Annotated in this window: 55 protein-coding genes (2 of these 55 only partly in view); 17 read left to right on the top strand and 38 right to left on the bottom strand. The window is 73.4% G+C overall.

Annotated features, from left to right (window positions below; translation table 11 throughout):
• On the bottom strand, nucleotides 1-1201 hold the 5' portion of the coding sequence (locus Aeryth_RS07430; RefSeq protein WP_067856636.1) for a condensation domain-containing protein. 221 nt of this gene lie to the left of the window's left edge; only the first 1201 of its 1422 coding nucleotides appear in the window; its start codon is at nucleotides 1199-1201; its stop codon lies beyond the left edge, outside the window.
• 205 nt (nucleotides 1202-1406) lie between these two features.
• Between Aeryth_RS07430 and Aeryth_RS07425 the strand changes: the two genes are divergently transcribed.
• Genes Aeryth_RS07425 through Aeryth_RS07405 form a run of 5 tightly spaced genes read left to right on the top strand, consistent with a single transcriptional unit; the run spans nucleotide 1407 to nucleotide 5955 of the window.
• The gene (locus Aeryth_RS07425) at nucleotides 1407-2159 is read left to right on the top strand and encodes a hypothetical protein (protein WP_144433716.1); all 753 of its coding nucleotides are present in this window, start codon (nucleotides 1407-1409) and stop codon (nucleotides 2157-2159) included.
• The gene (locus Aeryth_RS07420) at nucleotides 2102-2749 is read left to right on the top strand and encodes a hypothetical protein (protein ID WP_158509195.1); all 648 of its coding nucleotides are present in this window, start codon (nucleotides 2102-2104) and stop codon (nucleotides 2747-2749) included. The genes Aeryth_RS07425 and Aeryth_RS07420 overlap by 58 nt, the downstream gene beginning before the upstream one ends.
• Nucleotides 2750-2792: 43 nt before the next feature.
• Entirely contained in the window at nucleotides 2793-3755 is a 963-nt protein-coding gene (locus tag Aeryth_RS07415; RefSeq protein ID WP_067856628.1) for an ATP-binding cassette domain-containing protein, read from the top strand.
• Nucleotides 3752-4561: an ABC transporter permease gene (locus tag Aeryth_RS07410; protein ID WP_067856625.1), complete on the top strand. Its 810-nt coding sequence runs from the start codon at nucleotides 3752-3754 to the stop codon at nucleotides 4559-4561. The genes Aeryth_RS07415 and Aeryth_RS07410 overlap by 4 nt, the downstream gene beginning before the upstream one ends.
• A 20-nt stretch (nucleotides 4562-4581) precedes the next feature.
• Complete coding sequence (locus tag Aeryth_RS07405; protein ID WP_067856622.1) at nucleotides 4582-5955, top strand: hypothetical protein; 1374 nt, start codon at nucleotides 4582-4584, stop codon at nucleotides 5953-5955.
• 22 nt (nucleotides 5956-5977) lie between these two features.
• Here the strand turns inward: Aeryth_RS07405 and Aeryth_RS07400 are convergent, their stop codons facing one another.
• The 15 genes from Aeryth_RS07400 to Aeryth_RS07330 form a co-directional block, all read right to left on the bottom strand.
• Entirely contained in the window at nucleotides 5978-6889 is a 912-nt protein-coding gene (locus Aeryth_RS07400; protein WP_067856619.1) for a tyrosine recombinase, read from the bottom strand.
• 17 nt (nucleotides 6890-6906) lie between these two features.
• Nucleotides 6907-8097, bottom strand: coding sequence for a DNA-processing protein DprA (locus tag Aeryth_RS07395; protein ID WP_158509194.1), 1191 nt, complete (start codon nucleotides 8095-8097; stop codon nucleotides 6907-6909).
• Entirely contained in the window at nucleotides 8094-9668 is a 1575-nt protein-coding gene (locus tag Aeryth_RS07390; protein ID WP_067856616.1) for a YifB family Mg chelatase-like AAA ATPase, read from the bottom strand. The genes Aeryth_RS07395 and Aeryth_RS07390 overlap by 4 nt, the downstream gene beginning before the upstream one ends.
• Nucleotides 9668-10030 carry a YraN family protein gene (locus tag Aeryth_RS07385; RefSeq protein ID WP_067856613.1) on the bottom strand — a complete coding sequence of 121 codons (363 nt, stop codon included), beginning with the start codon at nucleotides 10028-10030 and terminating at the stop codon, nucleotides 9668-9670. The genes Aeryth_RS07390 and Aeryth_RS07385 overlap by 1 nt, the downstream gene beginning before the upstream one ends.
• A gap of 95 nt (nucleotides 10031-10125) precedes the next feature.
• Nucleotides 10126-10494 carry a hypothetical protein gene (locus Aeryth_RS07380; RefSeq protein WP_067856610.1) on the bottom strand — a complete coding sequence of 123 codons (369 nt, stop codon included), beginning with the start codon at nucleotides 10492-10494 and terminating at the stop codon, nucleotides 10126-10128.
• 8 nt (nucleotides 10495-10502) lie between these two features.
• The gene (locus tag Aeryth_RS07375) at nucleotides 10503-10811 is read right to left on the bottom strand and encodes a DUF2469 domain-containing protein (protein ID WP_067856607.1); all 309 of its coding nucleotides are present in this window, start codon (nucleotides 10809-10811) and stop codon (nucleotides 10503-10505) included.
• Nucleotides 10808-11542 carry a ribonuclease HII gene (locus Aeryth_RS07370; protein WP_083516330.1) on the bottom strand — a complete coding sequence of 245 codons (735 nt, stop codon included), beginning with the start codon at nucleotides 11540-11542 and terminating at the stop codon, nucleotides 10808-10810. Before Aeryth_RS07370 ends, Aeryth_RS07375 begins: the two co-directional genes overlap by 4 nt.
• A 10-nt stretch (nucleotides 11543-11552) precedes the next feature.
• Nucleotides 11553-12239, bottom strand: a complete 687-nt coding sequence (gene lepB / locus Aeryth_RS07365) for a signal peptidase I (RefSeq protein ID WP_236749845.1) — start codon at nucleotides 12237-12239, stop codon at nucleotides 11553-11555.
• Between the two features lie 54 nt (nucleotides 12240-12293).
• A complete protein-coding gene (gene rplS, locus Aeryth_RS07360; protein ID WP_067856601.1) occupies nucleotides 12294-12644 on the bottom strand; it encodes a 50S ribosomal protein L19 in 351 nt (116 codons plus the stop codon).
• Nucleotides 12645-12915: 271 nt separating this feature from the next.
• Nucleotides 12916-14184: an ammonium transporter gene (locus tag Aeryth_RS07355; protein ID WP_067856598.1), complete on the bottom strand. Its 1269-nt coding sequence runs from the start codon at nucleotides 14182-14184 to the stop codon at nucleotides 12916-12918.
• A 158-nt stretch (nucleotides 14185-14342) separates the two neighbouring features.
• Nucleotides 14343-15044: a tRNA (guanosine(37)-N1)-methyltransferase TrmD gene (gene trmD / locus Aeryth_RS07350; protein ID WP_067861462.1), complete on the bottom strand. Its 702-nt coding sequence runs from the start codon at nucleotides 15042-15044 to the stop codon at nucleotides 14343-14345.
• 20 nt (nucleotides 15045-15064) lie between these two features.
• Nucleotides 15065-15619: a ribosome maturation factor RimM gene (rimM, locus tag Aeryth_RS07345; protein WP_067856596.1), complete on the bottom strand. Its 555-nt coding sequence runs from the start codon at nucleotides 15617-15619 to the stop codon at nucleotides 15065-15067.
• Between the two features lie 9 nt (nucleotides 15620-15628).
• Complete coding sequence (locus Aeryth_RS07340; protein WP_067856593.1) at nucleotides 15629-15880, bottom strand: RNA-binding protein; 252 nt, start codon at nucleotides 15878-15880, stop codon at nucleotides 15629-15631.
• A gap of 2 nt (nucleotides 15881-15882) precedes the next feature.
• Entirely contained in the window at nucleotides 15883-16335 is a 453-nt protein-coding gene (rpsP, locus tag Aeryth_RS07335) for a 30S ribosomal protein S16 (protein WP_067856590.1), read from the bottom strand.
• A 181-nt stretch (nucleotides 16336-16516) separates the two neighbouring features.
• Nucleotides 16517-17305: a crotonase/enoyl-CoA hydratase family protein gene (locus tag Aeryth_RS07330; RefSeq protein ID WP_067861460.1), complete on the bottom strand. Its 789-nt coding sequence runs from the start codon at nucleotides 17303-17305 to the stop codon at nucleotides 16517-16519.
• A gap of 43 nt (nucleotides 17306-17348) precedes the next feature.
• Here Aeryth_RS07330 and Aeryth_RS07325 point away from each other — a divergent pair, with 43 nt between their 5' ends.
• The gene (locus Aeryth_RS07325; protein ID WP_067856587.1) at nucleotides 17349-17723 is read left to right on the top strand and encodes an arsenate reductase family protein; all 375 of its coding nucleotides are present in this window, start codon (nucleotides 17349-17351) and stop codon (nucleotides 17721-17723) included.
• An 18-nt stretch (nucleotides 17724-17741) separates the two neighbouring features.
• On the opposite strand, the gene Aeryth_RS07320 is transcribed toward Aeryth_RS07325, so the two are convergent.
• The 11 genes from Aeryth_RS07320 to Aeryth_RS07270 all read right to left on the bottom strand — a co-directional run bounded on the left by Aeryth_RS07320 (nucleotide 17742) and on the right by Aeryth_RS07270 (nucleotide 34180).
• Nucleotides 17742-19676: an ABC transporter ATP-binding protein gene (locus tag Aeryth_RS07320; protein WP_236749844.1), complete on the bottom strand. Its 1935-nt coding sequence runs from the start codon at nucleotides 19674-19676 to the stop codon at nucleotides 17742-17744.
• Nucleotides 19673-21406: an ABC transporter ATP-binding protein gene (locus Aeryth_RS07315; RefSeq protein WP_067856584.1), complete on the bottom strand. Its 1734-nt coding sequence runs from the start codon at nucleotides 21404-21406 to the stop codon at nucleotides 19673-19675. Before Aeryth_RS07315 ends, Aeryth_RS07320 begins: the two co-directional genes overlap by 4 nt.
• A 47-nt stretch (nucleotides 21407-21453) precedes the next feature.
• On the bottom strand, nucleotides 21454-23031 hold the full coding sequence (gene ffh, locus Aeryth_RS07310) for a signal recognition particle protein (RefSeq protein WP_067856581.1): 1578 nt from the start codon (nucleotides 23029-23031) through the stop codon (nucleotides 21454-21456).
• Nucleotides 23032-23103: 72 nt separating this feature from the next.
• On the bottom strand, nucleotides 23104-25383 hold the full coding sequence (locus Aeryth_RS07305; RefSeq protein WP_158509193.1) for a [protein-PII] uridylyltransferase: 2280 nt from the start codon (nucleotides 25381-25383) through the stop codon (nucleotides 23104-23106).
• 88 nt (nucleotides 25384-25471) lie between these two features.
• On the bottom strand, nucleotides 25472-25810 hold the full coding sequence (locus Aeryth_RS07300) for a P-II family nitrogen regulator (protein WP_067856575.1): 339 nt from the start codon (nucleotides 25808-25810) through the stop codon (nucleotides 25472-25474).
• 2 nt (nucleotides 25811-25812) lie between these two features.
• Entirely contained in the window at nucleotides 25813-27093 is a 1281-nt protein-coding gene (locus Aeryth_RS07295) for an ammonium transporter (RefSeq protein WP_067856574.1), read from the bottom strand.
• A gap of 143 nt (nucleotides 27094-27236) precedes the next feature.
• Entirely contained in the window at nucleotides 27237-28418 is a 1182-nt protein-coding gene (gene ftsY / locus Aeryth_RS07290) for a signal recognition particle-docking protein FtsY (protein WP_067856573.1), read from the bottom strand.
• Nucleotides 28415-30037: a thiol reductant ABC exporter subunit CydC gene (gene cydC, locus Aeryth_RS07285; RefSeq protein WP_067856572.1), complete on the bottom strand. Its 1623-nt coding sequence runs from the start codon at nucleotides 30035-30037 to the stop codon at nucleotides 28415-28417. The genes ftsY and cydC overlap by 4 nt, the downstream gene beginning before the upstream one ends.
• Nucleotides 30034-31695 (bottom strand): thiol reductant ABC exporter subunit CydD, encoded by a 1662-nt coding sequence (cydD, locus tag Aeryth_RS07280; RefSeq protein ID WP_067856571.1) that lies wholly within the window; start codon nucleotides 31693-31695, stop codon nucleotides 30034-30036. Before cydD ends, cydC begins: the two co-directional genes overlap by 4 nt.
• A 9-nt stretch (nucleotides 31696-31704) precedes the next feature.
• On the bottom strand, nucleotides 31705-32721 hold the full coding sequence (cydB, locus tag Aeryth_RS07275) for a cytochrome d ubiquinol oxidase subunit II (RefSeq protein ID WP_067856570.1): 1017 nt from the start codon (nucleotides 32719-32721) through the stop codon (nucleotides 31705-31707).
• 31 nt (nucleotides 32722-32752) lie between these two features.
• Nucleotides 32753-34180: a cytochrome ubiquinol oxidase subunit I gene (locus Aeryth_RS07270; RefSeq protein ID WP_067856569.1), complete on the bottom strand. Its 1428-nt coding sequence runs from the start codon at nucleotides 34178-34180 to the stop codon at nucleotides 32753-32755.
• 114 nt (nucleotides 34181-34294) lie between these two features.
• On the opposite strand from Aeryth_RS07270, the gene Aeryth_RS07265 reads away from it, so the two are divergent.
• Both Aeryth_RS07265 and Aeryth_RS07260 read left to right on the top strand, forming a co-directional pair.
• Nucleotides 34295-34681, top strand: coding sequence for a BlaI/MecI/CopY family transcriptional regulator (locus tag Aeryth_RS07265; RefSeq protein WP_067856566.1), 387 nt, complete (start codon nucleotides 34295-34297; stop codon nucleotides 34679-34681).
• Complete coding sequence (locus Aeryth_RS07260; RefSeq protein ID WP_067856563.1) at nucleotides 34678-35574, top strand: M56 family metallopeptidase; 897 nt, start codon at nucleotides 34678-34680, stop codon at nucleotides 35572-35574. Before Aeryth_RS07265 ends, Aeryth_RS07260 begins: the two co-directional genes overlap by 4 nt.
• A gap of 7 nt (nucleotides 35575-35581) precedes the next feature.
• Here the strand turns inward: Aeryth_RS07260 and Aeryth_RS07255 are convergent, their stop codons facing one another.
• The 4 genes from Aeryth_RS07255 to Aeryth_RS07240 form a co-directional block, all read right to left on the bottom strand.
• Complete coding sequence (locus tag Aeryth_RS07255) at nucleotides 35582-36277, bottom strand: DUF4241 domain-containing protein (RefSeq protein WP_067856560.1); 696 nt, start codon at nucleotides 36275-36277, stop codon at nucleotides 35582-35584.
• A 40-nt stretch (nucleotides 36278-36317) separates the two neighbouring features.
• Entirely contained in the window at nucleotides 36318-36767 is a 450-nt protein-coding gene (locus tag Aeryth_RS07250; protein ID WP_067856557.1) for an acyl-CoA thioesterase, read from the bottom strand.
• Nucleotides 36764-40348, bottom strand: a complete 3585-nt coding sequence (smc, locus tag Aeryth_RS07245) for a chromosome segregation protein SMC (RefSeq protein WP_067856554.1) — start codon at nucleotides 40346-40348, stop codon at nucleotides 36764-36766. The genes Aeryth_RS07250 and smc overlap by 4 nt, the downstream gene beginning before the upstream one ends.
• Before the next feature lie 65 nt (nucleotides 40349-40413).
• Nucleotides 40414-40614: a hypothetical protein gene (locus tag Aeryth_RS07240; RefSeq protein WP_067856552.1), complete on the bottom strand. Its 201-nt coding sequence runs from the start codon at nucleotides 40612-40614 to the stop codon at nucleotides 40414-40416.
• Between the two features lie 147 nt (nucleotides 40615-40761).
• Between Aeryth_RS07240 and Aeryth_RS07235 the strand changes: the two genes are divergently transcribed.
• Together Aeryth_RS07235 and Aeryth_RS07230 are read left to right on the top strand one after the other, a co-directional pair.
• Entirely contained in the window at nucleotides 40762-41274 is a 513-nt protein-coding gene (locus tag Aeryth_RS07235; RefSeq protein ID WP_083516327.1) for a PH domain-containing protein, read from the top strand.
• On the top strand, nucleotides 41261-42676 hold the full coding sequence (locus Aeryth_RS07230; protein WP_067856549.1) for a PH domain-containing protein: 1416 nt from the start codon (nucleotides 41261-41263) through the stop codon (nucleotides 42674-42676). Before Aeryth_RS07235 ends, Aeryth_RS07230 begins: the two co-directional genes overlap by 14 nt.
• Here Aeryth_RS07230 and dusB read toward each other — a convergent pair.
• From dusB to Aeryth_RS07215, 3 genes are all read right to left on the bottom strand, one after another.
• On the bottom strand, nucleotides 42617-43822 hold the full coding sequence (dusB, locus tag Aeryth_RS07225) for a tRNA dihydrouridine synthase DusB (protein WP_083516326.1): 1206 nt from the start codon (nucleotides 43820-43822) through the stop codon (nucleotides 42617-42619). The two genes, Aeryth_RS07230 and dusB, sit on opposite strands and share 60 nt — an antisense overlap.
• Nucleotides 43823-44134: 312 nt before the next feature.
• On the bottom strand, nucleotides 44135-44767 hold the full coding sequence (locus Aeryth_RS07220; RefSeq protein WP_144433712.1) for a hypothetical protein: 633 nt from the start codon (nucleotides 44765-44767) through the stop codon (nucleotides 44135-44137).
• Between the two features lie 25 nt (nucleotides 44768-44792).
• Nucleotides 44793-46172, bottom strand: a complete 1380-nt coding sequence (locus tag Aeryth_RS07215; RefSeq protein ID WP_067856543.1) for a glycine--tRNA ligase — start codon at nucleotides 46170-46172, stop codon at nucleotides 44793-44795.
• Nucleotides 46173-46381: 209 nt separating this feature from the next.
• Between Aeryth_RS07215 and Aeryth_RS07210 the strand changes: the two genes are divergently transcribed.
• Genes Aeryth_RS07210 through Aeryth_RS07185 form a run of 6 tightly spaced genes read left to right on the top strand, consistent with a single transcriptional unit; the run spans nucleotide 46382 to nucleotide 50773 of the window.
• Nucleotides 46382-47401 (top strand): metal ABC transporter substrate-binding protein, encoded by a 1020-nt coding sequence (locus Aeryth_RS07210; protein WP_067856540.1) that lies wholly within the window; start codon nucleotides 46382-46384, stop codon nucleotides 47399-47401.
• Nucleotides 47398-48171, top strand: coding sequence for a metal ABC transporter ATP-binding protein (locus tag Aeryth_RS07205; RefSeq protein ID WP_067856537.1), 774 nt, complete (start codon nucleotides 47398-47400; stop codon nucleotides 48169-48171). The genes Aeryth_RS07210 and Aeryth_RS07205 overlap by 4 nt, the downstream gene beginning before the upstream one ends.
• Nucleotides 48168-49007 (top strand): metal ABC transporter permease, encoded by an 840-nt coding sequence (locus tag Aeryth_RS07200; protein ID WP_236749843.1) that lies wholly within the window; start codon nucleotides 48168-48170, stop codon nucleotides 49005-49007. Before Aeryth_RS07205 ends, Aeryth_RS07200 begins: the two co-directional genes overlap by 4 nt.
• Nucleotides 49008-49015: 8 nt before the next feature.
• Nucleotides 49016-49405, top strand: a complete 390-nt coding sequence (locus Aeryth_RS07195) for a Fur family transcriptional regulator (protein WP_067856534.1) — start codon at nucleotides 49016-49018, stop codon at nucleotides 49403-49405.
• Complete coding sequence (locus Aeryth_RS07190) at nucleotides 49402-50319, top strand: hypothetical protein (RefSeq protein WP_067856531.1); 918 nt, start codon at nucleotides 49402-49404, stop codon at nucleotides 50317-50319. The genes Aeryth_RS07195 and Aeryth_RS07190 overlap by 4 nt, the downstream gene beginning before the upstream one ends.
• A gap of 10 nt (nucleotides 50320-50329) precedes the next feature.
• Nucleotides 50330-50773 (top strand): GNAT family N-acetyltransferase, encoded by a 444-nt coding sequence (locus tag Aeryth_RS07185; RefSeq protein ID WP_202967717.1) that lies wholly within the window; start codon nucleotides 50330-50332, stop codon nucleotides 50771-50773.
• Nucleotides 50774-50812: 39 nt separating this feature from the next.
• Here the strand turns inward: Aeryth_RS07185 and Aeryth_RS07180 are convergent, their stop codons facing one another.
• The gene (locus tag Aeryth_RS07180; RefSeq protein WP_067856525.1) at nucleotides 50813-51574 is read right to left on the bottom strand and encodes a hypothetical protein; all 762 of its coding nucleotides are present in this window, start codon (nucleotides 51572-51574) and stop codon (nucleotides 50813-50815) included.
• Nucleotides 51571-53148, bottom strand: coding sequence for a citramalate synthase (gene cimA / locus Aeryth_RS07175; RefSeq protein ID WP_144433711.1), 1578 nt, complete (start codon nucleotides 53146-53148; stop codon nucleotides 51571-51573). The genes Aeryth_RS07180 and cimA overlap by 4 nt, the downstream gene beginning before the upstream one ends.
• 41 nt (nucleotides 53149-53189) lie before the next feature.
• Between cimA and Aeryth_RS07170 the strand changes: the two genes are divergently transcribed.
• A complete protein-coding gene (locus tag Aeryth_RS07170; protein WP_067856522.1) occupies nucleotides 53190-53888 on the top strand; it encodes a hypothetical protein in 699 nt (232 codons plus the stop codon).
• On the opposite strand, the gene Aeryth_RS07165 is transcribed toward Aeryth_RS07170, so the two are convergent.
• Nucleotides 53819-55342, bottom strand: a complete 1524-nt coding sequence (locus Aeryth_RS07165) for an aspartate ammonia-lyase (protein ID WP_083516324.1) — start codon at nucleotides 55340-55342, stop codon at nucleotides 53819-53821. The two genes, Aeryth_RS07170 and Aeryth_RS07165, sit on opposite strands and share 70 nt — an antisense overlap.
• A gap of 135 nt (nucleotides 55343-55477) precedes the next feature.
• On the bottom strand, nucleotides 55478-56409 hold the 3' portion of the coding sequence (locus tag Aeryth_RS07160; protein WP_067856520.1) for an MFS transporter. The gene runs 289 nt beyond the window's last position; 932 of the gene's 1221 nt are visible here — the last part of the coding sequence; the start codon falls outside the window, past its right edge; it ends in the stop codon at nucleotides 55478-55480.

Genomic DNA, 56409 nt, shown 5'->3' with positions numbered 1-56409 from the left:
CCGGCCAGCGCTCGGCACCCGGCACGTGCCGGACGTCGACGTAGGACACGACGAAGTGCGGCGTGTCGCCGACGCCCAACAGCTCAGCGACCCGCGGGAACGGGTGCCTCGCGAGGTCCTTGACCTCGCGCGTCGCGACGTCGGCCCGGGCGACCGCCTCGCCGAACGTGTGCGTCCCCGACAGGTCGAGGTCGACGGGGCACAGGCCCACGTACCACCCGACCGACTCGCGGTGACGCGGGTCGTGGCGGGTGTGCATCGGCATCACGAACCGCAGCCGCTCGACGCCGGAGCGTCGCCGTGACGCGATCCCCAGGGCCGCGAGGCCGGCCGCCTGCAGCCCGACGCCCTGCTCGCGCAGCCGTCGGCCGAGCTCGTCGGTCTCCGGCCCGCCCAGCACCCACGTCGAGAGGCTGCGCTGGCGTCGGGGACGGTCGTCGACGCCGGCCGCGGCGACGTCGGGGTGGTGCGGGAACGCCGGCACGTCGCGCGGTGCGCCGTTCTCGTCGAGCGACGTGAACGCGCGCCAGCGCAGCACGGCGGGGTGGTCCGCCGACAGCTCCTCCCCCGCCCGGCGGTCGACGGCCGAGAAGTCGACGTGGCTGCCCACGTCGAGCACGGCGAGCGCGTCGTCGTCGACCCCGGCGAGGGCCTGGCGGTACAGGTCCTCCATCTCGGCGAACCAGAGCACCTGCGAGTAGGCGTCCATCACGCTGTGGTCGGCGGCGAAGACCAGGACGAAGCCCTCGGCGTGCGTGCCACGGACGGTCGCGAACACGCAGTGCGGCCAGGTGACGGGCGACAGCCTCGCCAGGAACTGCGCCACCTCGACCCGCGCCGCGTCGCTGGAGCGGTGCCCGAGCACCTCCGGTCGCACGTCGACCCGTGAGTGGTGGACCGTCTGCCGCTGCCACGCGCAGGTCGACGCGGAGTCGGCGGTCCTCCGGACGGTCGTGCGCAGCACCTCGTGGCGCGCGATCCAGGCCCGCAGTGCACGGCGCAGGGCGTCGGCGTCGAACGGCAGCGGCACCCGCATGGCCGAGCCGATCCACGAGCCGTCGGGATCTCGTTCCAGGTGGGCGGCATGGTCGTAGGACAGTCCGCGCGGGTCGTCCTCCCACGCGTCGGACGCCGTCGTCGGCGTCCAGGTCGTCACGATCCCCGCTGGGATCGGGTAGTCGTCGAGCTCGGTGTACTCCATGGCAGTGCTCCCCCCGTCCGGTGCGCCACCGGTCTCTTCGGTGACGCGATCCATCCGCCACGGCCGCGCACTCCTCGCGGTCGTTGCTCGCCAGTCTGCGCGCCTCCGCGGAGTGCGCGCGACGTGATGATGCTCACGCGCCTTTCCCTCTGGACACGGTCGGCGACGGGCCGCTTGACTCGGCAGAACCTGGGGGGGGGTGTTCATGATGGCGATCGACCACGCGACGGTTCGTCTGACGTTCGGGGACGACCTGTTCCTGCGACGGCACCGCGGCGTGGGGACGCCGATCGTCAACCAGTTCGTCTGGCGTCTCGACCACGTCGTGCCGACCGCGGCGCTGGTCCGGCTGCGCGACGAGCTGGCCCGCGGGGCGCTCTCGCGTCGCGCGGACCGTCCCCGCGTGCCCGGCGCACGTGGTCGCTGGTCGCGGGCGCCCCATGCCCCGGCGCTCGACGTCGAGCCGACCGTGCTCCAGGAGTGCGACGTCGTCGACTGGCTCCGGTCCAACCACACCGCTCCGCTGCACCCTGGCCGCGGCGACTCCTGGCGGCTGGCGAGCGCGCGGCTGTCCGACGGCGGCTCGCTGCTGTCGCTGATCGTCGACCACGCCGTCGCCGACGGTGGCGCGATGGTCGACGCCGTCGAGCGGGCGGCCTCCGGGCGGGCGCCGTTGACCCTGCCCGACCGCGACGGCACGTGGGGGACGCTGCGGGCCGACCTGCAGGACGCGGCGCGCCAGGTCCGGGCCGTCGTGCGCTGGGGCGCCACGAGCGCGCTGCGACAGCGTGGCGGCGCGACCTCCCCCGCGGGGGCGACGCCGGCGCCGCCCCCGACGGGCCGACCGCGCCCCAGGGCTGGGTGGTCCCCACCGTCGTGGCGGAGTGCCGCACGGCCGACGTGGAGGCTGCAGCGGCGCGGCACGGCGGGACCCTCAACACCTGGTTCGTCGCGCTGAGCGCGTCCCTGGTCGGGTCGGCCGGGATCACGGACGAGGACGAGCCCGTGCTGGTGGCACTGCCCGTCACCGCGCGAGGCGCCGACGACCCTCGCGCCAACGCCACGCGGATCGCCCGCGTCGCCGTCGACCCGACCGACCTGCGACGTCACGACCTCGCACCGCTGCGGGCGGGCTGCCGCCAGGCCTACGCCCAGCTCGGCACGCGCGACACGTCGGCCAAGGACGCCGACACCGGCTCGCTCCTCACGCTCGTGCAGATGCTGCCCGACGCGGTCGTGCGCCGGCTGCCGGTGCCGACCGGCCCCCGCGTGCTGGCGTCGAACCTCGGGACGATGTCCCCGGCGTTCAGCGCCCCGACCGGCACGCCGGCCCGCAGCATCGCCGCGCTGGCCGGGCACCGGGTGGTCGACGACGCCGAGATCCGTGTCCTCGGCGGCGGGCTGACGGCGTGGGCGTGCACCTCCGGCGAGCGCACCACCGTGACGGTCGCCGCGCTCGACCCGGCGCGGGTGCCCGACGACGAGACCTTGCGTGACCTGGTGCGCTCGGGCCTGGCGGCGTGGCACGTCGAGGCACGGCTGTGGTGAGCGTCGGGCGCTGCGCGCCGCGACCTGACGGAGGGGGACGACGATGACCGAGTGGGCCATCCGGGCCGAGGGGCTGGTCAAGACGTACGGGGAGCAGCGGGCGCTCGACGGCCTCGACCTGTCCGTCCGCGCCGGCACGGTGCATGCCGTGCTCGGCCCGAACGGTGCCGGGAAGACGACGGCCGTGCGCGCCCTCGCGACGCTGGTCCGCCTCGACGGCGGGCGCGCGGAGGTCTTCGGGCAGGACGTGACGCGCTCCCCCACGCAGGTGCGCTCCCTCGTCGGCCTCACCGGCCAGTACGCCGCGCTCGACGAGCTGCTGACGGCGCACGAGAACCTCTACCTCTTCGCCCGTCTGGTCGGCTGGCGACGAGCGGAGGCCCGCTCCCGCGCGGCCGACCTGCTCGAGCGGTTCGGTCTGACGCACGTGGCTCACCGCGCCGTCTCGACCTTCTCCGGGGGCATGCGGCGACGTCTCGACATCGCCGCCAGCCTCCTCGGCGACCCGCCGCTGCTCTTCCTCGACGAGCCCACGACCGGGCTCGACCCACGCACGCGCGCCGACATGTGGGCGACGGTGCGCGAGCTCGTCGCGCAGGGCACGACGGTGCTGCTCACGACCCAGTACCTGGAGGAGGCGGACCAGCTCGCCGACCGGATCGCGGTGATCGACCGCGGACGCGTCGTCGCGGACGGCACGCCCGCCGAGCTCAAGGAGTCCGTCGGCGGCCTGACGCTCCACCTCGTCGTGGCCGACCCGGCGCGCCGTGTCGAAGCGGCCCGTGTCCTGCACGAGGTGACCGGTCAGGTCCCCCAGGACGACGGCGTGCTGCTGGCCGCGCCGATCCGGTCGGGCGCCGTGACGTCCGACGTCGTGCTGGCGCTCGCCGCACGCGGTATCGAGATCGGCGAGCTCAGCGCGGCCCGCCCGAGCCTCGACGAGGTCTTCTTCGCGCTCACGGGAGCGCTCGACGCGCCCGGCCCCCAGCGTCAGGACGCGGCATGAGCGCCGCGATCGGCGCTCAGGTCCGACCGGCGCCGCGCGGTGGGGTCGGCCCGCTGTCGGCGCTCGCCCAGGTGCTCACGTTCGGCCACCGGGGACTCCTGCGGGTCCGCCACGACCCGCAGCGCCTCTTCGACGTCATCGTGCTGCCGGTCGTCGGCACCATCCTGTTCGCGAACGTCTTCGGAGGTGCCGTCGCGGGCGGCGTCGACGCCTACCTTCCCCAGCTCGTGCCCGGTGTGCTCGTGCAGATCGCCGTCACGGCGTCGGTCGTCACGGGGGTGCAGCTGCGCGACGACATCGACCGCGGCGTGTTCGACCGCTTCCGGTCGCTCCCCGTGGCCCGCACGGCACCGCTCGCAGGTGCCCTGCTGGCTGACGTGGTCCGCTACGTCGTGGCGGTGACCATGACGGTGGTCGTCGGCGTGACGATGGGCTACCGGCCGGAGTCGTGGGCCGGGCTCGTCGCCGGCTGCGCTCTGGTCGTGCTGAGCGGCTTCACCATGAGCTGGGTCTTCGCCTTCATGGGCGTCATGATGCGCAGCGCCGCCGCCGTCCAGGGCGTCTCGATGCTCGTCCTGACGCCGCTGTCGTTCATGTCGAACGCGCTGGTGCCCACCGAGACGATGCCGGCGTGGATGCGTGCCATCGCGGAGGTCAACCCGGTCACGCACCTGGTCTCCGCGGTGCGCGACCTCGCCGGGGGCGACCCCGCCGCCGGGTCGGTGCTCACCGCGCTGCTCGGCTCCCTCGCCGTGCTCGCGATCTTCGCACCGCTCACGGTGCGGGCCTACGTCCGACGCGACTGAGCACGAGGACTGGAGGAGACGTGGACCTGCAGAGCACCCAGGTCGCGAGGGCGACCGCCACCGACGGCAACCGGTTGACCCTGGACGACGACCTCTTCGTCCGGGCGCACCGCGTCCTCGGGATCCCCGTGGTCAACCAGACGGTGTGGCGCTTCGACCGCCCCCTCCACCCGGCCGAGGTGGGACGGCTCGACCTCGGGCTCCGCGACGGACCTCTCGCCCGCTCGATCAGGCGGTCGCGGGTCCCCGGCGCGCGCGACACCTGGGTCGCGTCGTCGGCGGGTGGCCCGGTCCACGTCGCGACGTCGCCGCTGCGGCCGGGCGACGTCCTCGCGTGGGCCGAGGAGCGGGCGGCCGAGCCGCTCGACCCGTGGTCGGGCCCCACCTGGAGCCTCGCCACCGCCAGCACGACCGACGGTGGCTCGGTGCTCTCGTACCTGACGCCGCACGTCGTCTGCGACGGTGGCGCGCACGTCGCGGCTCTCGTCGCGGCGGTCGAGGGCGGCGGTCCGGGACGGTTGCCGGCGGAGGGGCCGACGCCCACGGTCCGCGACGACCTGCGCGACGCGGTGCGACAGGTGGGGCTCGCGCTGCGCGGAGGTGCCACCGCCGTGCGCGACGCGCTCAGGTCGTCGCGACCGCCGCGGACCGACGTGCAGACGTCGCGCGACGGACTCCTCGGCCCCGACCAGGCGGGCGACGACCTGCCGCGCGCGCCGGCCACCGTCGTCGTCGACCTCGACGCCCGGGCCTGGGACGAGGCGGCCGCTCGGCACGGAGGGACGTCGAACAGCCTGCTGGTCGCGGTGGCCGTGGAGGTGCTGCTGGCCTCGGGCCGGGTCGAGGCCGGACGCCCCGTGCGGGTGTCGCTGCCCGTGAGCCTGCGCGGCACGGACGACCTGCGCTCGAACGCGACATCGGGCGTCTCGATCGACGTCGTCACCGAGGTCGCGGACGGTGTCGGCCGCGTCGTCGACCTCGGGGCCGTCCGGGCGCAGGCCCGCAGCGCCTACGCGACGTTGTCGGGCGGCCGGCACGACCCGCTCGGGCCGTTGACGCAGCTGCTGCCGGACCCGGTGGTCGCGGTCCTGGCCCGAGGCGTCGCGGCACCGCTGTGCCTGTGCTCCAACCTGGGGCAGCTGCCGGCCACGTTCGCCGCGCCGCTGGGCCACCCGGCGACGTCGGTGCTGATGCGGTCGGTGACGCAGGGCGTCACGCCCTCGATGCTGCGTCGGACGCGTGGTGGCCTCACGGTCTGGTGGACCCGGCACGGCGACACCGCGACGCTGGCCGTGCTGGGGGTGGACCCGGACCACCTCGGGGACCGCGAGGCCCTGGCCCGTCTCGTCGTGGGGACGACGTCCCGCTGGGGCGTGCCGAGCACCCCGTGGTGAGCACGCGCCCGCCTCGGGGTCGCTAGGCGCGGGGGTGCGCGAGGCGGTAGGCGGCGCGCAGACGTTCGTTGCTGACGTGCGTGTAGATCTGCGTGGTGCCGAGCGACGCGTGGCCCAGCACCTCCTGCACGCTGCGCAGGTCGGCGCCCCCCTCCAGCAGGTGGGTCGCGGCGGTGTGGCGCAGCCCGTGCGGGCCGAGGTCGGGCGCACCGTCGACCGCGGCGAGCCGGTCGTGCACGACCTTGCGGGCCGTGCGCGGGTCGAGCCGGCCCCCACGGAGGCCGAGCAGCAGAGCGGGGCCGCTGTCGGACGTCGCCAGCGCCGGTCGGCCGGTGGTGAGCCAGGCGTCCAGCGCATGCGCCGCCGGCACGCCGTACGGGACGGACCGTTCCTTCCGGCCCTTGCCGAGCACGCGCACGAGTCGTCGGCCGGGGTCGACGTCGTCCACGTCGAGCCCGCACAGCTCCCCGACGCGGACGCCGGTGGCGTACAGCAGCTCGAGGACCAGCAGGTCGCGCAGGCCGACGGGCCCGTCGTCGGCGACCGACTCGGCCGTCGTGTCGAGCAGGGCCCGCACCTCGCTCTCGCTGAGGACGGCGGGCAGCTCGCGTCGTGCCTTCGGGCTGGCCAGCAGCGCGCCGGGGTCCGACGACGCCCGTCCGGTGCGGACGCACCACGCCGTGAACGTGCGCGCCGACGTGGCCCGTCGGGCGATGGTCGCGCGGGCGCGACCCAGCGTCTGCTGGTTGGCGAGCCAGCTGCGCAGCGCGCGGGTCGTGAGGTCGGCGGGCCCCTCGACGCCCAGCGCCTGTGCGTGCTCGGCGAGCTGGGAGAGATCGGTGCGGTAGCCGCGGACCGAGTGCTCGGAGAGGTTCCGCTCGTGGCGCAGGTGCTCGGCGAACGCCTCGACCGCGTCGTCCCAGGCTGCACCCATGACCCCAGGGTGACGGCTCAGCGCCGGGCCGTCGAGGCACCACGCGGGAGCACGAGCCAGCGGTCGCCCACGTGGACGCAGAGCCCCTGGCGCTCGAGGGCCGTGAGCAGCTCGGCGACCTCGGCACGACTCCCCCGTGCGGCCGCGGCGACGTCGGCAGCCGTGCGGGCCTGCTCGAAGGACAACGCGTCGAGCACACGACGCGCCAGGCGACCCAGCCTGTCGCGCTCGGTGTCGTCGATGCGTGCGGGCTCGGCGACGTCGGCGGTGACCCCGGCGACGGCGTCGAGCACCTCGCGACCGGTCGTGACCAGCACGGCTCGCCCGTCGCGGACCGCCTGGTGCACGCCGGCGGACTGCTGCGACGTGACCGGACCGGGGACGCCCATCGTCACGCGGCCGAGGGCGTCGGCCCAGTACAGCGTGTTGAGCGAGCCGCTGCGGCGGGCCGCCTCGACGACGACCGTCCCGACCGCGAGCGCCGCGATGATCCGGTTGCGCGACAGGAAGCGTGAGCGCATCGGCACCTGGCCGGGGGCCTGCTCGGAGACGACGAGTCCGTCCTGGCCGATCCGGCGCAGGAGCGACGCGTGGGTGCGCGGGTACTCGACGTCGGCCCCGCAGGCGAGCACCGCCACGGTCGGCCGGTGCTGCACGAGGGCGCCCCGGTGCGCGGCGGCGTCGATGCCGAACGCCGCGCCACTGACGACGGTGCCGCCCTGGTCGGCCACGTCGGCGGCGATCTCGGCCGCGCAGTCGCTCCCGTACGCGGTGCACGAGCGGGCGCCGACGACGGCCACCGCCTGCTCCGCGAGCCCGGCGAGGTCGGCAGGACCGCGGACCCAGAGCCCCAGCGGTGCGCCGGTGGTGCCTCCGTGCGGCTCCACGTGGTCGAGGTCGTCGAGGCCGGCCGGCCACTCCCGGTCGCCCGGCACCACCCAGCGCAGACCCTGCTCGTCGGCCCTGGCTCGGGCCGCGGCGACGTCGCGCTCGAGGCGCGGCGCGGCGTCGCGCCAGGCGTCCGGCAGCTGCGACGCGAGCGTGCCGCCACCCTGGCGGATCGCCGACACCACGGCGCCGGCACCGTGCTCAGCGAGCAACGGGACCAGCCGGGGGTCGCCCGGTTCGACGACGAGGCTCAGCGCGAGCCGTGCCTCGGCGTCGCGCAGCGCGTCGCCTCGACGGAACTGGTCGGTCCGTTCGCTCACGACGTCACCAGGTCGCGCAGCAGCGGACCGAGCGGCGTGCCGCGCCGCAGCGCGAGGGCGAGCTCGACGTCGTCGACGTCGGGCTGCCCGCCGTCCCGGAGGTCGCACACGGTCCAGGCCACCCTCAGGACCCGGTCGGCCGAGCGCGCCGAGAGTCGCTGCCCGCGCAGGTGGGAGTCGACGAGGCGTCGGGCGGCGTCGGTGGCCGGCCAGTGCTTGCGCAGGTCGACGCCCGGCACGTCGGCGTTGGCCTGCCAGGGCGTCCCGGCGAAGCGGACGGCCTGTCGCTCCCGGGCCCGACGCACGGCCGGTGCGAGCTGCGCGGTGGAGCGGGCACCCGCCGTCTCGTGGACCAGCTCGGGTCGGCTGGGCGGCACCAGCGTGCGGTGGATGTCGATGCGGTCGCGCACGGGCCCGGAGATCCGGTCGCGGTAGCGGCGCTGCATGAGCGGCGTGCACTCGCAGGGGTCGCTCACCGACCCGCCCTGCCCGCACGGGCAGGGGTTCGCGGCGAGCACGAGCTGGAACCGGGCGGGGAACGTCGCGGTCTGCGCCGCGCGCGAGACGACGACGTGCCCGGACTCCAAAGGCTGGCGCAGCGCGTCGAGCACGTTCGACGCGAACTCCGGTGCCTCGTCGAGGAAGAGGACGCCGCGGTGGGCCAGGCTGAGCGCGCCGGGACGGATCCCCCGCTGGCCTCCCCCGACGATCGCCACGGCGCTGGCAGTGTGGTGCGGGTCGACGAACGGCGGACGCTCCACGAGCGGCACGTCCGCCGGCAGCACGCCCGCCAGGGAGTGCACGGCACTGACCTCCAGGGCCTGCTCCCGCGTCAGGTCGGGCAGCAGGCCGGGAAGCCGCTGGGCCAGCATCGTCTTGCCGATGCCCGGCGGGCCGGTCATCAGCACGTGATGACCGCCGGCAGCTGCCACGACGACCGCGGTCCGGGTGTCCTCCTGCCCGGCGACGTCGGCGAGGTCGAGCCCGGCCACGCGGTCGACGTAGGCGTGCCCGAGCCCGACGCCCTCCTCCAGCGGCGGCACGGGCGGGTCGTCCGGCTCGTCCTCTCCCGTGAGCAGCGCGACCACCTGGCGCAGGGACCGCACGCCGACGACCTGCACGCCGCTCACGAGCTCGGCCTCCCCCACGTTCGACTCCGGCACGAAGACCCGCCCGAAACCGGCCTCGACGGCGGCGATCGTCGCCGGCAGCACTCCGCGCACCGCCCGCAGCCGACCGTCGAGGGCGAGCTCGCCGATGAAGACGGTGCCCGCCGTGGCCTCGACCGGCACCAGCGTCTTCTCGACGAACATCGCCACCCCGATCGCGAGGTCGTAGTGCGACCCGGTCTTCGGCAGCGTCGACGGGGCGAGGTTGATGGTCACGCGCTGGTCGGGCCAGGTCGTGCCGGAGTTGACGACCGCGGCACGCACCCGGTCGCGTGCCTCGTTGACGATCGTGTCGGCCAGACCGACCACGATCGTCTTGGGCAGACCCGAGGCGATGTCGACCTCCACCTCGATCGCCCGACCGGTCAGCCCGTCGAGGGTCACCGAGTGCGTCGCCGCCATCAGGCCACCCCGCCCATCCGCTCGACCACCGGACCGCCGCGCCGCGGGATCCGCACCGACACCACGTCGATCCGCACCGCCGCGGGCTCCGCCTCCTGCGCCTGCAGCCACGCCGACGCCGCCCGCCGCAGCCGAGCCGCCTTGCGCGCCGACACCGACTCGAAGCCCGTCCCGTGCCGCGAGCTCGTCCGCGTCTTGACCTCGCAGAACACGATCGTGTCGCCGTCCCTGGCCACCAGGTCGAGCTCACCCCACCGGCACGTCCACCGCCGCTCCAGGATCGTCATCCCCAGCGACTCCAGGTGCCGCGCCGCCACCTGCTCCCCGTACCGCCCCAGCGCGTCGTTGCGTGCCTGACTCATGCCCCCAGCCTCGCCACACCACGACGCCCACGACAGACCCCTCGCACGGGCTGTGGACGACCAGGACCAGCCCGACGAAGGGCCTGTGGACGTGGTCAGGAGCGGGTCGGCGCGGCCTGCTCGACGTACTCGACGACGTTGCCGTCGCCGTGGCGGGCGACGAGCCTGCGGCCGTTCGGCCCAGGCATCGGACCGTCGAGGAGGTCTCCCCCACCGCCCTGCACGGCGTCGACGACGACGTCGAGGTGGCGGACGATGATCGTCGCGGCGCGGGAGCGGGTGGCCTCGTCGGCGCCCTCGAGCAGGAGGAAGGGTCCGACCCACGCCAGCCGCACCGGTCCGAACGTGAAGGCGCGCACGTCGGTGGTGCCCGACAGGCGCTCGTACAGCGGTAGCGCCGCGTCGATGCTCTCCACCGGGATGCGCGCCAGGACGGCCACGACGTTCGACGGCGTCTCGTCCACGAGGTGCCTCAGGCGGACGGGATCTTCACGTCGGAGTCGGCGAGCTCCTCGACGTTGACGTCCTTGAAGGTGAGCACCTTGACGTTCTTGGCGAACCGGGCCGGACGGTAGATGTCCCACACCCAGGCGTCGTTCATCGACACCTCGAAGTAGGCGTCGCCGGTCTCGGAGCGGACCTTCACGTCGACCGCGTTGCACAGGTAGAAGCGACGGTCGGTCTCCACGACGTACTTGAAGATCTTCACGACGTCGCGGTACTCGCGGTAGAGCGCGAGCTCGGCCTCGGTCTCGTACTTCTCGAGGTCCTCTGCGCTCATCTGCCCTCCACGGCCTGCTCGATCGTGCTCGTCGTGTCGCTCCCCGGAACACTACCGGCCGGGACCGCGCAGCCGGGCAGGCTCCACGAACGTCGGTGGTGGTCGCTCGGGCCGTGCCGACGCAGCGCCTCGACGTGGGCGGGCGACGCGTAGCCCTTGTTCTCGTGCCAGCCGTACTGCGGGTGCTCCTGCGCGAGCTCGACCATGAGCGCGTCACGCGACGTCTTCGCCAGGATGCTCGCGGCGGCGACGGCTGCGCAGCGCAGGTCGGCCTTCACCGCGGTGACGACGGGTGGGAAGCTCGGCCCGGGTGCGTCGAGGAGCGACGGCTGCGCGGGCGCGCTCAGGTAGTCGTGGTTGCCGTCGAGCAGCACGAGGTCGGGCGTGGGGTCGAGGTCGACGAGCGCCCGGTGCGCGGCGAGCCGCATCGCGGCCATGATGCCGACCGCGTCGATCTCGGCGGGCGACGCGTGACCGACGCCGTAGCCCGCGCCGTGGGTGGTGGCCCACCGGCGGATGCGTGGCGCGAGCCGCGCGCGGGCGTCGGGCGAGAGCAGCTTGCTGTCGCGCACGCCCTGCGGTGCCGTGCGGGTCTGCTCGGTGACGGCGACGACGCCGACGCTCACCGGACCGCTGAGCGCACCGCGGCCGACCTCGTCGGCGCAGGCGAGCACGGTGCAGCGCTCGCGCAGGAGGCTGCGCTCGAACCGGAGGCTCGGACGTCCTGTCACTGCTGCTGCGTCACTCGCGCTTCGCGGGCGGGTCGTCGGGCACCTCGGCGAACGCGTCGGTGCCGCGGATGAAGCCCATGCGCTTCCACGGCCACACCCGCACCCACGCCTTGCCGACGACGGCGTCGACGGGGATGAAGCCGCCGCCCGGGTCGCCCTGGTGGACGCGCGAGTCGGCGGAGTTGCCGCGGTTGTCGCCCTCGACCCACAGGTGGTCCTTCGGGACGATCACGTCGAAGCGGGTCTCGCTGTTGGCGGCGGGGTCGCGCAGGTACGGCTCGTCGATGGACGTGCCGTTGACCGTGAGCCTGCCCTGCTCGTCGCAGCAGGCGACGCGGTCGCCGCCGACGCCGACGACGCGCTTGATGAGGTGGCCGCCGGTCGGGAAGAGACCGACGACCTCCAGCGCCTTCTGGACCGGGTTGCTGGCCTTGGCGTCCTCGCTGGCGTCGAGCCATCCCCCCGGGTCGTCGAACACGACGATGTCGCCACGCTGGGGATCGCCGGTCCAGTAGGAGACCTTCTGGACGAGGATCTTGTCGTTGACGAGCATCGTCGGTTCCATCGACTCCGACGGGATGTAGAACGCCTGCAGGAAGAAGGCCTTGACCACCACGGCCATCACCATGGCGATGACGACGAGGAGGATCGACTCCTGCCAGACGGGTAGCTGGCGCTTCTTCACGGTCTCACTCACGACGTGAGCCTAGACGCAGGAGCCACAGCGAGCAGGTGGGCACGCGGGAGGACCTCAGTCCTCGCGCTTCTCCTTGATCTTCGCGGCCTTGCCGCGCAGCGAGCGGAGGTAGTAGAGCTTCGCGCGACGCACGTCGCCGCGGGTCGCGACCTCGATCTTCTCGATGACGGGCGTGTGCAGCGGGAAGGTGCGCTCGACGCCGACGCCGAAGCTGACCTTGCGCACCGTGAAGGTGCGGCCGATGCCCGAGCCCTGCAGCTTGATGCAGACGCCCTGGAACACCTGGACGCGAGAGCGGTTGCCCTCGACGACCTTGACGTGGACCTTGAGGGTGTCGCCGGCGCGGAACGCGGGGACGTCGTCGCGACGGGACTCGGCTGCGACCTGGTCGACCAGGTTGGTCATGATCTACTCCTCGCCGGTGCCACAGGTCACCCACGGAAAACGATGGTGAAAAGAAAAGGGTCGTGCGGCGTCGGTCAGCGGATCCCCTGTGGCAGAACCGCGATGCGCCAGCAGCCAAGTATTCCACACGGGTCGAGGGTTCCTGACACCGGCATCGTCCCCGGCGCAGCGCCCGGCGGGGTGCCGGGCCGTGGGCGGCAGAAGATCCAGAACGCCACGAGGGCACCTGCCCGAGCAGGTGCCCTCGTGGGGTCTTGGGGTGGGCGACGGCTCAGTCGAGCGCGTAGCCCTCGCCACCGTGGAGGACGCTGTCGATGCCGGCGACCTCCTCCTCCTCGGTGACACGGAAGCCGACCGTCACGTCGATCACCTTCGCGATGATGAAGGCCATCACGAAGCTGTAGGTCGCGATGGCGACAGCCGGGATGAACTGGACGATCAGCTGGTCGATGTTGCCGCCCGTGAAGAGGCCGGTGTCGATCGCGAAGAAGCCGAGGTACAGCGTGCCGATGACGCCCGCGACCAGGTGCAGGCCGACCACGTCGAGCGAGTCGTCGAAGCCGAGCTTGTACTTGAGCTCGATGGCGACCGCACAGACGGCACCGGCGACGAGGCCGAGCACGATGGACCAGAACGGCGTCAGGTTGGCGCAGGCCGGCGTGATCGCGACCAGACCGGCCACGACACCGGAGGCGGCGCCGACGGCGGTGGCCTTCCCGTGACGGAAGTGCTCGACCACGATGAAGCCGATGGCCGCTGCGGCCGGGCAGACGATCGTGTTGACGAAGATCAGCGCAGCCTGGCCGTCCGCGGTGGCGGCACCGCCGTTGAAGCCGAACCAGCCGAACCACAGCACCGCGGCACCGATGAGGACGAGCGGCACGTTGTGCGGGACGGCGGTCTCCTTGCTGAAGACCTTGCGCTTGCCCAGGACGAGCGCGAGGGCCAGGGCGGCCGCGCCGGCGTTGATGTGCACCGCGGTGCCGCCGGCGAAGTCGATCGTCTCGGTGCTCAGGCCCAGGTGGGTGCCGAGCTGGCCGACCCAGCCGGTGAAGGTCGTCGTGTCACCGTCCACGACGAACGAGAACACCCACGAGGCGACCGGGAAGTAGACCAGCACGGAGAAGAACCCGGCGAACAGCAGCCAGGGGAAGAACCGCGCACGGTCGGCGATGGCGCCCGAGATGAGGGCGACGGTGATGATCGCGAAGGTCGACCCGAAGGCCGCCGCCGCGAGGACAGCACCGGCGCTGGCGTCACCGCCGAACGCGGCCTTGGCCGCGTCGTTCAGCGCGAAGTCGGAGAACGGGTTGCCGAGCACCTCGGGGATCCAGTCGTTGCTGGTTCCGTCCACGAAGGCCATGTTGGCACCGAAGAGCATCCAGAGGACGCCCACGAGGCCCATCGTGCCGAAGCTGAGCATCATCATGGACACGACGCTCTTGGCCTTGACCAGACCGCCGTAGAAGAAGGCGAGGCCTGGCGTCATGAAGAGCACCAGCGCTGCCGTGATGAGCAGCCAGTAGGTCGGGAAATTCATCGAGTGTCTCTCTCGTCGTCAGGGGGCGAGCAGGGAGGACCCCGCGAGGGGGCGACACGCGGCGACGCTGCTGCGTGGTTCCTGCGTCATGCTGGCGACAGGAGGTTGTGCGGGGCTTGCCTCCGGGTCACAGGAGCGTTACGACGACGAGCCTCGGGTTAACTCGATGTTTCGGACGCGTCACCGAGCAGGTCCGGGCGCCGCTCGCGGGTGCGCTGCAGCGCCTGCTCGTGCCGCCAGGCGGCGATCGCGCCGTGGTGGCCGGACAGCAGGACGTCGGGCACCGTGTGGCCGCGCCACGTGGCCGGCTTGGTGTACACGGGGTACTCCAGGAGGCCGTCCTCGCCGTGCGACTCCTCGGCGAGCGAGGCGGGGTTGCCCATGAAGCCGGGGACGAGGCGCACGACGGCCTCGATCACCGCGAGCGCGGCGACCTCTCCCCCGTTGAGGACGAAGTCGCCGAGGGAGACCTCCTCGACGCGCCAGCGCTCGCGGGCGTGGTCGATGACGCGCTGGTCGATCCCCTCGTAGCGACCGCACGCGAACACGAGGTGCCGCTCGCGGCTGAGGTCGTGCGCGAGGGACTGGCGGAACGGGGTGCCCGACGGCGTGGGCACCACGACGACGCTGTCGTCGGTGGCGACCGTGTCGAGGGCCTCGCCCCACGGCTCGGGCTTCATGACCATGCCGGCGCCGCCGCCGTAGGGCGTGTCGTCGACGGTGCGATGCCGGTCGTGGGTGAAGTCGCGCAGGTCGTGCGTCGCGATCTGCAGCAGACCCTTCTCGCGGGCCCGGCCGGCGAGCGACAGGTCGAGCGCGTCGAGGTACGCCGGGAAGATGGAGACGACGTCGATGCGCAGGGTCGGGGCGTCGGGCTCGCTCATGCGTCGGCACCGCCGGCGGCCCGCTCGGGCTCGGCGACGGCCTGGGCGTCGGGGTCGAGCAGACCGGGCACGTCGGCGAGCGTCACGTGGCCCGCACCCAGGTCGACGTCGGGGACGAGCGCGACCACGAACGGCACGAGCACGCCGCGCGCGCCCGCGTCGAGGTCGAGCGACAGCAGGTCCTGCTCGGGCAGGTGGAGCACGTCGGCGACGACCCCGACGTCGGTGCCGGCGTGGTCGTGCACGCGCAGGCCGACGAGCTGGTGGTCGTAGTAGGCGTCGTCGTCCTCGGGCACGTCGTCGGGGTCGACGTCGACCTCGAGGACGCGTCCGTGCAGGGCCTCGGCCGCGGTGCGGTCGCCGACGCCCTCCAGACGCAGCAGGAGCCGCCCGGAGTGGTTCCGGGCGGCTGCCACGACGACGGTGCGGTCGCCGGCGACGAGGGCGGTGCCAGGTGCGAAGCGACGCTCCGGCTCGTCGGTGCGGACCTGGACGGCGAGCTCGCCCTTGATGCCGTGGGCCCGGCCGATGCGGCCGACGACGACGCGCACGTCAGGTCCTCAGCGCTGGCGGTCGACGTCCACGAAGTCGATGCGGGCACCCTTGGTGCCGGCGATCGCTCCGGTGACGGTGCGGATCGCCGACGCGGTACGACCGGAGCGGCCGATCACCTTGCCGAGGTCGGCAGGGTTGACCCGCACCTCGAAGAGGTCGCCCCGGCGGGTCGACGCGGCGCGCACGTCGACCTCGTCGGGGTGGTCGACGATGGCCGACACGAGGTGCTCGATGACCTCCTGCGTGCGACCAGCCACGATCAGGACTCGGTGCTCTCGGCCTCGGCGGGCGCCTCGGCAGCGGTGTCCTCGGCCTTGGCCTCCTCGGCGGGTGCCTCGTCAGCCTTCTTCGCGGCCTTCTTCTTGGTGGTCGCGTCGGTCTTGGGCTCCGAGTGCAGCTCCTTCAGGGCGGCGTCGAACAGCGCGGCCTTGTCGGCCTTCGGCTCGGGCTGCTTGAGGGTGCTGGTGCCACCGATGTCGCCGGTGATCTTGAGCAGCGCGGCGACGGCCTCGGTGGGCTGGGCGCCGACGCCAAGCCAGTACTGGGCGCGCTCGGAGACGACGTGGATCGTCGACGGCTCGGTCTTCGGGTTGTACGTGCCGATCTCCTCGATCACACGACCGTCGCGCTTGGTGCGCGAGTCGGCGACGACGATGCGGTAGTACGGGGTGCGGATCTTGCCCATCCGCTTCAGGCGAATCTTGACGGCCACGGGTGTGGTGTCTCCTCAGGTCTCTGTGGTGGGGTGACGTGGCGAGCCGGGTGGGGTCACGACTCGGTCACGAAGCTGGTGGGCCCAGCGGTCGGGGTGAGAGGGTCCCGGCCGCAGCGGACACAAGGCGACATTCTGCCAGACGACGTCCGCCAGGACCACATCGCCTCGCGTGTCCCGGTCACCGGTCCGGGGCACCGTCGTCGAAGCGACCGTGCCGGCCCGCGCCGGCCACGAAGCGCGCCGCGCCCTCGACGGCCTCGGCGGCGACGACGGGCAGCCCGCCCGCGCCCTCGGCGCGCAGCGCTTCGGCCAGCGGGAGGTCCCACTGCCCCAGCACCGACGCGCGGTCCGCGCGGAGGCAGGCCTGCGGGAAGGCCGCGAGCTGCTCGGCCAGCTCGTGGGCGACGTCGAGCGCGCGTCCGGGGGCCACGACCCGGTTGACGAGTCCCATCTGCAGCGCCTCGTGCGCCTCCACGGGGCGTCCGGTGAGCACGAGGTCCATCGCCCGGCCGTGCCCGACGACACGCGGCAGCCGCACGGTGCCACCGTCGATGAGCGGGACGCCCCAGCGGCGGCAGAACACCCCGAGCACGGCGTCCTCGGCGGCGACCCGGAGGTCGGCGAGCAGCGCGAGCTCGAGACCGCCGGCCACGGCGTGGCCCTCGATGGCGGCGACGAGCGGCTTCGTCAGCGCCATGCGGGTCGGCCCCATCGGGCCGTGGCCGTCGGGGTCGAGCACGTGGCCGCGCTCGGGGTCGGCGACGGCCGACAGGTCGGCGCCCGCGCAGAACGTGCCTCCCTCGCCGTGGAGCACGGCGACGGCGACGTCGTCGTCGGCCTCGAAGCGCTCGAAGGCGGCCAGGAGGGCTGCGGCGGTGGGGCCGTCGACGGCGTTGCGGACGTCGGGTCGGTGCAGGGTGATCGTGCAGACGGCGTCGTCGACGTCGTAGCGGACGGGTTCGCTCACGAGACCCACGCTAGCCGTCGGTCTGCGTGGCTACGCTGACCTCATGGCCGACGTCACCGTCCTGCACCACCCGGGCTGCTCCACCTCGCGGCACGCGCTCGACTCCGCCGCGCAGGCGGGCGTCGAGGTCGAGGAGGTGCGCTACCTGAAGCAGCCGCTCGACCGCGCCACGCTGCTCGCGCTCCTGGAGCGGCTCGAGGACGAGCCCGCCGACCTCGTCCGCAAGGACGCCTTCTTCAAGGAGCAGGGTCTGGACGCCGCCGACTACACGACGCCCGAGCAGGTCGCCGACCTGCTCGTCGAGCACCCCCGTCTGCTCCAGCGGCCCGTGCTGGTGCGCGGCACGCTGGACGGACCCGGACGGGCCATCATCGGGCGGCCGAAGGACCGCGCCGACGCCTTCCTGCGCGAGGGCTGACCCGCTCCCCCGCACCGCTCACGTGGCGGTGCCGGCGAACTGCGCGGCGTAGAGCCGGGCGTACGCACCCTCGGCGGCCAGCAGCGTGTCGTGGTCGCCCTGCTCGACGATGCGGCCGGACTCCATGACGACGATGGTGTCGGCCTCGCGGATGGTCGACAGGCGGTGCGCGACCACGAACGACGTGCGGTCGCGCCGCAACCGGCCCATGGCCTCCTGCACGAGCGCCTCCGTGCGCGTGTCGACCGAGCTCGTCGCCTCGTCGAGCACCAGCACGGGCGGGTCGGCGTGGAACGCGCGGGCGATGGTGAGCAGCTGGCGCTGGCCGGCGCTGAGGCTCCCCCCGCCCTCGTCGACGACGGTGTCGTAGCCGTCGGGCAGCGTCCGGACGAGGTGGTCGACCGAGGCGGCCTCCGCGGCGCGCCTGACGGCGGCGTCGTCGACGTCGCCCACGCGGCCGTAGGCGATGTTCTCGCGGATGGTGCCCTTGAACAGCCAGGCGTCCTGCAGCACCACGCCGAAGCACCGTCGCAGCGCCTGGCGGTCCATCGTGGCGACGTCGACGCCGTCGAGCGTGATGCGTCCGGCGTCGAGCTCGTAGAAGCGCAGCAGCAGGTTGACGAGGGTCGTCTTGCCCGCGCCGGTCGGTCCGACGATCGCCACGGTCGCGCCCGGCTCGGCGACGAGGTCGAGACCCTCGATGAGCGGAGCGTCGGTGTAGGAGAACGCCACGTCGTCCAGGACCACCCGACCCCGCACGGGCTGCGTCGGCACGAGCGGCGCCGCGCCGCCGGGCCCCACGTCGGGACGCTCCAGCTCGGTGTCGAGCAGGGCCAGCACGCGCTCGGCCGAGGCCATGCCGGACTGCAGGAGGTTGACCATCGACGCGATCTGGGTGAGCGGCTGCGTGAACTGCCGCGAGTACTGGATGAAGGCCTGGACGTCCCCCACCGTGAGGCTGCCGGTCGAGACCCGGACCGCGCCGATCACGGCGACCAGCACGTAGTTGAGGTTGGAGACGAACATCATGAGCGGCTGGATGACGCCCGAGATGAACTGGGCCCGGAACGCCGACGTGAACAGGGCGTCGTTGCGGCGCTCGAACTCCTCCCGGACGTCGCGCTGGCGGCCGAAGACCTTGACCACCTCGTGACCCGTGAAGACCTCCTCCACGTGGCCGTTGACCTTCCCGGTGGCGGCCCACTGGGCGACGAACTGCGGCTGCGAGCGGCGCATGACCGCCTGTGTCAGCCACACGGCGAGCGGGATCGTGGCCAGGGCCACGAGCGCCAGCAGCGGCGAGATCCAGACCATCATGACGAGCGTGCCGACGACCGTGAGCAACGAGGTCAGGAGCTGGCTGATCGTCTGCTGCAGCGACTGGCCGATGTTGTCGATGTCGTTGGTGGTGCGCGACATCAGCTCGCCGCGCTCCGTGCCGTCGACGAACGAGAGCGGCAGCCGGTGCAGCGTGGCCTCCACGTCGTCGCGCAGGCCGCCGACCATCCGCTGCACGACGGCGGTGGTGAGCCGGCCCTGCCACCACATGAAGCCCGACGCCAGGACGTACAGCACGATCGCGCCCGCCAGCACCCAGCCGAGCTGCGTGAAGTCGATGCCCTGCCCGGGGCGCACGTCGGCACCGAGGAGCACGTCCGCGAGACGGTCCTGGCCGTCGGCACGCAGCCGCTCCACGACCTCGGCCTGGCTCGCGCCGGCCGGCAGCCGGCTCGACAGGTAGCCGCTGAAGACGAGGTCGGTCGCGTGCCCGAGGAGCCGCGGGCCGAGCACGGACAGGGTCGTGCCGATGACACCCAGCGCGGCGATGGCAGTGACCGTCGCGCGGTCCTGGAGCAGTCGTCGCCCGATGCGTCGCGCGGTGCCCCGGAAGTCCGACGCGCGCTGGGGCGCCATGGCTCCGGCGGCCATCGGCCCGCGTGGTCCGCCGCTCATCGCGCCTCCGCCTCGCTGAGCTGGGAGAGGACGATCTCGCGGTAGACCGCGCACGTGTCCATGAGGTCTCGGTGCGTGCCCGTGCCGACGACGCTGCCCTCGTCAAGGACGACGATCCGGTCGGCGTCGCGGATGGTCGAGACCCGCTGGGCGACGGTCACGACCGCGGCGTCGCGGGTCAGCGGCCTCAGGGCGTCCCGCAGCGCCGCGTCGGTGGCGTAGTCGAGCGCGGAGAAGGAGTCGTCGAACAGGTACACGAGCGGACGCTTCACCAGCGCGCGGGCGATCGCCAGCCGCTGCCGCTGACCGCCGGAGAAGTTGGTGCCGCCCTGCGAGACGGGTGCCTGGAGCCCCTCGGGCAGCGCCTCGACGACGTCGCGCGCCTGGGCCACGTCGAGTGCCTCCCACAGCTCGGCGTCGCTCGCGTCGGGACGGCCGTAGCGCAGGTTCGACGCCACCGTGCCGGAGAACAGGAACGCGCGCTGGGGCACCAGCCCGATCGCCGCCCAGACCGCCTCGGGCGTCATCGTCCGCACGTCCCGGCCGTCGAGCAGCACCTGCCCCGCGGTGACGTCGAAGAGTCGGGGCACGAGGTTGACCAGCGTCGACTTCCCGCTGCCGGTCGACCCCACGACCGCGGTGGTCTCCCCCGGTCTGGCCACGAGGGAGACGCCGTGCAGCACGTCCTGCTCGGCCCCTGGATACGCGAAGGAGGCGTCGCGCACCTCCAGCGCGCCGCGGGCCACGGGCGTGTCGTCGGCGTCGGGCGCGGCGACGATGCTCGGCTCGGTCTCCAGGACCTCGGTGATCCGCTCCGCCGACACCTCGGCGCGCGGCCAGAGCATGAGCATGAAGGTCGCCATCATGACGGCCATGAGGATCTGCACGAGGTAGTTCTGGAACGCGGTCAGCGTGCCGACCTGCAGGTCGCCCGACGCGATGCGGTAGCCACCGAACCAGGTGGCGGCCACGACCGAGACGTTCATGACGAGCATGACCGTCGGGAACATCAGTGCCATCACGCGCCCGGCCGCGACCGCGACGTCGACGTACGCCTGGTTGGCCCGCGCGAAGCGCTCGGCCTCGCGCTCCTCGGTGGCGAACGCCCGGACGACGCGGATGCCCTGGATCTGCTCGCGCATGACGTCGTTGAGGCCGTCGATCCGCTCCTGCATCTGACGGAACAGCGGACGCATCGTGCGGATGATGAGGCCCACGGCCACCACCAGGACGGGGATGACCACGACGAGCAGGCCCGACAGCTCGACGTCCTGGCGCAGGGCCATCGCGACGCCCCCGACCGCCATGATCGGGGCCGACACCAGGAGCGTCAGCGCCATGAACACGAGCAGCTGCACCTGCTGCACGTCGTTCGTGGCGCGCGTGACCAGCGTCGGCGCGCCGAAGTGGGCCAGCTCGCGGGCGGCGAACCCCTCGACCGCGTCGAACACGCCGGCGCGCAGGTCGCGGCCGAGCGCCATCGCCACCCGCGCCCCCACGTAGACGGCGACGACCGTGCACGCCACCTGCAGCACGGTGACGAGCAGCATCACGCCGCCCGTGGTCCAGATGCGTCCCACGTCGCCGCGGACGACGCCGTCGTCGATGATCTCGGCGTTGAGCCCCGGCAGGTAGAGGTTGGCGATCGTCTGCGCCAGCTGGAACAGCACGACCACGGCGATCGGTCCGCGGTAGGGCCGCAGGTGGCGGCGCAGGAGCGGGATCAGCACGACGTCAGACTACGTTGCCCCGAGCAACGGTCTCGCGGACGAGCCGCTCAGAGCAGGTCCCTGAGCTCCTTCGGCAGCTCGAAGTCCTGCGCGCCCTGCTGGCCGCCGAAGCCGAACGCCTCGGCGCCGTCCTTCGCGGCCGGCTTCTGCTGGGACGCCTGGGCCCGCTTGGCCGGGTTGCCCGACACGCGCTTGCCCTTCTTCTTCTGGTTCTGCGGCTTCTGGCGGGCGCCGGCCCGCTTGCCGACGCCGGGCATGCCGGGGACGCCGCCCATGCCGGGCATGCCCCCGCCCTTCGCCATCTGCTGCATCATCTTGCGTGCCTCGAAGAAGCGGGTGACGAGCTGGTTGACGTCCTGCACCGAGGTGCCCGAGCCCTTGGAGATCCGGGCGCGGCGCGACCCGTCGATGATCTTGGGGTCGTCGCGCTCCTTCGGCGTCATCGACAGGATGATCGCCTTCACCTTGTCGAGCTCGCGGTCGTCGAAGTTCGCGATCTGGTCCTTGAACTGGCCCATGCCCGGGAGCAGGCCCATGAGCTTGCTCATGGACCCCATCTTCGACAGGGTCTCCATCTGCTTGAGGAAGTCCTGGAGCGTGAAGGTGCCCCCGAGCATGCGCTCGGCGTCCTTCTCGGCCTGCTCGGCGTCGTAGACCTTCTCGGCCTGCTCGATGAGCGACAGCATGTCGCCCATGTCGAGGATCCGGCCGGCCATGCGGTCGGGGTGGAAGACGTCGAAGTCGGTGAGCTTCTCGCCCGTGGAGGCGAACATGATGGGCCGGCCGGTGATCTCGCGGACCGACAGCGCAGCACCGCCCCGGGCGTCGCCGTCGAGCTTGGTGAGCACCACGCCGGTGAAGTCAACGCCCTCGGCGAACGCCTCGGCCGTCTGCACGGCGTCCTGGCCGATCATCGCGTCGATGACGAACAGGACCTCGTCGGGGTTCACGGCGTCGCGGATGTCGCGCGCCTGCTGCATGAGGTCGGCGTCGATGCCGAGGCGTCCGGCGGTGTCGACCACGACGACGTCGTGCAGGGTGCGGCGGGCCTCGGCGATCGCGTCGCGGGCCACCTGCACGGGGTCGCCGACGGAGCGGGTGCCCTCGGCGCCCCCGTCGCCGCCGCCGGTGTTGCCGGCCTCGGGGGCGAACACGGTGACGCCGGCCTGCTGGCCGACGACCTGCAGCTGGTTGACGGCGTTGGGGCGCTGCAGGTCGCAGGCCACGAGCATCGGGCTGTTGCCCTGCTCCTTGAGCCAGCGGCCGAGCTTGCCCGCGAGCGTGGTCTTGCCCGCTCCCTGGAGGCCGGCGAGCATGATGACGGTCGGCGGGTTCTTCGCGAACCGGACGCGGCGCGTCTCGCCGCCGAGGATCGTCACGAGCTCCTCGTTGACGATCTTGACGACCTGCTGCGCCGGGTTGAGCGCCTTGGAGACCTCGACGCCCAGCGCGCGCTCCTTGACCCGCGCCGTGAACGCGCGGACCACCGGGACGGCGACGTCGGCATCGAGCAGGGCGAGACGGATCTCGCGCGCGGTGGCGTCGATGTCGGCCTCGCTGAGCCGTCCCTTGCCGCGCAGGTTCTTGAACGCGGACTGGAGGCGGTCTTGCAGGGAGTCGAACATGGGCTCCAGCCTACCGAGCGGGCCCGGCGACGCCGACGACCCCGGTCGGCCAAGCCCCGCGAACCAGCTCGCTCAGACCAGGGCCGCGTCGACCGCCTCGTGCAGCCGACGGGTGGCTGCCTCGTCGAGCGGCTCGCCGTCGGCGTCGACCACGTAGAAGACGTCGCGTGCCTCGTCGCCGTAGGTCGACAGGTGCGCCGAGCGGATCGAGCAGTCGACGGCGGCGATCGCGGCGCAGACCGTCCACACGAGTCCGCGGCGGTCCGCGGCCCGGACCTCGAGGAGCGTCGCCGACTCCGACAGGCCCGGCAGAACCCTGACGCGGGCGGGCAGCCCCTCCACCGGGGTGAGCGTCATGCGTCGCTCGAGCGGCACGTCGCCGGCGAGGACGGGCAGCAGACGCTCGCGCACCGCGCTGGCCAGGAGGTCGGGCCGGGCCACCTCCCACAGCGACACGGCCGCGTCGTCCTGGGTGACCACGCGCACCGAGCGCACGGCGAGACCCTGGAGCGCGAGCCCTCCGGCGATGAGGGCCATCACCCCGGGGCGGTCGGCGGTGACGACCGTGACGAGCGACCCGCCGTGGTGGTCGACGACGTCGAGCCCGACCTCGCCCCGGCGCGCACGCGCCAGGGCGTCGGCGGACGGGAAGGGCAGCTCGGCAGGCCAGCCCTCGTACGCGTCGGACGTGGTCGCGGGCGCCGTGCCCGCGAGGTGCTGGTGCGTCTTGGCCACCAGCCCCTCGATCAGGCCGCGCCGCCACGAGGTCCACGCCGTGGGGCCGGTCGAGCGCGCGTCGGCCTGGGTGAGGCTGGCCAGGAGGTCGAGGAAGGCGGCGTCGCCGACGATCTCCGCCACGTTCGCCGCCGTGGCAGGGTCCTCGATGTCGCGACGGGTGGCGACCGTGCCGAGGAGCAGGTGCCAGCGCACGAGCCTGCCCACGACGGCGGCGTCGGCGGGCGGGAAGCCCCAGCGCAGCGCGACGGCCTCCGCCATCGGGGCACCGACCTCGCTGTGGTCGCCGGGCCTGCCCTTGCCGATGTCGTGCAGCAGCGCGGCGACGGCGAGGAGGTCGGGACGCGCGACGTCGCGGCGCAGCGTCGAGGCCACCACGCACGTCTCGACGCTGTGCCGGTCCACCGTGAACCGGTGCACCGGCGAGCTCGAGCCGCGCAGCCGCACGTCGGCCCACTCCGGCAGCCACCTATCGACGACACCTGCGATGTCGAGCTCGTCCCACACCTCGACGAGACCGTGGCCCGCAGTGAGCAGGTCGACGAGGGAGCGGCGCGCAGCGGCCGGCCACGGCTCCTCCAGCGGCCCCAGGTCGCGGGCGAGGCGCTGGGCGGTCCCCGCCGCGAACGGGAGTCCGGCCCGGGCCGCGACGGCGGCGGCCCTCAGCGCGACGGCGGGGTCGCGGCGCGGGTCGGCGTCGGCGGTGAGGACCACCTCGTCGCCGAGCCAGCCCACGCCGGCGTCGACCTGCACCACCGCAGGCCCGCTGCGTCGCAGGCCGGGCCGGGGTCGCGGGCTCGCCCTCGGCGCGAGGACGGCGTCGAGCCGGCGCCAGGTCACGTCGGCGACGTGCGCGATACGTCGTCCGAGGTGGCGCACGTGCAGGTCGAGGGCATGCGGCTCCATCCCGACGGCCTCGGCGACCGCCGGCACGTCCTCCATCGCGAGCCGGTCGGTACGGCGCCCGGTGCTGGTGTGAAGGGCGTCGCGCACGTCGAGGAGAGCGGAGCGCAGCTCCTCGACCTCCGCATGGGGCACGTCGACGAGCCACGTCGCGACGAGGGCCCGCAGGTCGACGCCGTCGCGCAGGCCTCCCCCGGACTCCTTGAGGTCCGGCACCGCGGCGTAGGCCAGCCAGCCCGAGCGCTCGAGCCGCTGGCGACGCCCGGCGCGCAGGTCCTCGACCCGGGTGCGCGCCTCGCGGCGCCAGTCGGCCAGCACGTGGGAGCGCAGCGCGAGGACGAGCCCAGCGTCGCCGGCCACCGTCCGCGCGTCGAGCATGCCCATGGCGGCGCGGTGGTCCTCCGCTGCCGTGGCGCGCATCTGCACGGCGTCGCGGACGGAGTGGTCGAGCGGGATGCGCGCGTCCCACAGCGGGTACCAGAGCGCCTCGGCGACCTCGCGGACCCGGTCCTCGGGCACGGCGGGGTCGTGCAGCAGGACGACGTCGAGGTCGCTGGACGGCGAGAGCTCGCGTCGCCCGTAGCCACCGACCGCGACGGCGACCAGGCCCGTGGGGTCGGGCCCGACCGCCGCCGTGAACGCGTCGGCGACCAGGCGGTCGGCGTCGTCGGCCCGGCGGCGTCGGTCGGCGGCGGTGCTCGGGGGGTGGTTCACGGCACCAGCCTGCCGCACCGGACCAGCCAGGACGCACCGCAGCCCACGACCGGTGCGGTCGTGGGCTGCGGCGGGGTCGGGCGAGAGGTCAGAGGGCGGCCTCGTCGGTCTCGCCGGTGCGCACGCGCACCACCGAGTCGACGGGGACGACCCACACCTTGCCGTCGCCGATCTTGCCGGTCTGGGCGGCTGCCGTGATGGTGCTGACGACCGTCTCGACGTCGGCGGCGTCGACGACGACCTCCAGGCGGATCTTCGGCACGAGGGTGACGTCGTACTCCGCCCCGCGGTAGACCTCCGTGTGGCCCTTCTGCTGGCCGTAGCCGCTGGCCTCGGTGACGGTCATGCCGGCGACGCCGGCGGACGCGAGGGCCTCGCGGACCTCTTCCCACTTGTGCGGCTTGATGACCGCGGTCACGAGCTTCATCATCAGACTCCCGTCTTGAAGGGCGAACCACCGGAACCGCCGGTGTAGTCGTACGCGGACTCGAGGTGCTCGACCTGGTCGATGCCGGAGACCTCGTCCTCCGGGTCGATCCGGAAGCCGATCGTCATGTCGATCAACTTACCGATGACGTACGTGAGCACGAACGAGAAGACCATGACGACGACGGCGGCCAGCACCTGCTTGCCGAGCAGCTCGGCGTTGCCACCGTAGAAGAGTCCGTCGACGGGCGCACCGCCACCGGGCGCCGTCGTGGCGAGGAAGCCGATGAGGACGGTGCCGATGAGCCCGCCCACGAGGTGCACGCCGACGACGTCGAGCGAGTCGTCGAAGCCGAGCTTCCACTTGAGGCCGACCGCTGCGGCGCACACGACACCGGCGACCAGGCCCAGGATGACCGACCCGAACGGCGACAGCGCACCGGCGGCGGGCGTGATGGCGACGAGGCCGGCGACGGCACCCGACGCGGCGCCGAGGCTGGTGCCCTTCTTCTCCTTGACGAACTCGTAGGCGAGCCAGCCGACGATCGCGCCGGCGGTGGCCACCGCGGTGTTGACGAAGGCGAGACCGGCCAGGCCGTTCGCGCCGAGCGCCGAGCCGGCGTTGAAGCCGAACCAGCCGAACCAGAGGAGGCCGGCGCCCAGCAGCACGAACGGCAGGTTGTGCGGACGCATCGGGTCGCGCTTCCAGCCGGTGCGCTTGCCGAGCACGAGGGCGAGTGCGAGACCGGCCGCACCGGCGTTGATGTGCACCGCGGTGCCGCCCGCGAAGTCGACGGCCTCGAGCTTGGTGGCGATCCAGCCGCCCCCCTCCCCGTCACTGCCGCCGAAGTCGAAGACCCAGTGCGCGACGGGGAAGTAGACGACGGTGACCCACACGACCACGAAGACGAGCCAGCCGGAGAACTTCGCACGGTCGGCGATCGCGCCACTGATGAGGGCGACGGTGATGATGGCGAACATCAGCTGGAACCCGGCGAACACGAACTCGGGGATCGTGCCGTAGGCGGTGTCGACGCCGATGTTGAGGAACCCGAGCCGCTCGGTGCCGCCGATGAGGCTGTTGCCGCCGGGGCTGAACGCGAACGAGTAGCCGTAGAGCACCCACAGCACCGGCACGATGGCCAGCGCGGCGAAGCTCATCATCATCATGTTGAGCACGCTCTTCGCGCGCGTCATGCCCCCGTAGAAGAACGCGAGCCCGGGCGTCATGAGCAGCACCAGTGCGGCGCTGGCCAAGACCCAGGCGGTGTCGCCGGTATCCATGGAACCTCCGTGAGACGTGATGGGACGGCGCGCCTCCCGGCAGCGCCACGTCACACGATGGACGTCGGGGATTACCTCTGCGGCAGCGTCGCGTTTCGCTCAGGTCACGAGTTCGGCTCCTGCGTTACGGGCGTGTTACGTCCTCACGCCAGCAGCGCGTCGACGAACTCCTCGGCGTCGAACGGCGCGAGGTCGTCGGCCCCCTCGCCGAGACCGACGTACTTGACCGGGACGCCGAGCTCGCGCTGGACGGCGACGACGATGCCGCCCTTGGCCGTGCCGTCGAGCTTGGTGAGCACCACGCCGGTGACCTTGACCACCTCGCCGAACACCTGGGCCTGGCGCAGGCCGTTCTGGCCGGTGGTCGCGTCGATGACGAGCAGCACCTCGGTGACGGGTGCCTGCTTCTCGGCCACGCGCTTGACCTTGCCCAGCTCGTCCATCAGGCCCGCCTTCGTGTGCAGGCGACCGGCCGTGTCGATGACGACGACGTCGGCACCGGTCTCGAGGCCCTGCTTGACGGTGTCGAAGCCGACGCTGGCGGGGTCGCCGCCCTCGGGACCGCGCACGACGTCGACCCCGACGCGCTGGCCCCACGTGCTGAGCTGGTCGGCCGCGGCGGCGCGGAACGTGTCGGCCGCGCCGAGCACGACGGTGCGGTCCTCGGCGACGAGCACGCGGGCGAGCCGGCCGACCGTCGTGGTCTTGCCGGTGCCGTTGACGCCCACGACGAGCACGACGCCGGGCGTGCCCTCAGGGCCCTGCAGCGCGAGCGAGCGGTCGAGGGTCGGGTCGACGAGCGCGACGAGCTCCTCGCGCAACGCCCGGCGCGCGGCCTCGGGGTCGGTGATGCCCTCGACGCGCACCCGCGTGCGGAGCCGGTCGACGAGCTCGGTCGTCGGACCGACACCCACGTCGGCGGCAAGGAGCGTGTCCTCGAGCTCCTCCCAGGCGGCGTCGTCGAGGTCGGCCCGGCCGAGCACCGCGAGGAGGCCGCGACCGAGCGAGGAGTTGGAGCGGGCCAGCCTCGCGCGCAGGCGCACCAGGCGGCCCTGCGCCGGCTCCGGCCGCTCGACGGTGGTCGTCGGGGCGGTCGGCTGGTCCTTCTCGTCGGCCGGGACCTCCTCGAACGGCGGTTCCTCGTCCTCCGACGGGAGGTGGGGCTCCGGGTGCTCCGGGTGCTCGATGTACTCCTCGGTGATCGCGTCGAGGTCGCGCGGGGGCGGCAGCTCGCCCCGACCACGGCGCACGAGGAGGGCGGCGCCGCCGCCGAGGACGACGACGGCGACGGCGATGAGGGCGACGAGCAGCTCGGTGTTGGTCACCGGACCACCCTAGGACGTCGGACCGGCGACGGCCGCAGGTCGACCCGCTGCGGGTACCGCGCGACGACCTCCGGGGCGTGCGACACGACGACGACGGTGTGCTCGGGCGCCAGGGCGTCGACGTCGTCGAGCAGGGCGCGGGCGGTCTCGCCGTCGAGGTGCTCGGTCGGCTCGTCCAGCACGAGGACGCGGTGTCCCGCCAGCAGCATGCGGGCGAGACCGAGCCGCTGCCGCTCCCCGCCGGAGACGCGCGACCCGTCCTCGCCGAGCACGGTGTCGAGCCCGTCGGGCCACGAGGCGACCGTGTCGGCGAGCCGGACGCGGCCGAGCGCGCGCCACAGCGTGGCGTCGTCGGCGCGGGGGTCGGCGACGCGCAGGTTCTCGCGCACCGTGGTGTCGAACAGCACGGTGTCCTGCTGCATCCAGCCGACCACGGCGCGCACCTGCTCGCGGTCGAGGTCGAGCAGGTCGACGCCGCCCAGCCGCACCGTGCCGCTCCGGGCCGCGACCAACCGGGACAGCGTGGCCGCGAGCGTGCTCTTGCCCGACCCGCTGGGGCCGGTGACGACCACCCGCGCGCCCTCGGGCACGTGCACGTTGAGGTGCTCGACGAGGTCGGCGTCCCAGCCGAGCGTGACGTCCTGCAGGTCCAGGGCGAAGCCGTCGGGCCGGCGCGTACCGTCGAGGGGGGCCGGCATCGGGTCGCTGCCCCCCTCGAGCGCGACGAGCCTGCGGCGCGCGGCCTGCACGCGCGGTCGCAGCCGCTCGGCCTCCGCCACGGCGTCCAGCACGTCGACCAGCCCGACCGGCGCGAGGAGCAGCACGCCGACGAGCGGACCGGTGAGGCCTGCGTCGGCCGTGAGCAGCGCGGTCGCGAGCACGCAGGCCGCGCAGGAGACGAGCACCACGAGCGAGCCGAGACCTCCGGCCCAGGCTCGTCGCCGGTCCTGACGGGCGAGCGCGTCGACGGCGGCGTGCGCCCGGACGTCACGGCCTCGCGCGGACCCGTAGGCGACGAGGTCGGGTGCCGCCAGCACGAGCTCGGTCACGTCGGGCGAGAGCGCCGTCGGTGCGCTGCCCTCGGCACCCGCGAGCCTCGGGACGAGCACGCGCGCCGCCAGCAGGGCCGTCGCGGCGAAGGCGGCGAGCGCCACGCCCGCCGCCGGCAGGACCAGCGCGACGACGGCTACCGTGACCGCGCACGTGACGAGGGCCGAGGCCCACGGCAGCCGCAGGCGGAGCAGACCGTCCTGCAGCGCCTCGACGTCGGCGACGACGGTGCGGACGACGTCGCCGCGACGCGTCGCGCCGGCTGCGGGCATCACGCGGGCGAGTCCCTCGTAGGACCGCACGCGGTGGTCGATCCCGCGGGCGAGGGCAGCGTCGTGGGTCAGCAGCCGCTCGGCGTAGCGCAGCGCGGCGCGCGCGACCCCGAACATCCGCACCGAGGTGACGGCGACGATGAGGTAGAGCACCGGTGGCTGCTCCGCCGCGCGCACGACCAGCCAGCCCGACGTCAGCAGCAGCCCGAGCGAGCTCAGCTGCGCGAGCACGCCGAGCGCGCCACCCGCGGCGAGCCGGGTGCGCGACGATGCCAGCAGGCGCGACCGGCGGCTCACGGGGTCACCTCTCCTGCCGGCCCGGCCTGGACCACCTCGACCGGGCGGTCGACGCGCAGCTCCCGCGACGCCGCCGCCACGGTCTCGGCGCGGTGGGCGACGACGAGCACCGTCACGTCGCCCGACTCCTGCAGGCGGCACAGCGTCCCGAGGACGGTGCTCTCGCGCTCGGCGTCGAGACCGGCGGTCGGCTCGTCCATCAGCACGAGCCAGGCTCCGCCGTCGCGCACCCGCAGGAGCGCCCGGGCGACCGCGACGCGACGCCGCTCCCCCGCCGACAGCGCCTGTCCCTGCTCGCCGACCTCGCGTCGGGGAGCGAGGTCGGCCGCTCCTGCGTCGACGAGCGCCGACCGCACAGCCTCGTCCGAGGCGGCCGGGTGGCCGAGCCGGACGTTGTCCGCGACGGTGCCGGCCAGCAGGTGCGGGTCCTGCGGGACCCAGGCCACCTGCCGCCGCCACGCGTCCGGGTCGAGCTCGACCACGGGCACGCCGCCGACCCGCACGGAGCCGCTCGTGGGCAGCGCGAAGCCGAGCAGCACGGCGAGCAGCGTCGACTTGCCGGCACCGGACGGTCCCGTCACGGCGACGAACTCCCCCGGCTGCAGCGTCAGTCCTGGCAGCGCGAGGGCGGGCCGCTCGCGACCTGGGTGGACGACGACCAGGTCGCGCACCTCGACCGGCGCGGGACCCTCGACCACCAGGTGGCCGGTCCGCCGTTCGCCGTCGAGGAGCGTGAGGGCCTCGTCGGCCGCCGCCAGGCCCTGGGTGCTGTCGTGGAAGAGCGTGCCGAGCCGACGCAGCGGGAGGTACGCCTCCGGCGCGAGCACGATGACGAGCAGCCCGGTCGCGAGGTCGAGGTCGCCGGTCACGAGCCGCAGACCGGCCGCCACCGCCACGAGCGCGACGGACAGCGTCGAGAAGAGCTCGAGCACGAACGAGGACAGGAACGCGGTGCGCAGCGAGGCCATGGTGGCGCGACGGTGCCGCTCCCCCACCTCGCGGAGGCCGCGGCCGGAGTCGCGCCCGAAGCCCGTCAGCACGGTCAGCCCGGCGAGCACGTCGGAGAAGTGGCGGCCGAGCCGCTGCAGCTCGGCCCAGCGGCCGTCGAGGCGGTCGCGCGTCACCATGCCGACGAGGACGAGGAAGGTCACCACGAGCGGCAGCGTGAGCACGACGATCAGCGCCGACAGCGGGTCGACGGCGAGCAGCGTGAGGACCACGGCGCCCGGCACCAGCGCGGTCAGCACCACCTGCGGCAGGAAGCGGGCCACGTAGCCGTCGAGGGCGTCGAGACCCGTGTCGAGCAGCGTGGCGACGCGTGCGCTCGACGGCGCGGGGCCGGTGCGGCGCTGGTCGAGCACGGCGTCGACGAGGTCGTGGCGCAGCCCGGCCTTGACCGCCGCCGCGGCTCGGGTGCCCGTGGTCGCCTGCGCCCACGCGAGCACGCCGCGCGCCGCCACGACGCCCGCGAGTGCCGCGGTGGTCGCGGCGACGGAGGTCGGCGCGACGCCGTCGACGAGGGCGACGACGGTGGCCGAGAGCAGCCAGGCCTGACCGACGACGGCGACCGCAGCCACCAGGCCGAGCAGCACGGTGGCGACGAGGAAGCGCCGCACGGGTCGGGACCGGCGCAGCAGCCGGGGGTCGAGGGGTCTCATCCGCGCGGCTCAGGAGGTCGGCGCGAGGACGTCGTCAGGGATGTGGTGCGTCCCGATCCGCCGCCGGAACACCCAGTACGACCACGCCTGGTAGCCGACGACCAGGGGCGTGAAGGCCGCCGCGACCCAGGTCATGATCGTCAGCGTGTACGGCGTCGACGCCGCGTTCGTCGTCGTGAGGCTCCAGGACGGGTCGAGCGAGGAGACCATGACGTCGGGGAACAGCGCCGTGAAGAGCATGACCACCACCGCGGCGATCGACAGCGCCGTGCCGACGAAGGCCCAGCCCTCGCGCCGGGCCGACGCGGCCGCGAGACCGGCGGCGAAGCACGCCACGGCCACGGCACCGGCCACCCAGACGACGGCGTCGCCGTCGCGGCCGGCCGTCCACCCGACGAACACCGTGGCGAGCACCGCCGCGACGACCCCCACCCGCAGTGCCAGGACGCGCGCCCGCTCGCGGATGTCGCCGACCGTCTTCAGGCCGACGAAGACGGCGCCGTGCACGAGGAACACGGTGAGGGTGACGAGACCGCCGAGCAGCGCGTACGGGTTCAGCAGGTCGACGACGGAGCCGACGAACTCCTTGTCGGCGTCGATCGGCACGCCGCGCACCAGGTTGGCCAGCGCCACGCCCCACAGCACCGCGGGCACCACCGACCCGATGAGGATGCCGACGTCGCAGCGACGCTTCCAGACCATCGCGGGGCGCTTGCTGCGGTACTCCAGCGCGACGATGCGCAGGATGAGGGCGACGAGGATGACGAAGAGCGGCAGGTAGAAGCCGCTGAACAACGTGGCGTACCACTCCGGGAACGCCGCGAACGTGGCCCCGCCGGCGACGATGAGCCACACCTCGTTGCCGTCCCACACCGGGCCGATGGTGTTGAGCAGCACGCGGCGCTCCTTCTCGTCGCGGGCCAGCACGGCGGTGAGCATGCCGACGCCGAAGTCGAACCCCTCGAGCACGAGGTAGCCGATCCACAGCACGGCGATGAGCACGAACCAGACGGTGGTGAGCTCCATGACGGTCTCCTGGTGCAGGGGGTGGGGCGGGTCAGTAGGCGAACGCGAGCGGCGCGTCCGGGTCGTCGACGAGCTCGGGCGGGTCGGCGTCGGGCAGGCCCTTGCGGATGTAGGTGAGCAGGAGGCGGAACTCGACGACGGCGAGCGCCGCGTACAGCGCGGTGAAGCCGACGAGCGTCGTCAGGGCCTCCCCCGCGCTGACACCCGGCGACACCCCGGCCGAGGTCTCCATGAGCCCGAACACGACCCAGGGCTGGCGGCCCATCTCGGTGAAGATCCACCCGAACGAGCTCGCCGCGAGCGGCAGGAACGGCAGGACGACGGCGGTGCGCAACAGCCAGCGCCCCTCCCACGTCGCGAGCGACGGCAGGCGCCGTCGTCGCGTGGCCCAGAGCAGCCAGGCGCCACCGACCATGGCGAGTCCGCCTGCGGTGATCATCGCGCGGAACGTCCAGTAGGTCACCGGGATGTTCGGCGCGTAGTCGCCGGGTCCGAACCGCTGCTCGTACTCCTCCTGGAGGGAGTCGATGCCGCGGACCTCGCCGTCCCAGGTGCCGGTGCCCAGGAACGACAGGAGCCGCGGGATCTTGACCTCGAACAGCGGCTCGCTGCCGTCGAGGGTGCCGACGGTCAGCAGGGAGAACGACGCGGGGGCCTCGTCCTCGTACAGCCCCTCGGCCGCCGCCATCTTCATCGGCTGCACCTCGGTCATGACCTTGCCCTGGAAGTCGCCGGAGACCATCGTGCCGGCGCCGGCGACGAGCAGCACGACGGCGCCGAGGCGCACGGCGGTCCGGAAGGCCTCGCGCTCCTCCTCGTCCTCGCGACGTGGACCGCGCAGCATCTGCCAGAGCCCGACGCCGGCGACCACGGCACCGCCGACCATGAAGCACGCGAAGATCGTGTGCGGGAAGGTGACGAGCACGACCTTGTTGGTCATGACCGCCCAGAAGTCCGTGAGCTCGGCCCGGCCGGACTCCTCGTCCATGCGGTAGCCCACCGGGTTCTGCATGAACGAGTTGGCGGCCAGGATGAAGTAGGCCGAGAGCACGGTGCCGATCGCCGCGAGCCAGATGCACGCCAGGTGGACGGCCGGCTTGAGCCGGTCCCAGCCGAAGATCCAGAGACCGAGGAAGGTCGACTCCAGGAAGAACGCCAGCAGGCCCTCGATGGCCAGCGGCGCCCCGAAGACGTCGCCGACGAACCGCGAGTAGTCGCTCCAGTTCATGCCGAACTGGAACTCCTGGACGATGCCCGTCGCGATGCCGAGCGCGAAGTTGATCAGGAAGAGCTTGCCGTAGAAGCGCGTGAGCCGGAGGTACTTCTCGTTCCCCGTGCGGTGCCACGCGGTCTGCAGCATGGCGACGAGGAAGACCAGCCCGATCGTGACCGGGACGAAGAAGAAGTGGTAGACGGTCGTGATGCCGAACTGCCACCGGGCGATGTCGAGCGCTTCCATGCGACGCCTCCGCTGCGTGAACTACTACGTCTCGTAGTAACTACTACCGAGCGTAGGACTCGCGGCGTCGTCCCGGCAAGCCAAACTCCTACATCGCGTAGTAGATTAGGTCACATGCCCCCGTCCTCCCGCTCCCTCGGCTCCCTCGAGCGCTCCGTCATGGACGTCCTCTGGCGTGCCACCAGCGCCTTGACCGTCCGCGAGGTGCAGGAGCAGCTCGAGGCCGGCGGGTCCGCCGACCTCGCCTACACGACCGTCATGACGGTGCTCGACCGGCTCGGCGCCAAGGAGATGGTGAGCCGCGAGCGCGACGGGCGGGCGTTCCGGTACACCGCGGCGCTCTCCCGCGAGGCCGCCACGGCCGAGCTCCTGAACGCCACGCTCGACAGCTCGGGCGACCGCACCGCCGCGCTCGTGCACTTCGCGCGCACGGTCGACCCGGCCGAGGCCGCGGCCCTGCGCGCGGCGCTGGAGGAGATCGAGGCACCGGGCACGCCATGACGCCCCTGCTGCTCGGCGCGATCGGCCTCGCGCTGGCCCTCCCGGTCCCCGCGCTGCTCTCGCGCGCGGCGTGGCCCCGGCTCGCACCCGCCGCCGGCATCGTGCTCTGGCAGTCGCTCGCCCTCGCGGCGGTCCTCGCCATCTCCGGGGCGGCGCTCTCCACCGCGCTCTGGCTCGTGACCGACCCGGAACCTGCTCCGTGGCGTGTGGTGCTGCACGTGGTCATCATGGGCATCGGCGTCCTGGTCTGGGCGCGCTTCTGGTGGGCCGCCTGGCAGGTGTGGCGGGAGACCTCGCAGCGCCGTGCGCGGCACCGCGAGCTCGTCGACCTGCTGGGCGAGCCGCACGGCGCCCTGCCCGCCGTGCGTGTGCTGGCCGAGCAGACGCCGGTCGCCTACTGCATCCCTCGGCTGCGCGACCCGCGCGTCGTCATCTCCAGCGGCGCCGTGGCCTCGCTCGACGACGAGGCGCTGCGGGCGGTGCTCGAGCACGAGCGCTCGCACGTGCGCACGCGGCACGACCTCGTGCTCGAGGCCTTCGGCGTCCTGCACCGCGCCTTCCCCCGCGTCCTGCGCACCGATGCCCCGTTGCGCCAGAGCCAGGTGATGGTCGAGCTCATGGCCGACGACGCCGCACGCCGGGTCACGGGCGACCGTCCGCTCGCGCGGGCGATCGTCGCGCTCGCCGGTGGCTCCACGCCGGCCGGCGCGCTCGGGGCGGGCAGCGACGCGCTGGTGCGCCTCGAGCGGCTGCGCGACCCCGCCTCACGGAGTGCGCGGCGTGCCTCGGCGGTCGCGTCCGGCGTCGTCTCGGCCGCCGTCCTCGTCGTGCCGACGGTCTTCGTGGCGGTGCCGTGGCTCTACCACGCCGTCGAGGTGCTGCTCACGCGCTGAGCTGCGCTCAGCGCCGGAACAGCCGACGCAGGAAGCCGCCGGTGGCCGGCTCCGGCTCCTCGGCAGACGCCGCCGGCGGCGCGGGCTCGTCGTCCTGCACGTCGACGACGTCGAGGTCGACGTGCACGCCCAGGAGCGAGCCGTCGGCGGCCAGGGTCCGCCAGACGCGGTAGACGCCGTCGCCCCAGCCCGCGGTCGACAGCACGACGTTCTCCCCCGCCGTCGCCCGGGGAAGCCGGACGTCGATGCCGTGGCGGTGGACGCCGTCGTCGGGGTAGTGCAGCAGCTCGATCCAGCCGTCGAAGACCTCGTCGTACCAGGTCGAGCGGTCCTCCGGCATGCCGCGCTCGACGCTCTCGGCGTCGGCGAACCCCACCACGCCCGCGTCGACGGGGACGTCGCGCGCGGCGGCCCGCTCCACGACGGCGGGCTCGCCCTCGGCCAGCACGAGCGACAGGTACGCCACCCGCACGTGCGAGCCGTCCTGCGCGTCGGAGACGTCGGCCAGGGTCATCGCCACGGGGTGGTCGCCCCCGGGCACGTCGACCAGCATGCCCTCCCCCAGGTTCACGAGGGAGTCGCTCACCTCGAGCCGCCCGCTCGGGAGCCGCAGCACCCCGAGCCGCTCCACGGTCAGGGTCCGAGGGCCCTCGTCGGTCTCGACGACGCCGGTGCGCAGGGCGTGGAAGTGCTGCAGGTCCATGGCGTCCAGCCTGCCAGGCGCCGGGGGCGCCCCGCCACGCTCAGGTGAGCGGGGCCAGCGCGGCGCGCACGACGTCGGGCACCGGGGTGACCGTGCGGTCGGCGCCCGAGACGTACACGTGCACGAACCGCCCGACCGCTGCCGGCTCGTCGGACTCGCCCTGGAACAGGCCGATCTCGTACACGACGCTCGACGTGCCGAGCCGCGTCACGCGCAGGCCGGCCTCGACGTCGGCGGGGAAGCGCAGCTCGCGCAGGAAGCGGCAACCGGTCTCCGCGACGACGCCGTAGGCGTCGAGCGTGCGGGGGTCGACGCCGTCCAGCTCGTGGGCCCGCTCGATGAGGTAGCCGTTCACCGCGGTGTCGAAGTAGGAGTAGTAGACGACGTTGTTGACGTGCCCGTAGACGTCCTCGTCCGCCCACCGCGTCGTGATGCGGCGCAGGACCGGGAAGTCGGTGCGTCGGGGCTCGGTCCGCTCCGGCCCGCTCACGCGGTCTCCTCCTCGCGCAGCCGCTGGCTGATGACGGTGGTGACACCGTCGCCCCGCATCGAGACGCCGTAGAGCGCGTCGCCGACCTCCATCGTCCGCTTCTGGTGGGTGATGACGATAAGCTGGGAGTTGGCGCGCAGCTCCTCGTAGATCTCGAGCAGGCGGCCCAGGTTGGTGTCGTCGAGCGCGGCCTCGACCTCGTCGAGGATGTAGAACGGGCTCGGGCGGGCCTTGAACAGGGCCACCAGGAACGCGACGGCGACGAGCGAGCGCTCACCGCCGGACAGCAGCGACAGCCGCTTGACCTTCTTGCCTGGCGGCCGTGCCTCGACGTCGATGCCGGTGGTCAGCATGTCGTCGGGGTCGGTGAGCAGGAGACGACCCTCGCCGCCCGGGAACAGGCGCGAGAACACGTCCTCGAACGCCGCCGACACGTCGACCCAGGCCTCGCTGAACACCTGCTGCACGCGCTCGTCGACGTCGGCGACGATGTCGAGCAGGTCCTGCCGGGTCCGCTTGAGGTCGTCGAGCTGCTCGGACAGGAACTGGTGGCGCTCCTCGAGTGCCGAGAACTCCTCCAGCGCGAGCGGGTTGACCTTGCCGAGCATGGCCATGGCCCGCTCCGCGGCCCGCAGCCGCTTCGTCTGCTCGGTCCGGTCGTACGGCCGGCCCTGCGGCGCCTCGTCGGTCTCTGCGGTGTCGTCGGTGTCGCTGGACTCGCCCTGCACCTCCTCGGAGGTCGGGGGCACGGGCTGGTCCGGACCGTACTCCGCGACGAGCGCCTCGACCTCGATGCCGAGCTCCTCGAGGGCGCGCGCCTCCAGCGCCTCGAGCCGCAGCCGCTGCTCGGCCCGCGCCATCTCGTCGCGGTGCACCGACGTCGTGAGTCCCTGCAGCTCCTCGGACAGGCTGCGCAGCCGGGCGCGGACGTCGCGCAGCTCGCTCTCGCGACCCGTGCGCGACTGCTCGATCCTCGAGCGCAGCGCCGCTGCCTCCGCGAGCGTCGTCTCGAGCCGGGCCAGCGCGACGTCGCCGACCGCGAGCACCGCCCGCGCCGTCTCGGCCTCGCGCAGCTGCTGCTCCCGGCGCAGCCGGGCCTGGATGCGTGCCTCGCGCTCCGCCGCCGCCGAGGCCACGAGCGCGGTCGCCTGGCCCTCGAGCGCCCGGGCCCGCTCCTCGTTGGTGCGCAGGGCGAGCCGCGCGTCGGTCTCGGCCCGGCGGGCCGTCGACGCCCGCTCGGCCAGCGTCTCGAGCGCCGACGTGTCGGGCTCCTCGTCGGGTGCCTCCTCGGCCTGCGCCAACCGCACCTCCAGGTCGGCCAGGCCGCCGAGGTCGCGCTCGTGGGCCTCCTGGGCGGCGGCGATCGCGGCCGTGAGCCGCTCCGCCTCGCCCTTCGCCGCGCGGGCCGTGGACCCGAGCTGGCCGAGCGACTCCGCGACCGCCGACATCTCGGCGTCGGACTCGTGCAGACGCTCCAGCGCCGCGTCGACGCGCTCCTGTGCCGCGATCCGCTCCTGCGCCACGCGCTGGCCGTCGAAGCGCAGCGTCTCGAGCGCGCGCTCGGCCGCCTCGAGCTCCTCACGGGCCTGGTCGATCGCCGCCTGCACCTCGAGCAGGCTCTGCTGCGAGGTCGACCCGCCCGAGGCGAAGTGAGCCCCCAGCACGTCGCCCTCGCGGGTCACGGCGGTCACGTCGGACGCCTGGGCGACCAGGGCACGTGCCGCGGCGAGGTCGTCGACCACGGCCACCTTGAAGAGCAGCCGGCGCAGCGCCGCGACGAGCGTGGCGGGCGGCTCGACCACGTCGACCGCGTAGGTCGCGCCCTCGGGCAGACCGGGCCAGTCGCGGTCGTCGACGTCGGCCTCGCCGCCGAGCAGCAGACCGGCGCGGCCGAGGTCCTCGGACTTCAGCAGCTCCATCGCGGTGACGGCGGTGTCGACGTGGTCGACGGCCACCGCGTCGGCGGCGGACCCGAGGGCCGAGGCGATGGCCGCCTCGAAGCCGGGACGCACGGTGAGCAGGGCCGCGACGGATCCCAGCAGGCCGCTGATCTCGTCGGACGCGGCGAGCAGCGCGCCGGCGCCGTCCTTGCGTGCGAGGCCCGTCTCCAGCGCCTCGACACGCGCCGCGAGCGCCGCCTGCCGGCGGGACGCGTCCTGCTCGGCGACCTGCAGCTCCCGGGCGCGGCCCTCGACGTCGGCCAGCACCGCCTCGGCGGCCTCCAGCTCCTCGTCGAGCCCGGACTCTCCCCGGCTCAGGCCGGCGATCTCGCCCTCGCGGGCCGCGAACGCCTTCTGCGCCTCGTCGGCACGGCGCAGCGCCTCGTCGCGGGCGGCACCGAGCCGCTCGACCTCGGCGTCGGCGGCCTCGGCGCGGCTCTTGAGCGCGTTGACCTGGCCACGCAGGCGCGCCAGCCCCTCCCGACGGTCGGCAGCCGCGCGCAGCAGACCGGCGACGCGACGCTCCTCCTCGCCGTAGGTGGCCTCGGCCTCGGTGCGCTCCGCGACGACCGCCTCGAGGGCGGCGCGCGCCTCCTCCACCGAGGTCGTCATGGCGCGGTGCTGCTCCTCGACGCGACGCGCCTCGGCCTCCAGCTCCTCGGGGTCGCGGCCGGTCGGCCGGTCGTCGGACTCCACGGCCGCCAGCCGCACCCGCTCGGTGGCGAGGCCGGAGGTGCCGCGCAGCCGCTCCCGCAGGCCCGACAGCGCGTACCAGGTCTCCTGGGCGGCCGACAGTGCCGGCGAGTCCTCGCGCAGCCGGTCCTCGAGCTCGGTCTCCTGCTGGCGCGCGGCGGCCACGGCGTGCTCGACGGCGGCCCGGCGCTCCTTCAGCGCCGCCTCGTCGGCCATCTCCTCGGCGATCGTCGTGCGGGCCGTGACGATGTCGTCGGCGAGCAGCCGGGCGCGGGCGTCGCGCACGTCGGCCTGGATGGTGACCGCGCGGCGGGCCACCTCGGCCTGGCGGCCGAGCGGCTTGAGCTGACGGCGCAGCTCGGTCAGCACGTCCTGCAGCCGCGTGAGGTTGCCCTGCGTCGCGTCGAGCTTGCGCAGCGCCTTCTCCTTGCGCTTGCGGTGCTTGAGGACGCCGGCCGCCTCCTCGACGAAGCCGCGCCGGTCCTCGGGCGTCGCGCGCAGCACGGAGTCGAGCTGGCCCTGGCCCACGATCACGTGCATCTCGCGGCCGATGCCGGAGTCGCTCAGCAGCTCCTGCACGTCGAGCAGACGGCAGCTGGTGCCGTTGATCGCGTACTCCGAGCCGCCGTTGCGGAACATCGTGCGCGAGATCGTGACCTCGCTGTACTCGATGGGCAGGGCGCCGTCGGTGTTGTCGATGGTCAGGACGACCTCGGCCCGACCCAGCGGCGGGCGTCCCGACGTGCCCGCGAAGATGACGTCCTCCATCTTGCCGCCGCGCAGCGACTTCGCGCCCTGCTCGCCCATGACCCAGGCGAGGGCGTCGACGACGTTGGACTTGCCGGAGCCGTTCGGCCCGACGACGCACGTGATGCCGGGCTCCAGCTCGAGCGTGGTGCTGGACGCGAACGACTTGAAGCCGCGCAGCGTGAGGCTCTTCAGGTACACGCGATCACCCTAGTGCGTCGGCGCGGCACGACCGCCGACGCGCGGCGGCGTCCCCTCCCGGGGACTCAGTGCGAGAGCGGCTCGAGCAGGTCGCCGGCGGTGACCTCGTCGACACGCTCGGCGAGGGTGCGCAGCAGACCGTCGTTCTCGACGTTGAGGCGCAGCACCTCGGCCTCGAGGTCAGCGACCCGACGCCGGAGTCGGGCGGTCTCGTGCAGCTGGTCGACGGTGGGTCCACCGACGAATCCGACGAGGGCCTTGGCCATGGGTGTTCCTCCGCAGGAGATCGCGGCTCCGGCGCGGGTGCCGGGCGGCGGGACGGTTGTACAGCGGCGGCTGCGTCTCAGAGTGTCCCACCGTCCCCCGACCCGGGTCAAACACGCCAGGACGGGCGACGGCCTAGGCTGCCGGACGTGGACGCGTCCCTCTTCCGACCGGTCTCCGAGCCCTGGACGCCGGTCTCCCCCGCCCTCGCCACGCGACGTCGCCTCGTGCTCGCCGCACCTCTCGCCGTCCTCGGCGTGGTGGCCGTCGCCGGGGCCGCGCTCGGCCCCGCCGCGGGCGTCCCGACCGGCTGGGTCGTGCTGCTCGCCGCGGTCGCCGTGGTGCTGCTCGGGGCCGCCGCCGCGCTGTGGTGGTGGGCCGAGCGGAACCGCCGGTCGTGGGGCTGGGCGGAGTCGCAGGACGACCTGCTCGTGACGTCGGGGGTCATGTTCCGCCGGCTCGTCGTGGTGCCCTACGGACGCGTGCAGTTCGTCGACGTCGAGGCCGGTCCCGTCGAGCGCCGCCTCGGCATCACCCGCGTGACCCTGCACACCGCGAGCACCGAGACCGCCGCCCAGGTGCCGGGCGTCCCCGCCGACGAGGCCCGACGCCTGCGCGACCGGCTCACCGACCTCGGGCGGGCGCACGATGCCGGGGTCTGAGCCGGGCGGAGCCCCCGCCGCCGCGGCCGAGCTGCGGGTCGGGCGCCGCACGCATCCGCTGACCGGTGTGGTCCAGGGCGGGCTGTGGGCGGGCGCGGCCGTCGTCGGCCTCGGCGCCTCGTTCCTCCAGGGCGACCGCTGGGAGGGTGTGCCCTGGTGGGTCGCGGTGCTGGCCGTCGTCGGGGGCGGGCTCGTGGTCGGCGAGCTCGCCGGACTCGTGTCGTGGTGGTTCACTCGCTTCGTCGTCGACGACGAGGAGCTGCGCATCGACAGCGGCGTCCTCACGCGGCGCTCGCGCCGGGCCGCGTTCGAGCGGATCCAGTCCGTCGACGTCGCGGAGCCGCTGCTCGCGCGGGTGGTCGGACTCGCCGAGGTGCGGGTCGACCTCGCCGGCGGCGACGAGTCGCGCCTCGTCGTGCGCTTCCTGCCGCTCGCCGAGGCGCGCGACGTGCGTCGTCTGCTGCTGCGGCGGGCGCACGGCGCGCAGGGCGACGGACCCGACGACGCCCTGCCCGACCACGACGGTGGTGAGCTCATCACGCGCGTGCCGCCGGAACGCACCCTGCTGGGCGCGCTGCTCAGCCTCGACCTGCTGGCGGCGGTGGCCGCGCTCGTCGCGATCCTGCTCGCCGCGCTCGGCTTCGGCGCACCGCTCGTCGTCCTCGGTGGCGTGCTGCCGGCGCTGTCCTGGGCGGCACAGGTCGTCGCACGGCGCGTGGTCGCCGAGTGGGGCTTCGTCCTCTGGCGCACGCCGCACGGGCTGCGGATCGAGCGCGGGCTGCTCTCGCTGACGGCCCAGACCATCCCGTACGCCCGGGTCCAGGGCGTGGCCGTCGTGGAGCCCGTCCTCTGGCGCCGACTGGGGTGGTGCCGGCTCGAGGTCGACGTGGCCGGCCGGGCGGGCTCCGACGACGGCGACCTCGACACGACGCTGCTGCCGATCGCCGACCGCGCGCTCGCCGCAGCCCTCGTGGCCGAGCTCGTGCAGGACGGCGGCCCGGACGACGAGGTCGTCACCGTGCGCGCGAGCCGACGCTCCTGGCCGTTCGCACCGGTCGGCTGGCGGTTCCGCTCGTTGTCCCTCGGCCGGCGTCGCGCCAGCTCGACCACGGGGTGGCTGCACCGACGCACCAGTCACGCGCCGCACGCGAAGGTGCAGTCGTTCGCGCTGCGGCAGGGACCGCTCCAGCGACTGCGCGACCTCGCCACGGTCGAGCTGCACACGCCCGACGGACCGGTCGACGTCGACGTGCACCACGTCGATGCGGCACAGGCGCGCGGCGTCGTGCTGCGCGCCGTCGACGTGGCGCGGGACGAGCGTGCGCAGACGGCGACCGTGGGGTCAGCCTCCGCTGGACGCGTCCTCGGCGCCGGCGTCGACGGTGCCGACGAGGTCCCGTGAGCTGAGCCAGCCGTCAGGGAGGGCCACCGTGCGCGGGCTGCCCTGGCGGCCGCGCGGTGTGCCCAGCTCGGCCACGGGGTACGGCTCGTCGGGGTCGAGGTCGGCCAGCAGCGCGTCGAGCGCGGCGTAGGACGAGACCCCCCCGAGCTCGCTGCGCACCCGCGACCCTGCGGGGAAGCCCTTGAGGTACCAGGCGACGTGCTTGCGGAACTCCACGCAGCCGCGCTCCTCGCCCAGCCAGTCGCCCAGCAGCTCGGCGTGGCGTCGCATCACGGAGGTGACCTCGCCGAGGGTCGGCAGCACGGGCCCCGACGCGTCGGGCGACGGGCCGAGCGCCGCGGCGAGGTCGCGGAAGAGCCACGGGCGACCCAGGCAGCCTCGGCCGACCACGACGCCGTCACAACCCGTGCTCTGCATCATGCGGACGGCGTCGCCGGCCTCCCAGACGTCGCCGTTGCCGAGGACCGGGATCGAGACGGCGGCCTTCAGCTCGCCGATGGTCTCCCAGCGCGCGTGGCCGGAGTAGTGCTGGGCGGCGGTGCGCGCGTGCAGGGCGATCGCGGCGCAGCCGGCGTCCTCGGCGATGTGCCCCGCGTCGAGGTAGGTCAGGTGGTCCTCGTCGATGCCGAGGCGGGTCTTCATGGTCACCGGGACCCCGTACGGCTGCGCGGCGGCGACCGTCGACTCCAGGATGCGACCGAGCAGGTTGGCCTTCCACGGCAGCGCCGCGCCCCCGCCCTTGCGGGTGATCTTCGGCACCGGGCAGCCGAAGTTGAGGTCGACGTGCTCGACGCCGTGGTCGGCGCAGAGCACCTCGACCGCGCGGCCCATCACGTCGGGGTCGACGCCGTACAGCTGCACCGAGCGCACCGACTCGTTGTCGGCGAAGGTCAGCATCGACAGGCTCGTCGCGTCGCCCTCGACCAGCCCGCGCGACGTGATCATCTCGCAGACGTACAACCCGGCGCCCTGCTCCGCGCACAGACGACGGAAGGCGACGTTGGTGACACCGGCCATCGGGGCGAGCACGACCGGCACCTCGACCTCGAGGTCGCCGAGACGCAGCGGGCGCGGGAGGAAGACGTCGCTCGAGCCCTGCGTGCCTGGCTCCGTGACGATCGTCGTCGCGGTCGTGGTGGTGGTCATCGCCTACCAGTGTCCCAGACGCACGCAGGGCCGGCGCCGACCGTCGTCGGACGCCGGCCCTGGTGCGCTCCCCACGACCGGCACGACCCGAGCGGGAGAGGCTCGGTCCGGCCTGGCCGGGCGACGTCCGGCCGGACGCATGGGAGAGACGTCCGGCGCCGCCTCGGCCGTGGCGCCGTGGAGAGGCTGCCCCGCACAGCACGGGGCCGCGTCCATCCTCGCCCGACCGGACGGTGCGACGGAACCTCGGCGCAGAAAGAACATTGAGGATCGAGAAAGAACATCGCGTCGGGTCCCTCGTCAGGGTGCCGGTCAGTCCTTCGGGCGCCACCGGACGGCCGACGCGGCATCGCCCGGCTGGAGGTCGACCGAGCGCAGCGAGGTCCCCCGTGGCAGCAGGTAGATGAAGCAGAGGTCGGCGCTGGCGCCGGCGAGGAAGCGCTTCGGCAGCGCCGACGACGGGCACGGCCGGAACCGCCCCACCAGCTCGCTCGCCGGGTAGACGACGTCGTCGTCCGCGTGCGCCAGCAGGGGCAGCGACGACCCGCCCAGGCCGGCGGGACCGTCGTTGCGCACCGTCGCATCGACGTAGTACGGCGTCGCGTCGCGGCTCCGCTCGTCGAGCGTGAAGAACCGGAAGTCCTTGATCGAGCCGCGCCGCACCTTCTCGACCGTGACGGTCACGGCGCTCGCCGCACCGTCGCCGAGGTCGATGACGACCGTGCCCTCGTCGCCGACGTCGAGCCTGCTGCCCGGGTCGGTCAGCGTGACGCCGTCCGGGACGTCGAAGCCCGACGGCGACGGTGCCGGCTCGGCCTGCGCCTCGTCCTCGGAGCGCGAGCACCCGGACACGACCAGCCCGACGGCCAGTGCGGCCAGCACCGGGACCCGCGCGACGTCCCGGAGGGACGTGCGACGGGAACGGGGTGCCGGGCGCAGGCTCACGCCCCGATTGTGTCCCGAGGGCGGTTCAGCAGCCGGGCAGACGCGCCGCGAGCCACTCGCGCACCTGCGTCAGGCCGACCCGCTCCTGCTGCATGGTGTCGCGGTCGCGGATCGTGACGGCCTGGTCGTCGAGGGTGTCGAAGTCGACCGTGATGCAGAACGGCGTGCCGATCTCGTCCTGGCGGCGGTACCGCTTGCCGATCGCGGCGGCGTCGTCGAACTCGACGTTCCAGAAGCCGCGCAGCTCCTGCGCCAGGCCCTTGGCCGTCGGCGACAGCTGCTCGTTGCGCGACAGCGGCAGCACGGCCGCCTTGGCCGGCGCGAGCCGCGGGTCGAGCCGCAGCACGGTGCGCTTGTCGACCCCGCCCTTGGTGTTGGGCGCCTCGTCCTCGGCGTAGGCGTCGACGAGGAAGGCCATCATCGAGCGGTTGACGCCGGCCGCGGGCTCGATGACGTACGGCGTGTACCGCTCGCCCGTGGCCTGGTCGAAGTAGGACAGGTCCTTGCCCGAGTGCTTCGCGTGGGTGCTGAGGTCGTAGTCGGTGCGGTTGGCGATGCCCTCGAGCTCGCCCCACTCCGAGCCCTGGAACTGGAAGCGGTACTCGATGTCGACCGTGCGCTTGGAGTAGTGCGACAGCTTCTCCTGCGCGTGCTCGTAGAAGCGCAGGTTCTCGGGGGCGACGCCGAGGTCGGTGTACCAGGCCATCCGCGTGGCCAGCCACTCCTCGTGCCACTGCTCGTCGGTGCCCGGCGGGACGAAGAACTCCATCTCCATCTGCTCGAACTCGCGCGTGCGGAAGATGAAGTTGCCCGGCGTGATCTCGTTGCGGAAGCTCTTGCCGATCTGCGCGATGCCGAACGGCGGCTTCTTGCGCGACGTCGTCAGCACCTGCGCGAAGTTCACGAAGATGCCCTGCGCGGTCTCCGGACGGAGGTAGTGCAGGCCCTCCTCGCTGTCGACCGGACCCAGGTAGGTCTTCATGAGCCCGGAGAAGGCGCGGGGCTCGGTCCAGTGGCCGCGCTCGCCGGTGTCGGGGTCGGGGACCTCGTCCCAGCTCTCGGGCTCACGGCCGTGCTTGGCCTCGAACGCCTCCCACAGGTGGTCGGCGCGGTAGCGCTTGTGGGTCTTGGTCGACTCCACGAGGGGGTCGGTGAAGACGTCGACGTGGCCGGAGGCCTCCCAGACGGGGCGCGGCAGGATCACCGAGGAGTCGAGCCCGACGACGTCGTCGCGGCTCTGCACCATCGAGCGCCACCACTGACGCTTGATGTTCTCCTTCAGCTCGACGCCGAGCGGGCCGTAGTCCCAGGCCGAGCGCGTGCCGCCGTAGATCTCGCCGCACTGGTAGACGAACCCCCGTCGCTTGCACAGGGAGATGACGGTGTCGATCAGGCTGGTGGCCATGGTGGGGCGCTCCGTTTCCGGCTGGGTGTCGGCGGGTCGTGCGCACGTCCGTGGCCGTGCGCTCCCGATGGACGTCCAGCGTATCGATCGTGCGCGAGGCGTCCGACGGCGGTGCGACCCCCATGGTGGTGCCAGCGCGACGCGGGTGTGACGCGTCCGTCAGGCGAGGGATTTGACAACGGTTCCCGCTCGTCTTGACAATCGTTCTCATGGCTCTTCGTCGCACCCGCTCCGCCGTCCTGCTCGCCTCCTGCGCCCTGGTCCTCGCGGCCTGCGGCAGCGGCGGCTCCTCCGACGGCGGCTCGGACGGCAGGCTGTCGGTCGTCACGTCGTTCTACCCGCTGCAGTACGTGACCGAGCGCATCGCCGGCGACCACGCCGACGTCACGAACCTGACGAAGCCCGGCGGCGAGCCGCACGACCTCGAGCTCAGCCCGAAGCAGGTCGCGTCGGTGCAGGACGCCGACCTCGTGGTCTACCAGGACGAGTTCCAGACCGCCGTCGACGAGGCCGTCAAGGAGGCCGACCGCGAGCCCGGCACCACGGTCGACGCCGCCGACGGCGTCGACCGCATCGAGGAGTCCGAGGAGGCGCACGCCGAGGGCGAGGAGGAGGGCCACGACGACCATGCGCACGGCGATGAGGAGCACGCCGACGAGGAGGGCCACGCGGAGGAGGAGGGCCACGACCACGGGCACGACCACGGCGGCGTCGACCCGCACCTCTGGCTCGCCCCGACGAACCTCGAGCCGCTGACCGAGCACGTGCGCGACGCCCTCGTGAAGCTCGACCCCGACCACGCCGACGAGTACGAGGCGAACGCCGCGGCCCTCGTCGCCGACCTCCAGAAGCTCGACGGCGAGTACCGGGCCGGGCTCAAGACCTGCAAGGTCCGCGACATCGTCACCAGCCACGCCGCGTTCGCCTACCTCGCCCGCGCCTACGACCTCGTGCAGATCCCCATCGCCGGCATCGACCCCAGCACCGAGCCGTCGGCCGCCCAGCTCGCCGAGATCTCCGACCTCGTGAAGCGCGACGGCATCACGACGGTCTTCACCGAGACCCTCGTCAGCCCCGCGGTCGCCCGCACGGTGGCGCGCGAGGCCGGGGTGCAGACGGCTACGCTCGACCCGATCGAGGGACTCACGAAGGACACGTCCGACCAGGACTACCTCTCGATCATGCGCTCCAACCTCGCCGAGCTCCAGAAGGCCAACAGCTGCTCATGACGCACCCCCCACTCGTCCTGCGTGACGTCGAGGTCACGCTGGGCGGTGACCCGGTGCTGCGCGGCGTCGACCTCACGGTCGAGCGGGGCGAGTTCGTGACCCTGCTCGGCTCGAACGGATCCGGGAAGTCGACGATGGTGCGCGCGGCCGTCGGGCTCGTGCCCTCGACCGGCACGGTCGAGCTCTTCGGCGAGCCGCTCACGCGGTTCCGCAGCTGGCGACGGGTCGGCTACGTGCCGCAGCGGTCGGCCGCCTCGACCGGCGTGCCCGCCACGGTGCGCGAGGTCGTCTCGAGCGGTCGCCTGTCGCTGCGCCCGCGCGTGGGGCTGCCGCGCCGGTCCGACCGCGAGGCGGTCGTCACCGCCCTGGAGAGCGTCGGCCTCGCCCACCGCGCGTCGTCGCCGCTCGTCGAGCTCTCCGGTGGCCAGCAGCAGCGTGTCGCCATCGCGCGGGCACTCGCCGGCGAGCCCGAGCTGCTCGTCATGGACGAGCCCACCGCCGGGGTCGACGCCCACCACACCGAGGACCTCGCCGACCTGCTCAGCCACCTCGCCACCGAGGGCATGACCGTGCTGCTCGTCGCGCACGAGCTCGGCCCGATGCTCCCGCTCGTGGACCGCGCCGTCGTCCTCGACCAGGGTCGCGTGGTGCACGACGGCCCGGTCGACGACCACGTCGCCGACGTCCACCAGCAGCACCACGGCGACGCCCACCCGCACACGGCCGACCCCGACCGCGTGCGTCCCCTGCCCGAGGAGGGGGTCTGGTGAGCCTCGACCTGCTCGACTACGAGTTCATGCGGCTCGCCCTCGTGGCCGCGTTCTTCACCGGTCTCGCCGCACCGGCGATCGGCACGTTCATGGTCCAGCGCCGTCTCGCGCTGCTGGGCGACGGCCTCGGCCACGTCGCCCTGACCGGCGTCGCGCTGGGGCTGCTCACGGGGACGGCGCCGGTGCTCACCGCACTCGTCGTCGCCGTCCTCGGCGCGGTCGTCATCGAGGTGCTGCGCACCTACACGCGCACCAGCGGCGACGTCGCGCTCGCGATGCTGTTCTACGGCGGCATCGCCGCGGGCGTCCTGCTGATCGGCCTCGCCGGCGAGAGCGGCGCGACCCTCAACCGCTACCTCTTCGGATCCATCACGACCGTCACCGACACCGACGTCGTCGTCGTGAGCGTGCTCGGCGTCGTCGTCGTCGGCCTGTGCCTGCTGCTCTCGCCCCAGCTGTTCGCCGTCTGCCAGGACGAGGAGCACGCCAAGGTCAGCGGCGTGCCGACACGCCTGTACGGCCTGCTGATCGCCGTCATGGCGGCCGCGACCATCACGGTCGCGATGCGCACCGTCGGGCTGCTGCTGGTGTCCGCGCTCATGGTCGTGCCCGTGGCGGCCGCACAGCAGGTCGCGCGCAGCTTCCGGCTCACGCACCTGCTGGCGATGGCCATCGGGCTGCTCACCGCGGTGCTCGGCGTCGTCACCAGCTTCGAGGCCAACACGGCACCAGGCCCCACGATCGTCATGCTCGCACTGGGCACCTTCGTGCTGACCACGCTGCTGCGTGGTGTCACCGTGGGCCTGCGTCGTCGACGGTCGGTACGCTCCTCCTGAGGAGGACCATGGTTGACATCCGCAACACCCGACAGCGGCGCGCCGTGAGCGCGGTGCTCGACGAGCTCGAAGGCTTCGCCAGCGCCCAGCAGATCCATGGCGTGCTGGGCCAGCGGGGCGAGAAGGTCGGCCTGTCGACCGTCTACCGCAACCTGCAGGCGCTCGTCGACGCCGAGCAGGTCGACGCGCTGCGCGGCAACGACGGCGAGGTGCTGTACCGGCGCTGCGAGGCCGGCGAGCACCACCACCACCTCGTCTGCCGCTCCTGCGGGCGCGCCGTCGAGGTCGCGGGCCCGGCGGTCGAGTCGTGGGCCACGAAGGTGGCGACCGAGAACGGCTTCACCGACGTCGAGCACACGCTGGAGATCTTCGGCACCTGCGCCGACTGCGTCGCGTGAGCACCTCCCCGACCCTCGTGCGGCAGGTGCTGGACCGCGACGTCTGGGAGCCGCGCGCCGCAGCCCACCGCGAGCGTGCCCGCACCTGGACCGCGCCACACCTGCTCCGCCGCGAGCGGCACGAGCCGCACCCCGTCGTCGACTTCCCCTTCGAGTACTACAACCTCTCCCCCGCCCAGCTCGAGCGCTGGCACCCCGGCCTCGACGTCGGGCTCGCCGACGCGCCGGAGCACGCCGCCCTCGGCGCCTACGTGACGCGTGACGGCGTCAGCACGGTCGACCCCAGGCGGCTCGCCTCCCGCGTGCGCGGCCTGCGGTGGACCAGGTCGCTGCTGACCGCCACGCTCGACCGCCCGGCCCGCTACGGCTGCTTCGGCCTGCACGAGTGGGCCATGGTCTACCGCTCCGAGCAGCCCCGCCACGACCTGCCGCTCCGGCTCGGCCGCAGCGGCACCGACGCCGTCGTCGAGGCCCACCCGCTCACCTGCACGCACGTCGACGCGTTCCGCTTCTTCACCCCGGCGGCCGAGCCGCGCAACGCCTGGCAGCTCGGCCGGGAGCACCAGCTCGCGCACGAGCAGCCGGGCTGCCTGCACGCCAACATGGACCTCTACCGGATCGCCTTCCGGCTGCTGCCGTTCGTCGAGTCGACGGTCGTGCTCGACGCGTTCGAGCTGGCGCTGGAGATCCGCACCGTCGACATGCAGGCCTCGCCCTACGACGTCGGCTCCTACGGCCTCGACCCGATCCCGGTCGAGGTCGCCGACGGTCGGGCCGAGTACGTGCGCCGCCAGCGCGACCTCGCGGCCCGGGCGGAACCGCTGCGGCGTGCGCTGCTGGCGCACGTCGACCGTCTGCTCGCCCACCCGGCCGCCCACGCGCCCGAGCAGCCCGACGCTCGAGACGGCCAGTAGATTGACCGACGTGGACGACGACCTGCACGTGCGCTCCGGCGACGAGCTCACCGCCGCCGAGGTGTACGACATCTGGCGGATCCGCGACGTCGTCTTCGCCGTCGAGCAGCAGTGCGACGAGCCCGACGTCGACGGCATCGACCTCCTTCCGACCTGCCACCACCTGTGGTTCGCCGACGCCGACGGACCGACCAGCTATCTGCGCACCTTCACCGCCGAGTCCGGCGTGCGCAAGGTCGGGCGGGTGGCCACGCGCCAGGACCAGCGCGGCCGCGGGCTGTCGAGCCGGCTCCTGCGGGCCGTCCTGGAGCGCTGGGGCGACGCCGAGGTCCGGCTCGGCGCGCAGGCGTACCTGCACGACTGGTACGCCGGCTTCGGCTTCGAGCGGTGCGGCGAGAACTTCTGGGAGGCGGGCATCGAGCACGTGCCGATGCGGCGACTCCCCCGCGCCTGACGCCCGCCCCGGGCCGCACACAGCATCAGCGCACCAGGATCAGCGCCCGACGCCGTCGCCGGCCAGCACGTTGTCGAGCGCCTCGCGCAGGTCGGCGCGCGTGCGCTCCTCGTACTGCGTCACCGCCGTGCGCGCGGCCGCGTACTCCTCGGCGTACTGGAAGCTGCCGCTCTGACCGGCGTCGAGCCGCGCCGCCAAGGCCTCGGCCTCGGTGATCACGTGGGTGAGCGCGCGCCGCACCGCGTCGCGCACCGCGGCGGCGTCACGGGGTGCCTCGACGGCCTCGAAGCTCGCCAGGGTGGTGCGCATGGGTGGCAGCAGCTGGGCCCGCAGCGGCGCGCCGCTCGTGACGAACGTGCCGGGCGCGAGCGCGTTCGGGTCGACCTCGAGCGCCCGACGCGCGGCGACCAGGTAGCGTTGCGCGGCCCGGGTGTCGACGACGACGTCGTCGAGGCGGTCCATCGCCTCGGTGACGACGGACTGCTCACGACGGGCGGCGCCGTAGTCCGGGGAGGCCGCTGCGCCGCGCTGCGACGTCGCGCCGAGCGTCGGCACGTCGTCGCGGTGCCGTGCCAGCACCCGGGCCACGGCGTCGGGGTCCGTCGCGTCGGCGGCCTCGAGCTCACGCACGACCACCTCGCGGTAGTGCGAGAGACGTTCCTCGTAGCGCAGCGCCACGGCGTCGGCGCGGTCGACGTCGACCTGTCGCGCACGGGCGTCGACGACCAGCGCTGCACCGAGCCCGAGGCCCAGGAGCAGGGTGGGCGCGAGGACCAGCGCGAGGAGTCGACGTCGGGTCACGCGGTGCCGACCGGGACCCCGTGCCGCCGCAGCCCGTAGGTGAGCGCGTCGACGAGCGCCTCCCACGAGGCCTCGATCATGTTCGGGCCCACCCCGACCGTGACCCACGCGTCCTTGCCGTCGGAGGTCTCGATGAGCACGCGCGTGACGGCGTCGGTGCCGTGGCCCTGGTCGAGGATGCGCACCCGGAAGTCGATGAGGTGGAACCGCGCCACGTCGGGGTACAGCTGCTCGATCGCCTGGCGGAGGGCGTGGTCGAGGGCGTTGACGGGGCCGTTGCCCTCGCCGATGACCGCGAGCCGCTGACCGGCGGCGCGCAGCTTGACGGTGGCCTCCGTGCCGCGCGAGGACTCGGCCAGCACGCGCCACGACTCGACGTCGAAGTACGAGGGTCGGGCACCCTCCATCTCCTCGGCGAGCAGCAGCTCGAACGACGCGTCGGCCGCCTCGAAGGTGTAGCCCTGCTGCTCCATGGCCTTGACGCGCTCGGTGATGCGCCCGAGCCGCTCGGCGTCGTCGCCCACGTCGTAGCCGAGCTCGCGACCCTTCAGCTCGATGGTGGCCCGACCGGCCATCTCCGAGACGAGCAGGCGCATGTCGTTGCCCACGAGCGCAGGGTCGATGTGCTGGTACAGGTCGGGGTCGACGCGGATCGCGCTGGCGTGCAGGCCGGCCTTGTGCGCGAACGACGACACGCCGGTGTACGGCTGGCGCGCGGAGGGTGGGTAGTTGGTGATCTCCGAGACGGCGTGCGCGATGCGCGTGGCCTCGGCCAGCGCCCCCTCCGGCAGCACCTGCATGCCGAGCTTGAGCTCGAGGTTGGCGACGGACGTCACGAGGTCGGCGTTGCCCGTGCGCTCGCCGTAGCCGTTCAGGCAGCCCTGCAGGTGCGTGGCCCCGGCGCGCACCGCGGCCATCGAGTTCGCGACGGCGCAGCCCGTGTCGTTGTGCGCGTGGATGCCGAGCCGCGCCCCGACGGACAGCGTGTCGGCCACGACCTCCTCGACCTGGTGCGGCAGCATGCCGCCGTTGGTGTCGCACAGCACGACGACGTCGGCGCCGGCCTCGGCGGCGGTCCGCACGACCTCCAGCGCGTACGCGCGGTTCGCGACGTAGCCGTCGAAGAAGTGCTCGCAGTCGACGAAGACGCGCTGCCCCTCGGCCCGGAGGTGCTCGACCGTGTCGCGCACCATCGCCAGGTTCTCCTCCAGCGTGGTGCGCAATGCCAGCTCGACGTGCCGGTCGTGGCTCTTCGCGACGAGCGTGACCACCGGCGCGCCGGACTCGCGCAGCGCCGCGACGAGCGGGTCGTCGGCGGCCCGCAGCCCGGCCCGACGGGTCGCGCCGAAGGCGGCCAGGGTCGCGGTCCGCAGCTCCAGCTCCTTGGCGGCGAGTGCGAAGAACTCGGTGTCCTTCGGGTTCGATCCCGGCCAGCCGCCCTCGATGAACCCGACGCCGAGGTCGTCGAGGTGGCGCGCCACGTGCAGCTTGTCCTGCACGGAGAGGTTGAGTCCCTCCTGCTGGGCACCGTCGCGCATCGTGGTGTCGTAGACGTGGAAGGCGTCGCTGGTCACGCGCGCCAGTCTACGCAGCGGCCCGCCTAGGATGGGCCCACATGAGCACCCGACCCGTCCCGGTCCCCGCCACGTGCGAGTCGCTGTACGCCGTCATGACGGCCGAGCCGCTCGAGCACGAGGACCACGTGCCCCTGCCCCACGCCGCGCTGCTGCGCGCGCACGGCACGTCGCCGCAGGGCCTGGAGCGACTGGAGGCCCGGCCCCACCAGCTGGTGCTGCAGAGCCAGGCGCCTGTGGCGGAGGCGGCCGCCGCTGCGCGCGACACCCGCGTGCAGGCGCTCGAGCTGGCAGCCCGCCACGACGGGGTCGTCGTCGAGCTGCTCACGCCCCGCGTCCTGGAGCTGACGAGCGAGGACGTCTCGCTCGCGCACGCCGCCCAGTGGTACGTGCTCGACCACGCGGCCCTGCTCGACGGCGACCTCGTGACCGACGGACTCGCCCAGTTCGGCCTCCCCGACGTGCGGGTGCGGGCCGTCGGGTCCGACGACGTCGTGCGGGCCATGAGCAGCGCCGTGCTCGCCGGCGTCGTGCACCGGCTGATCGCCGAGTGGCCCGAGCACGACCCGGTCGGCGAGGCCACCGTGACCCTGCGCGACATCGCCTACGGCCTGGGCGACGTGCAGGCCTCCGTCACCCCGCACGACCGCGGGGTGCGGATCTCGATCGACTACGTGGCCGACGACCACGTGCTGGCGGTCGAGCTGCTGGACGACCCCGCCACGACGCTGTTCGCCTGAACGTCGGCCTCGGGGCCACGTCGGGGCGTCAGGTTCGCGAGCACCTCGGGCTGCAGGATCGCGCGCAGCTGCTCCGGCGGCAGCAGCTGCTTCTCGAGCACGAGCTCGGCCACCCCGCGTCCGGTCGCCAGGGCCTCCATCGCGACCTCGGTCGCCGCCGTGTAGCCGATGAACGGGTTGAGGGCGGTGACCAGGCCGATGGAGTTCTCGACCTCCTGGCGCAGCAGCGCCTCGTTGGCGGTGATGCCGTCGACGCAGCGGCGCGCGAGCACGAGCATCGCCTCGCGCAGCCGGTAGAGGCCGGCGGACAGCGAGTAGCAGATGACGGGCTCGAAGGCGTTGAGCTGCAGCTGACCGCCCTCGGCGGCCATCGTGACGGTGACGTCCATCCCGATCACCTGGAACGCGACCTGGTTGACCACCTCCGGGATGACCGGGTTGACCTTGCCGGGCATGATGCTCGACCCTGCCTGCACCGCGGGCAGGTTGATCTCGTTCAGGCCCGCGCGGGGGCCCGACGACAGCAGGCGCAGGTCGTTGCAGATCTTGCTGGTCTTCGTCGCGACCCGCTTGAGCGTGCCGGAGAGCTGCACGAACGCGCCGCAGTCCTGCGTGGCCTCGATGAGGTCGACCGCGCTGACCAGCGGCAGTCCCGTGAGCCGGGCGAGGTGCTGCGCCGCGGCGGGCACGTAGCCGGCCGGCGCGTTCAGCTGCGTGCCGATGGCGGTCGCGCCGAGGTTGATCTCGTGCAGCATCGCGACGGCCTCGGTGAGCCTGCTGTGGTCCTCCCCCAGCATGACGGCGTACGTACCGAACTCCTGCCCGAGCGTCATCGGGACGGCGTCCTGCAGCTGCGTACGACCCATCTTGAGGACGTCGCGGAACTCCTCGGCCTTGCGGACGAAGGAGTCCTGCAGCACCACCATCGCGTCGAGCAGCGCGTGGGTGGCCAGGATGATCGCGATCTTCACCGCCGTCGGGTAGACGTCGTTGGTCGACTGGCTGAGGTTGACGTGCTCGTTCGGGTGCAGGAAGCCGTAGTCGCCGCGCGGGCGGCCCAGGATCTCCAGCGCCCGGTTGGCGATCACCTCGTTCGCGTTCATGTTCGTCGACGTGCCCGCCCCGCCCTGCATCACGTCGACGACGAACTCGCCGCGCAGGGAGCCGGCCCGGATCTCCTCGCAGGCCTGCTCGATGGCGCGGAAGCGCTGCGTGTCGAGCAGCCCGAGCTCGTGGTTCGTGGTCGCCGCCGCCTGCTTGACCGCGGCGAGCGCCTCCACCAGGAAGGGGCTCTGCCCGATCGGGATGCCCGTGATCGGGAAGTTCTCGGTCGCGCGCAGCGTGTGGACACCCCAGTACGCGTCGGCCGGGACGTCGCGGTCGCCGATCAGGTCGTGCTCGCGTCGCGTCGCGGTGGTCGGGGCGGCGCCGTCGGGGCCGGTCGAGAGGGTCATGGCTTCCTTCCGTCACGCGCGGGCCCAGGGTGTGGCCCGTCGGCGTTCCTGTGGGTGGTCGGCGCGCGGGATCACCGGGCGCGTGACCGTGGTCACATCCATCTCACCACATCACGACGGGCCGGTGCGGCACGGTCAGGCGCGCGTCCCGACGGTCGTCCTCGGGGCGTAGACGTCGCGCCGCAGGAGGGTCAGGGCGAGGGCGACGGCGCACGCCGACGCCGACACGACGGGCAGCACCTCGACGTCGATCCCGACGAGCAGCGCACCGAGTCCCGACCCGGTGGCGATCCCCACCTGGAAGCAGGTCACGTAGACCGCCGACGCGGTGTCGACCCGGTCACCGGCGAGGCGCATGACGCCGGCCTGGTAGCAGGGGCCGATGGCGGCGAAGGCAGCTCCCCAGACCGCCACGGCCGCGAAGAGCACCAGACCCACCAGCACGGAGGAGCCGGCGCCGAGGCCGAGGGCGGCGGCCAGGCCCGCGGTCCCCACGAGCATGGCCGCAACCGCGGTCACGGTGGTGCCCACCGGACGGACGTCGAGCACCCGGCCGACGACCAGCGTCGCCGCCGCTCCGGCCACGCCGAACCCGGCGAGCAGCAGGGGCACGTCGACGCCGTCCAGGGCCCGGCGCGCGATCGGCGCGACGTACGTGAACGACGTGAAGTGGGCCGACACGACCACGACGGCGAGGGCGTAGAGCACCACCAACGGTCCGGCGGCCGGACCGAGCAGACGGCCCAGCCCGCGCTCGCTCCCCGCCTGGTCGAGCGGGTCGGCGGCCACCGAAGGGGCCGGTGTCGACGGCTCGGCCGGCAGCGTCAGGACGAGGCCCACGAGCGTGAGTGCCACGAGCGCGGCGAGACCGCCGGCCGCCACGCGCCAGTCCGTGGCCTCCCCCACGAACGTGGCCAGGGGCGAGCCGACGACCGAGGCCGCCGTCGCGCCACCGAACACCGCGGCCGTCGCCATGCCCGCACGCTCGCGCGGCACGAGCGACGCCGCGGCCGGGGCCACGAGCGACCAGAGGATGCCGTGGGTCAGCGCCGCGAGCACCCGACTCA

Origin of the sequence: Aeromicrobium erythreum (assembly GCF_001509405.1) — a bacterium.
GTDB lineage: Bacteria > Actinomycetota > Actinomycetes > Propionibacteriales > Nocardioidaceae > Aeromicrobium > Aeromicrobium erythreum.
This window is presented reverse-complemented; position numbering and strand designations above follow the sequence as displayed.

Excerpts from the sequence above, each read along its gene's own strand:
- Aeryth_RS07425 (WP_144433716.1), top strand. The coding sequence starts at position 1,407 with ATGATGGCGATCGACCACGCGACGGTTCGTCTGACGTTCGGGGACGAC.
- Aeryth_RS07415 (WP_067856628.1), top strand. The coding sequence starts at position 2,793 with ATGACCGAGTGGGCCATCCGGGCCGAGGGGCTGGTCAAGACGTACGGG.
- Aeryth_RS07410 (WP_067856625.1), top strand. The coding sequence starts at position 3,752 with ATGAGCGCCGCGATCGGCGCTCAGGTCCGACCGGCGCCGCGCGGTGGG.
- Aeryth_RS07400 (WP_067856619.1), bottom strand. The coding sequence starts at position 6,889 with ATGGGTGCAGCCTGGGACGACGCGGTCGAGGCGTTCGCCGAGCACCTG.
- Aeryth_RS07390 (WP_067856616.1), bottom strand. The coding sequence starts at position 9,668 with ATGGCGGCGACGCACTCGGTGACCCTCGACGGGCTGACCGGTCGGGCG.
- Aeryth_RS07385 (WP_067856613.1), bottom strand. The coding sequence starts at position 10,030 with ATGAGTCAGGCACGCAACGACGCGCTGGGGCGGTACGGGGAGCAGGTG.
- Aeryth_RS07375 (WP_067856607.1), bottom strand. The coding sequence starts at position 10,811 with ATGAGCGCAGAGGACCTCGAGAAGTACGAGACCGAGGCCGAGCTCGCG.
- rplS (WP_067856601.1), bottom strand. The coding sequence starts at position 12,644 with ATGACCAACCTGGTCGACCAGGTCGCAGCCGAGTCCCGTCGCGACGAC.
- Aeryth_RS07355 (WP_067856598.1), bottom strand. The coding sequence starts at position 14,184 with ATGAATTTCCCGACCTACTGGCTGCTCATCACGGCAGCGCTGGTGCTC.
- Aeryth_RS07325 (WP_067856587.1), top strand. The coding sequence starts at position 17,349 with ATGGCCGACGTCACCGTCCTGCACCACCCGGGCTGCTCCACCTCGCGG.
- Aeryth_RS07320 (WP_236749844.1), bottom strand. The coding sequence starts at position 19,676 with ATGAGCGGCGGACCACGCGGGCCGATGGCCGCCGGAGCCATGGCGCCC.
- ffh (WP_067856581.1), bottom strand. The coding sequence starts at position 23,031 with ATGTTCGACTCCCTGCAAGACCGCCTCCAGTCCGCGTTCAAGAACCTG.
- Aeryth_RS07300 (WP_067856575.1), bottom strand. The coding sequence starts at position 25,810 with ATGAAGCTCGTGACCGCGGTCATCAAGCCGCACAAGTGGGAAGAGGTC.
- Aeryth_RS07295 (WP_067856574.1), bottom strand. The coding sequence starts at position 27,093 with ATGGATACCGGCGACACCGCCTGGGTCTTGGCCAGCGCCGCACTGGTG.
- cydD (WP_067856571.1), bottom strand. The coding sequence starts at position 31,695 with ATGAGACCCCTCGACCCCCGGCTGCTGCGCCGGTCCCGACCCGTGCGG.
- cydB (WP_067856570.1), bottom strand. The coding sequence starts at position 32,721 with ATGGAGCTCACCACCGTCTGGTTCGTGCTCATCGCCGTGCTGTGGATC.
- Aeryth_RS07270 (WP_067856569.1), bottom strand. The coding sequence starts at position 34,180 with ATGGAAGCGCTCGACATCGCCCGGTGGCAGTTCGGCATCACGACCGTC.
- Aeryth_RS07265 (WP_067856566.1), top strand. The coding sequence starts at position 34,295 with ATGCCCCCGTCCTCCCGCTCCCTCGGCTCCCTCGAGCGCTCCGTCATG.
- Aeryth_RS07260 (WP_067856563.1), top strand. The coding sequence starts at position 34,678 with ATGACGCCCCTGCTGCTCGGCGCGATCGGCCTCGCGCTGGCCCTCCCG.
- Aeryth_RS07255 (WP_067856560.1), bottom strand. The coding sequence starts at position 36,277 with ATGGACCTGCAGCACTTCCACGCCCTGCGCACCGGCGTCGTCGAGACC.
- Aeryth_RS07240 (WP_067856552.1), bottom strand. The coding sequence starts at position 40,614 with ATGGCCAAGGCCCTCGTCGGATTCGTCGGTGGACCCACCGTCGACCAG.
- Aeryth_RS07230 (WP_067856549.1), top strand. The coding sequence starts at position 41,261 with ATGCCGGGGTCTGAGCCGGGCGGAGCCCCCGCCGCCGCGGCCGAGCTG.
- dusB (WP_083516326.1), bottom strand. The coding sequence starts at position 43,822 with ATGACCACCACCACGACCGCGACGACGATCGTCACGGAGCCAGGCACG.
- Aeryth_RS07215 (WP_067856543.1), bottom strand. The coding sequence starts at position 46,172 with ATGGCCACCAGCCTGATCGACACCGTCATCTCCCTGTGCAAGCGACGG.
- Aeryth_RS07210 (WP_067856540.1), top strand. The coding sequence starts at position 46,382 with ATGGCTCTTCGTCGCACCCGCTCCGCCGTCCTGCTCGCCTCCTGCGCC.
- Aeryth_RS07205 (WP_067856537.1), top strand. The coding sequence starts at position 47,398 with ATGACGCACCCCCCACTCGTCCTGCGTGACGTCGAGGTCACGCTGGGC.
- Aeryth_RS07195 (WP_067856534.1), top strand. The coding sequence starts at position 49,016 with ATGGTTGACATCCGCAACACCCGACAGCGGCGCGCCGTGAGCGCGGTG.
- Aeryth_RS07170 (WP_067856522.1), top strand. The coding sequence starts at position 53,190 with ATGAGCACCCGACCCGTCCCGGTCCCCGCCACGTGCGAGTCGCTGTAC.
- Aeryth_RS07165 (WP_083516324.1), bottom strand. The coding sequence starts at position 55,342 with ATGACCCTCTCGACCGGCCCCGACGGCGCCGCCCCGACCACCGCGACG.